Below are 50533 nucleotides of genomic sequence, written 5' to 3'. Positions count from 1 at the left end.
GTGGACGGGACTCGAACCCGCGACCCCCGGCGTGACAGGCCGGTATTCTAACCAACTGAACTACCACTCCACAAAGGATACAAATTTAAAGACAGATTTGGCGGAGTGGACGGGACTCGAACCCGCGACCCCCGGCGTGACAGGCCGGTATTCTAACCAACTGAACTACCACTCCGCTACTCGGTCTTTGCTCAACATGTCGTTGAATGCGGCGGGAATAATACGGTTATGATTTGCATGAGTCAACACTTTTTTCAGATAAAACCTGCTGACTGAACAAATGTCGTACAAATGTGTAAAACTTGCTGTTAGCTTGCGTATTTATTGAGCTTTTTCAGCTTCAATTGGCTCCGCTGACGCTCGCCAGATAGGCGCACTCCCCTTCTGCTCGACGATATCAAGACGCTCTTCGTGGGCCTGGAGTTCTTCAGTGCCCGCCATTACCACCGGCAGCGCGGCTCGATTTGCATCCAAACGACGAATGCCTAACGAATCGCCATCATTACCGTCGCCATGTTGCAGGTTCAGGGTATTTTGCCGGCGCGTCATCTCTATATAGACAAACGCCAGTAGTTGCGCATCGATCAAAGCGCCGTGGTAAGTACGGTCCACTAATTTATCAACCCGATAGAATTTCGCCAGGTAGTCAAGGGTTTTCGGTGAGCCAAACTCGTCCCTTGAAACCGCCAGGGTATCGGTAATGGAACAGATATCGGCCGTCATTGGCAGGCCGCGATTTACCATGGCAAATTCGTGATCCATAAAGCCGACGTCGAACTTGGCATTATGTATTACCAGTTCGGCACCACGGATAAACTCGATAAACTCATTGGCAACCTGATGGAACAGCGGCTTATCTGCAAGAAAGTCATTGGTTAAGCCGTGAACATCAATAACTTCCTGCTCCATCTCCATCTGTGGATTGATATATACATGGTAACTGCGACCTGTCAGTTTCCGATTGACCATTTCCACACAACCGATCTCAACAATACGATGACCGGCTTTGGGATCAATACCCGTTGTTTCTGTATCGAGAATAATTAATCGTTCTTGCGTTGACTGCATTGCTGCACCTGACCTGATTAAATTGAATCAAAAAAGCGATGATAACTGTTGTGGTGTACTGCTGTTATAAAAGGCAACAATAGCGGCTGGCAGGGTATTAAACTTTGCCACATTGACGCCTGACTTCCAGAGCCGGATACAAAAGTTAGTATCACACGCACAACAGTTCCGGGTAAGATGTTACACTGCCAACAACGATAAGCAAAGAAAGAATAAAAGAGCTATGAAAAAACATGTCGATATCTATACCGACGGTTCCTGTCTCGGAAATCCGGGTCCCGGCGGCTACGGTGCCATCCTTATATATAAGCAACATCGTAAAGAATTATCGCAAGGCTATCAGCGCACAACGAATAACCGCATGGAAATGTTAGCTACCATCGTTGCGTTAGAGTCATTAACCGAGGGCTGTGATATCACCTTAACCACGGACAGCCAGTATGTTCGTCAGGGGATCACTCAATGGATTCACAACTGGCTTAAAAACAACTGGAAAACCGCTGCCAAACAACCGGTCAAAAATGCCGATTTATGGAAACGTCTGCATCAGGAAAGCCAGCGCCACCAAATTCAATGGAAATGGGTAAAGGGACATTCCGGACATCCGGAAAACGAACGCTGCGATGAACTGGCGAGAACAGCTGCGGAAGGAAAAAATTTGCTCGAGGATATAGGCTATCAGGAATAAATAAGGTAAGTTAAGGCAATTTTTCGATTCAAATATTTCCACGGACGAGTTATGTACCCGGATATTAAAGCATTTTTCCATAAGGATTCATTTACCCTCACCTATATTGTTTCCTGCCCGGTGACCCGCAAGTGTGCCATAATCGATCCGGCACTGGATTTTGATCCGGTAGCCTGTCAAATAAGCACACCATTTAGCGATACCCTGATTGCTTATATCAATGAACAGCAATTACAGTTGCAATACATTTTAGAAACTCACGCCCACGCTGACCACATCTCCAGCGCCACGTACCTGAAATCTGAACTGGGTGGTCAAATTGGCGTTAGCGCGAACATTAAGCGAACGCAATCAACGTTTAAATTGATATTTAATATGGCCAAGCAACTGAATGAACAGGCCCATGACTTCGATCTGTTATTGAGTGAGGGCGATAGCCTGGAACTTGGACAACTGACCATCGATATTCTCGACACCCCGGGACACACACCTGACAGCATAACGTTTGTCATTGGTAAGCATGCCTTTATTGGCGACACCCTGTTCATGCCAGATTCAGGGTCTGCCCGTTGTGACTTTCCCGGTGGCGATGCGCAATTACTTTATGCATCGATTCAGAAGCTTTATGCTCTCGGTGATGAGACCTGGTTATACATGTGTCATGATTACCAACCGCAAGGTCGCCAGTTAGCCTATAAATGTACGGTTGGAGAACAAAAACGGGCTAATATACAGGTTCGGGAAGGTATTGCTGAGCAGGATTATGTTCGGGTTCGTGAGCAGCGAGATGCGACATTGGCCAACCCTAAACTTATTTTTCCGTCACTACAATGTAATATCCGCGCCGGTAAACTGCCAAATGCCGACGATAACGGCCAGGTTTATTTCAAACTACCGATACAAATGGCATAAGCATCATACACTTGCAAGTCTGATGCCCTACTGTCAATAACCAAACGGCTATTTCTTATTGTCTGCCAGTTGCTCCGGAAATTCCTGTAAATTCAGGCGCACCCGGGGGATCATCCCACCTAGCACAATGATAATAGCCGTTACCAGCCATTGGCCATAAAGTTGTGGGCTGATATCAGCGCCCAAAGTATACGATAATGCAAATAACAGAATGATTTCGGCCGAGAGAATCAGCAAGGCAAGCCAAATCATTTTCGGCCACAACCACCTCACCATTGTCGATGCCTCCGGCTTTCGAAAAAACACCAGATAAGCGAATAAAATCGACGGTACCGATACCAGCAGGGCCAGGTAAAATGTCTTAGGTACCGGATAAACCAATTGAATTAACTGCAATTTATCCTGCATATTGGCAAAAGACAGGATTGCAACGATATAGACTTTATTCAGACAAATCATTACCAGATAAAACCACCAGGACAGTTTTAAACATTGGTGGCGGTCAAAATCGCGAATTGAGTATCCGGCGTATGGATGAACAGCTTTCTTATCCATTATTTAATATCAACTTCAGGAAACAAATCAGAGAAATCTTCTTCCAGGTTGTTGATACCAGCTTTGATAGCCCGCAATGCCCTGGATTTAAATTCCCGGTAATAAAGCACATAAACCACCATCAGGCTACTAATGATGAACAGTACCGGGTGATAAAACCAACACAGTGCTGCCAAGGCAAAATAGTAGGAGCGTAAACCATAATTGTAGGCGTGCCCCGCCTGATCCTGAACCACAGCCATTTGCTTGGCGTAATCAATAAGGTTTTTATTCTGGGTTTTCTCGGCAAAAGGTGCCGCTCCCATCATAATGTTGACGAACCCATATTGTCGCATCGACCAGGTAAACTGGAAAAATGCCAACACAAATATGAGCACCAACAGACTCAGCTTAATCTGGATCAAAATCGGGCTCTTATCAGTAGCATAGGGAATTGCCGACAACATGGCGGACACATTATCGACCTGGGTAAACAAGGTTAATACACCGGCTAGCACCAGCATGGTCGATGAGGCAAAGAATGCTACATGACGGTCAAGATTGGCAATCATCGCGGCATCCGAGACTCGGATATCATGGTCAAAAATATGTCGCATCCAGAGAATTCGATGCTGATGTAAACATCGGGAAAGGCACGGCGTGGTTTTGGCTTTAATTCGCGCAAACTGCGTGTAACCTACCCAACTGCCAATAAAAATAAATAACGCAATAAAATCTAAAGCCGTCAATGTGCAATCTCCGTTTAACCTGCCGCTATTATGCCCAAAAAATAATTTTCAATCGACCCATGTTTACATTTTTACCGAACGGTTTAATATCGCCTACCGGGTTGATAAAAACAATTAACACCCTGTATTTTAATAAGTTTTTACAACTATGTTACAAAAGCTTACAATTTGACATAAATGTCTAATGGCGGTATAAAAAAGCAAACGTTTTCGGTATCCCGGAAAAATAAAAATAACAGCAAAAATAGGAAGTTTGAATGATTTTGCTCAGGGAAAACGTTAAAAGTATCCTCCTAGGTGTTGGTCTTTTTCTCGTCTCATTTTTTACCTTTTCCAAACAGCAATTTTCTATCCCGCACATCAAGGGAGAGTTATCCCTGGACGGTGAATTAACCGAACCGGCATGGCAACGAGCGACCCGGGTTGATCTCGATGTGGTCAACCACCCTTTTAACAACACTCCTAGCCCGGTAAAAACCGAAGTCTATATTTTCGAAGATGGTGAAAAGCTTAATTTTGCGTTTAAAGCCTACGATCCTGAACCTGAAAACATCCAGGCGTTTTTGCGCGACAGAGATAAGGCCTGGGGTGATGATATTGTCGGCATCAAACTCGATACCTTTAACGACCATCGCCTCGCATATAAGTTTTTCGTAAACCCGTTTGGTGTCCAAAATGACGGCATTCAGAATGAGATGACCGGCGACAATACTAACCTTTGGGACGGTATTTGGTACTCCTACGGGAAAATCACCGATTTTGGATATGTGGTGGAATTTTCCATTCCTTATCGTGAACTTAATTTCAAACAAGGCAGTGACTTAAAAACCTGGGGCATTGAAATGATCCGCATGTATCCCAGAAATCAACGCTTGCGAATCTCGCATCTCAAAATCAATCGCGACAACCCATGCTGGATTTGCCAAATGGATGAGTTGCAAGGATTTGAAGAAGCCAAAACCGGACAAAACCTTACCATAACCCCTTCGGTTGTCGCACTTCATAATAAAAATAAAGCTTCTTATGCTGAGCCCGATGATATTCATCAAAATCACGACTGGCTCAAAGATAATGACATTGAACCTGGGTTAAACCTGCGCTGGGGCATTACACCCGATACCCTTTTCAATGTGACATTAAATCCTGACTTTTCTACCGTTGAAGCCGATGCCGGGCAATTGACCGTCAACCAGAATGAAGCCTTGTACTTTGATGAAAAACGGCCATTCTTCCTCGACAATTCCGAATATTTTTCCAGTCAGTCTGATCTGGTTTATACACGAAACATCGTCGATCCCGATGTCGGTATTAAACTTACCGGTCGCGAGGGAGACCATTCCTTCGGCTTATTCTCGGCAAAAGATCAGGAAACCAACTTTATCGTTCCCGGGAATGTATTTTCATTGCCGGTTAAGGTTGCTGGAGGTAGTTGGTCGAGTGCATTTCGATATCGATACGATTTTAACCGGGACCTTTCCTTTGGACTGATATCGACAATACGCAATGGCGACAAATACCATAATGTCGTTACCGGCGTTGATGGTAAGTATAAAGTCACTGACTCCAATATCGTTACTGCCCAAATAATGCATTCCGATACCGAATACCCAGACGATCTTTTCATGCAGTACTGCATGGGGGACTACTGCGCTCTCAACAGCTTGCTGGGAAGAAATCAGGGGGCATTTTCGGACAACGGTCTCAAGCTTGGGTTCGAGCACAGCAGTACGGACTGGAATATCAAGGCACACTATCAGGATTTAGGAAATGGGTTCAGAGCCGATATGGGTTATATGCCATTAACCGATATCAAACGATTGAGTTCAAGTATCGAGCGCATTGTATACAGTGACAATTCCTGGTGGACAGATTTATTTTTCGGTATGCATTATGAGTCAACGGAAAATCAGGATAATGAGTTAATTAACGAATCTTACATTGCGAACTTGGGTATTTACGGACCATTGCAATCCTTTGCATACCTGAGTATTACTAATGAAAACCGGGTAGGACTTCGTCTTGATCAACGCCTCACCGCAATTGCAGGCAATACTAGCTTATTTGATTTAAATAAAATTAATGTCGATTTTGTGTTCCAGCCGCTACCTAGTCTGGCCGTCGGTGTTTTCGGCGAATTTGGTGACAGCATTGATTATTACAATGATCGCCTGGGTGATGGTATTATCCTGGCCCCATCCACGACCTGGAACCTCAATCAAAACACCGAATTGAATCTCGCTTTTACTTACGCAAAACTGGATGCTGACGGTAAAAATGTCTACATAGAACGCGTCTCCGATGTACGTATCAGCTATCAATTTGATATCAATAGTTCGATTAAACTAAACCTGGTTTACAGCAATTCCGATATCAACCTGAGCAATGACAGCTGGGCCTATTACTTTGCCGACTACGATTTTTCAGAAAACATCGCCAACGAAAAAAATCTCGCGGCGCAACTTATCTACTCGTATCGCATCAATCCTCAGACATTGTTATTCCTGGGATACTCAAACGACGGCTATGAGGCGATTGGGCAACCCAATACCCCTGATCAAATCTTTCTAAAACAGTTAGTAAAAACTGAAGATCAAACCGCCTTTCTAAAACTCAGTTACGCCTGGATGTAAGGGGTCTAAAGAAGCGAAAAGCTAAAAGCGTCAGGCTGTAAGAGATTCTCTTAATGACAGGCTGACGCTTGCTACCCGTAGCTAGACTAGACCGCAATCAATTGTACTTTACTGCCCGAGCCATCATTACGCACATCAATACGTTGCGCCATTTGCTCTTTAAGCTCATTAACATGTGAAATGACGCCAATAGTCCTGCCAGTTGATTGCAAATCGATTAATGTATTGATGGCCAGTTGTAACGACTCCTGATCCAGGCTGCCAAACCCTTCATCGATAAACAAGGTGTCCAGTTCAATACCACCGGAGCGTTGCTGCACTACTTCCGACAACGCCAGCGCCAGTGCCAGCGATGCCATAAATGATTCGCCTCCAGACAGGGTTGCCACCGGCCGGACTTTCCCGGTATGAGCATCATCGACGGCCAAATCCAGACCTGCGGTAACATTGCGTTTTTGTTGTTCTTCCGCCTGCCTTACCAGGCGATACTGGCCTTTACTCATGATATGCAATCGCTGGCTGGCGATAGACAAGACATTGTCAAGGATATCGGCAAGAACGAAGCGCTCCAGAGATACCCTGACCTTACCTTTACCACTGGCGGCATTGGCCAATGTACCGATCACTTCATAATTTTCCCTGTGTTCCTGCTGACGCGTTTGGTACTGTTCTATCCGTTTTAACAAATTGCCTGAATTTGCCAGTGAAATCGCGGCCTGACTCAACTCTTTGTCCAGCAACTGATAGCGGCCATCGACATTATCCAGGTTGGATTGCAGCGCAGCTAAATCCGGTGCTGATTTTTCGTTAAGGCGCTGTGCCAGCAACTGCAGGTTATCAGCCAGCGTCTTAGCGTGTTGCTGATATTCATTCACATCCTGTTGTAAACGCCGCAGGCTGAACTCATCAAGGCAGGCCTGAGTAAAGTCATCTTGGTCGACAAAATTGCTTGCCGCCAGTTGTTGCTGCCATTGTTGTTGTAACAGCTGAAGTTTATTCTGCAATTGCTGCAGATGTTGTAATTGGGTCGTTTTTTTACTGGCGATGGCACTAAAATTTTGTGATGCCTGTTGAAACCTTTGCTGCGCCTCAGCAAGTTGGCTGTCCAACAACGCCAAAGCCTGCTGATTCTCTTTGATAGCTTTATCCAGCACGCTTTTATCACGAAATTGCTCGGGCAGGCCTTTCTCAGTGTCAGCAAGCTTCATTTGCGCCGTCGCACTCGCCGCCACCAGATCCGGTAATAACTGCTCTAACTGTTGCAAATTCGTGGCCAGGCGCTGTGACTCAAGTTGCATGGCTTGCAACTTATCCGAGGCTTTCAACAGGTTTTGCTGATCCGCTTTGCATTCATTAATCATTTTACGATTTTCGCAGAGTGCCTGTTCTATCTCTGCCAGCGACGCTATCTTAACACCAGAAACTTGTTGTTCTTTACCTAACTGCTGTTGTTGAGACTCACAAACCTCCAACTCACGCTGGATTGTTGCTAAACCGACCTGGACTGATTGCAATGCCTGTTGCTGCTCTTCACAACGCTGGCGCTGAGCCTGGATCATCGATTTATTGACCGTTTCATGGTTGTTATCATGTTCCGCCGGTGCAGGATGTTCAACAGACCCACAAACCGGGCAGGCGTCCCCCGGATTTAACTGCGCCGCCAGTATCGCCGCCTGTGAGCTGTGCCATTTAAACTCCAGTGTCATCAAGGCGTTGTTTTCCGCCTCCAGCGCTTTCTGACATTGGCTAACCTGCTGTTGTTGCCGGCCAATATCCTGGTTGAGTTGTTTACCCTGGACAACAAGCTGCTGCAACTGTCGACTTAACGAAAGTTGTTGTTCCAATACGGCCTGCTGCTCTATAGCATCGGGTAATTTATCGACATTTTGTTGCAGTGAATGAATTAGCGCTTCACCCTTTTTTACTCGGGTCGAATACTCATCAATTTTTGCTTTTGCCTGCACAATGTTTTGCCGCGCGTCCTGCTCTGCGGCATGTTTTTGCTGACATTGTTGTTGGATAACATCAAAGCCCGCTAATGTTTCCTGAAAGTTGGCCAATTGTTGTTGCCGGTCCAGCAACGGTTGGCGTTGCTGGTGTTGCTGTTGCGCCGTTGTTAACTGCGCCTCATGCTGTTTTAACTGCTGTGCCGATTTAGCTTCCTGCTGCTTTGACTCAGCAATTTGCCGTTGCAGCTGTTTGATATCTGCCTGCTGCGATTGTAACGCTTTAAACCCCGGTTCAATGCGCGCAGCCTGCTCTGCCTGCATCAGTTTTTGTTGTTCGGCCGCCATCTCCTGTTGACGCTGTAAATGCTCTGACTGCGCATGCTGCAAACGCGCATACTCAGTAAAATCCTGAGCAAGTTTTTTACCATCCTGATAGGCAATGATCGCCTGTTGACGGTCTTTTTCCAGTTGCTGTTTTTGTTCGGTTAAGCGCTTTACCAAGTCGGTCTGTTGCTGATGACGACTGTCCAGCTGTGATAATTCCTGAACCTCAGCTTCCGCTAATGCCTGGTTTATCATCTCCTGAAGTTGCTCATAATCCCCTTTTATCAGAGCGGCTTTGTCTTTGAGGATCTGCTCAATTTTCTGATACACCTGGGTTTGAAACAGTGTCGATAAAATCGATTGCCGGGCATCAGATTTCGCCAATAACAATTCTCGAAACTTGCCCTGTGGCAATACCATTACCTGGCGAAACTGCTCAACGCTCAAACCAATAATTTCACGAATCATGTCATCGGCATCTTTTTTCTTTTTCGCCACCAAGGTCACTTCAGAGCCATCATCGAGATACTGGCAAAAGTGAGCACTGGCCTTTTCCTCGGTAAAACCATCACCGCGCTTTGCCGGCCTTACCTGGGTCGGCGTGCGCGTAATCCGATAGCGTTTATCACGGAGGGAAAACGTAAGCTCAACCTGGGTCAACACGTCGTCATTGGCATTATCGGAACGCACGGCAAAATCTTTACGGGCTTCATCCGTTGTCTCACCATAAAGCGCAAAACAAATGGCGTGTAAAATAGACGACTTACCCGCTCCGGTCGGGCCATCAATCAAGAACAGGGGGGAATTGCCAAGCTCCTGAAAATCGATCACCTGTTTGTCGGCAAAAGGTCCAAATGCCTGAATGGAAAGGCTTAAAAATCTCATTCACGTCCCTCCACAATTGCCAGGGCCTGTTCTATGGTGTCTTTCAGGATCTGTTGTTGTGATTCTGATAATTGATTGTCGGTAACCTGAGTGAAAAACTCTGAAAAAACCTGGAGTTCATCTTTTTTTAGCTCGCTAAGCGCTGTGCTGTCTTTGCCATCTTTTGCTGATAGGTATTCAGCCAAATATTGCCTACGCTCCATCTGCAACACATTAGGATAAACGCCTCGCAAGCGAGCTAACGGTTCCAACAGGCTTTGCTTATCGGTTAAGCGAACCAGCAGGTAATCGTCAAAATTTGCATCATCTTTTGCCGCTAACAATAGCTGCTCCAGTTCCCCTTCCAGCACCCTAAGGTTGTGCCTGGCTTGCAGGGGTAACAAGGTGATTTGGGCTGGCTTATCGGCTGTCAGTTCGACAAGGGTGACGGATTTGTTTTGCTGGTGCTCGGAAAAGGAATACTTCAGGGGTGAGCCAGAATAGCGAATGTGTTCCGCACCTTTAAATTGTGGGCCGTGCAAATGGCCAAGGGCGACATAATCAAACTGTGCAAGTGGCTGCCAGGATACCCGGTCTGCGCCACCAATGGCTAACGGGCGTTCCGAATCCGATTCACTGGCACCATCAATAAAGCAGTGGCTGATTAACACGGATGCGATACCGGCAAGTTGTTTATGGTGCTGTAAAATTCGCTTGGCCATAAACGTGTGTGCCTGATCATAGGTCCGCAGAACCTCACCTTCGCCCAGATGCTCGGCAATCTCCTCAGCAAAGGCTTCCCTGACTTCGACCGGGTCATGATAAGGCAGCCCGTAAAACGCGACTTCTTTACCATCTTTTCCGGCAACAATCACCGGCTCACAAGCCAGGTGCAAATCAGCGAGAATATGCAGATTCGCCAGGCGCATTTGCCTGGCACCAAAGCGCAGGCGTTTGGCGCTGTCATGATTACCGCTGATCATAATTACCGGAATATTATGTTGTTGCAGGTCGACCAGAAATTTGTCCAGAACATCCACCGCCTGCGCCGGCGGAACCGAGCGGTCGAAAATATCGCCGGCAACAACAATGGCATCGACTTTATGAGCCAAGGCATAATCTTTAATTTGGGAAAGTACAAATTGCTGATCATCGAGAAGTGAAATATTTTGGAAAAGCCGACCTATATGCCAGTCTGATGTATGCAAAAACCGCATGCCAATCCCTTGAATCCCTGATTTAGTGCCATTAAGGCTATTTACACGTTAACGATGAGTCTATCACAAGCCGTTTTTATCCGGCAGTCGTTACTTTAAATTTTGCTGGCAACCAGATAAGAGATAAGCCGCCGATGTAGTTGCTCTTTAACGCCCAGTTCGATAAATTGAGGCTATTCCTTATTAGCTCTCAAGCGTTTTTGTCCGCAGATGTTTGCAAATTTATTAAAACCTACCCCCTTAATTGATGAACAAAGTAAAGCCTGGATTGATGATGCCTATCTCTGGTTAGAACAACATTTTGTCAGTACCGATCCACAGTTAAAGCCACGCTGTATTTTGCCAACCAATGAATACTACCCAGGCCGGGTTGGAAGTGTCGACGAAATGGCGCAGGCCATTTTCTCCAGAACCGCCGACTATGCGGGGATGCGTCAATGGCCGGTAGCATTGCGTTGCGCATCAACGGGGTCGGCCGACAACAATGGTTTACCCAGGCTGAGCTTTCCGGACGGTCTTCGCGGCTCAGATATTCGCGTCGTTAACACGGACTATTCGATGCAGGGAGGGCAGCCAGTCGTCTGGCCATATCAACAACAACAGATTAATCACCCGCAGCTAATGATCGCCAATTTCGCCCAGGGGTTCGCCGCGTTGTTATTACAACAAACAGCCGATAATCCGCCTGGCGGCACCGACTTACGCAATCAAACCATAGACTTACTGGCCTGTTATCTTGGCTTCGGGGTGATGATGGCAAATACCGCCTATCAGTTTCGTGGGGGATGCGGTAGTTGTTACAGCCCAACGGCAAATCGTCAGACCATGTTAACCGAATCGCAAACGGTTTATGCCCTGGCATTACATTGTGTGCGCAACCAACTGGACAGTAAAGTTGTGCGAAAACAATTAAAAGCGCATCTGAAAAAAGACTTTAAACGCGCGTTAAGTCAGGCAAGCAACTTTACCGGGCAATGAAATTAAATTTGGTTTATTAAAACTTAAGGACTGCTGCATTACGATAAAAACCAGTTGCAGTAGCCGACAGTGGAATTTCTCCCTTATAAAGTATTAACCGCAAATGCGATTAAAGATTGCAAAACCCGTGTCAGTTAGCTGAAAATAACGTCTCTAAAAGTTATAAAAACAACCTTTTAATTGGGACGATTATGAACAATCACTATGGTATTGGTGGCTCAACGGCGGCTGAACAGTTAGCCGCGCTTTCCGACATGTGCGAAGACCTGCAAGGTATTAGTCACGATGAATTCCGTGAGCGCATCGGTCGCGCCCAGGCAATCATGCGAGAGAATAATATTGCTGCGGTTTATCTGAATGCCGGTAGCAACCTCAGTTATTTCACTGGCACCAACTGGTACCCTTCAGAGCGTATGGTAGGTGCGATTTTGCCGGCATCGGGTGAGATCGAATACATTGCCCCGTTTTTTGAAATAGATACACTACAACAGTATATGGCGATCAAGGGCAAGGTCCATGGCTGGCATGAGCACGAAAGTCCCTATCACACTTTTTTAACAGTGTTACAAACAGCTGGCATTGAGCAAGGCTCCATTGCTTTTGATGAGTCAACGCCATTTTTTATTACCAATGGCATCAGCCAGTTAACGAAGGATTATCAATGGCAAGATGCGAAGGTAGTGACTGCCGGTTGCCGGATGCATAAATCTGCTCAAGAAATTGCGATACTGCAACATGCCAAAGACATCACCTTAAAAGTACAACAAGCTGCCGCGAAAATTCTCTATCCGGGGATTAGTGTCACTGAAGTCGAACAGTTTATCGATGCTGCCCATCGAAAACTCGGAGCCCACAATGGTTCGTATTTTTGTATTGTATTGTTTGGTGAAGACACCGCCTATCCCCACGGTGTTGCCAATCCAAAGACCCTGGCTGAAAACGACATGGTGCTAATTGATACCGGATGTGAACTGTTTGGTTACCATTCTGATATCACCCGTTCGTACGTATTTGGCGAGGCGAGTGCCAGGCAGCGCGAGGTATGGCAACATGAAAAAACTGCGCAATTAACCGCCTTCGCCGCAGCAAAATTAAACCATCCTTGTGCAGATGTGGATAACGCTGCTCGCCAGTACCTGGCCTCGGTTGGTTATGGTCCTGAGTATCAGTTACCGGGGTTGCCGCATCGTACCGGGCATGGTATTGGCCTTGATATCCATGAATGGCCGTATCTGGTTGGTAATGAACAAACCCCGTTGGCAGCGGGCATGTGTTTTTCAAATGAGCCGATGTTATGTGTTCCCGGTGAGTTTGGTGTACGCCTTGAAGACCACTTTTACATGACTGACTCTGGTCCTAAATGGTTTACCGAACCATCCCATAGCATTGACAACCCCTTTGGTTATGGCATCGAATAACCCACAATCATCGCAACAGCCATCTGTTGAAAAGCTATTCGTGGTCAGTTTACCGAGAACGGCCACCACCAGCTTTTGTCTGGCGATGCTCGAGCAGGGTTTCACCGTTGCCCATACGGCATACACCCAGGAAACCTTTGCCCGGGCAAAGGTCATTGCCGATACTCCGGTTTTTAGCGACTACGCCAGACTGGATCGGCTTTATCCAGATGCCCGCTTTGTCTATCTTGAACGTAATCCGGATGAGTGGCTCCCTTCGATACGGCAATTATTATTGCGCATGCAAAAAAATTTACAGCGCCAGGATGGCGGTTTTAACCCGATTCTAAAGCGTTGCTATGGGGAGGTTTTTGGGCAATATAGCGAAGCTGAGCTTAGTCAGGATCAATACCTGCTTGATTGTTATTATCAACATCAACAGCAAGTAGTGAGCTATTTTGCCGAGCGTGATCAGGATTTTTTACGATTACAGGCAAATGACCCACTGTGGTGGCAATCGGTAGCGACCTTGATTGACCACCCAATGACCCCTGCCCCGTTCCCCCATGTCAATAAAGGCGGTAAAGTCACCAAATGGAATGATCTAAAGCATCCATTAAAAATCGACTCTACCCGTAATGGCCGCAGCGAAGATTTGTTTAAAACCCTGTATCGATAAACTCACTTACACTTTTGTCGATAATGGCTGTAGTCTGAAACCGGATGTTTCGCTAGAATAAAGCTAACTGAAGCAAAGTATTTAATAACTATGACCGCATTCTTTGAATTTATTCCACTCATAATCTTCTTTGTCGTCTATAAAATGGTCGATATTTACTGGGCAACAGGCGCATTAATTGTCGCCGCCGCGTTACAAATGATCGTGATGAAAATACAGGGTAAGGAAATTCCGCAAAAGCAATGGTGGCTGTTTGGCCTGATTGCCGTTTTCGGGGCCTTGACGCTGATTTTTCAAAACGATGCCTTTATCAAATGGAAAGTCACCATCGTTAACGTCTTTTTTGCCGTAGGCTTGTGGGTCAGCCAGGCATTTTTCAAAAAGAACCTGTTGCAAACCATGCTTGGCGAGTCTATCCGCATGCCGGAAAAAATATGGACTCGCTACAATTATGCCTGGGTCGCGTTCTTCTTGGTCTGTGGCCTGCTTAACCTCTATGTAGCGTTTAACTTTGGCCAGGAAACCTGGGTTAATTTCAAAGTGTTTGGATTAACCATTATGACGTTTGTGTTTGCACTCGGTTCATTGCTGTTGATTTACAAGCACATCGAACCTGAGCCCGAGCAGCCACAGACTGATGTCAGCAAGTCAATCAGCAATAATGAAGAATCAGGACAATAACAAGATGTTGTATGCGATTATTAGCGAAGACAATGAAAATAGCTTAGCGTTGCGTTTATCGGTCAGGGACCAGCACTTGGCCAGATTAAAGAACCTACAGGATCAGGGCCGCCTGATCCTGGCAGGCCCATGTCCGGCCATCGATGATGAAAATCCTGGCGAGGCGGGTTTTACAGGTTCTTTGCTAGTACTTGAATTTGCAAGCCTGGAAGAAGCGAAAACCTGGGCAGAAGCAGACCCTTACATTGCCGCTGGCGTATACAAATCGGTGATCGTCAAACCTTTTAAGCGGGTTTTTTAATTGCCATCAAAGTGGCGTGTTGATTGCGCGCCGACATGTTCCATGATGCGGCGATAACTGGCAACCCAGTAACGCCGCGGATGCTGTTTCAGGTGGTCTAATAACATTCGATGAGCCATTGCACTGACACTCAGGTGGTCAGCGCCAATACCATGGAAAATAATATTGATCACCCCACCTTCCCTGGCCTGCTGTTCGACATAGGCGATCAGCTCTTCACCTGACACGCTAACCGGGGCCCAGGTTTCATTAACCAGGTCGGTAAAGTCTGGATAATGCCCTTTTATCGCAACAAAGTCCTGCCTTAAATGGGTTAAAATAGACTGGTTACCTGCAACGGTTACGTCATTACATGGTGGGGTAAAGGTGCGCTGTGTTAAGCCGTCGATGGCAAACAGATAATCGTTGGCAAGGCGAATTTCCGCCACCACGTCATCCACTGAACGGCGCGACAAATCTAAGTGGTCAGCAACCCACTCCCTGCCCGGCAGCGCTTTCGAACAACCATGGAATAAACTGTGATTGCCGAGCTCATGGCCCATTTTCGCAGCCATACGCCATTCAGACAGGCGACTCCGTACAATGGGCGATGCTAAGGTCAGGTAAAAACTGGCGCTAAAGCCATGTCGATTTAATTCAGGTAATGCCGTATCTAAATGGCTGGCAAGCGCATCGTCATAGCTTAAGCTCACCGCTGCCTGACGTTTGTCTGGCCACTCTATCTTCGGCTCCTGGTTGCCATTAACGATAGTTGTAACGAGCAAAGAGCTCACCGCAACGGCAAACCTAAATATGACTTTCGGCTTTGCTTTAGCCTGTGCAATAGCCTTTATCACGCCTGTTGCTCTTCACCTTGTTGTTTTAACTGCTTAACTTCCGAATCGACACCATGTGAATCACTGAGCAAAACGGAGAACCAGTGCCCTTCTGCGGAGTTTTCCAGGGCAATTTTGATGATCATGGTTAGCGGCACTGACAGTAGCATGCCGACCGTGCCCAGTAACCAACCCCAAAATACTAATGACAGAAAAACCACCAAAGTCGACAACCCGAGGCCACGTCCCAGATAGCGCGGTTCAACAATGTTGCCCATCACCGTGTTTATCAGGATATAGCCCAAACCGATAAAACCCGCCATGGGTAAATTCAACTGGATCATCGCCAGTAATACCGCGGGTACGGCAGCAATAATAGAACCAATATTCGGGATAAAGTTAAATAAGAAGGCGACAACCCCCCAGAGAATATAAAAGTCCAGGCCAAAAGCCCAAAGCATCACACTAACCAGGACTCCGGTACCAATACTAACCACAGTTTTTATGGCCAGATATTGATTTACCGAGGACAGGAATTTATCAATCTGTTGCATCTTCATTTGTGGGTCCTGAAACGCCAGATGCAGCTTGGTCGGGATCGAGGAGGACTCGAACAACATAAATACCACGGTCAGGATAATGAAAAACAGGTTTGCCATAATATTGCCGAAGCTGGACAGCATATTCGCCGCAAAGCCCATAGCCTTGCCAGGATCCAGATACTGCATAATAAAGCCCTTTGATACCTGGACATTGTTAGCGGCGAGGATATCGAGAAGTCCGGCAAATTTTTCGCTCACTTGCGCTTTATATTCCGGCATCAGTCGTGACAACTCATTCAATGAGTTACCGAGTACGCCAGCAAGCAGAAAGCCAGCGCCAAAGAACATAGCGATGACCAGTATCACCGCCAGGGTTTTCGGTACCCGCCAGGCAACCAGTTTATTTACTAGTGGATTACAGGCAATGGCGATAAAAATCGACAACAGAAATGGGACCAAAAGCTGATTGGCGACCTTAATGCCCGCTAAGATAATCACCAGTAATGCGAGGATGAATATGACCCGCACCACGCCACTGTCGGTAGATGTTCCCTGTGTTTCCTGACTCATTACGTTTCCAATTGTTTTTTCAATACCTTAGCAAATAATTTCGCCCTTGGTAAGTCATCCGCAGTGACATTAAAAATGGCTAATACCCCCGCTTTAGGATGTTGGCTTATCACAGTAAAAAACCTTGTTAAATCAATATTTCCGAGCAGTAATGCTAAGTTGCGCTAACTTTATTAACGTAAGGAGTGATTATTCCATGAAACATGTATTCATCACCGGCGGTACTGGCCTTATCGGCAGTCATTTTATCCGCACCTATCAGGATCAATATCGCTTTACCGTATTATCGCGACAACACACGCCGATTATGGCATCGGATATCAATGTCGCTGCCCTTACGGTTGTTAATGACTTACAGGCATTTGCAAATTTTAATGATGTCGACATTGTTATTAACCTGGCGGGGCAACCTCTGGTCGAACAACGTTGGAGTCGCAAACAAAAGCAGAAAATCTGCCAAAGTCGCTGGCAGCTCACTGAGCAATTAAGCAAGTTGATTAGTGATAGTGAGTCACCACCTGAGTGCTTTTTGTCGGGTTCCGCTATTGGTTACTACGGACGACAGGGAGATCAGGATATTGACGAGGATTTCACCGAGGTTTACCCCGAGTTCAGCCATCAGGTCTGTAAAGTCTGGGAAGATAAGGCTCGCCTTTGCCAGAATCATACCCGCCTTTGCTTATTAAGAACCGGTATTGTACTTGACCGTAATCGTGGTGCCCTGGCAAAAATGATCCCGGCATACCGACTCGGTTTTGGCGGCAAACTCGGCGATGGTAAGCAAATCATGTCATGGATTCACATCCAGGACATGGTGGATGCCATGCAATTTCTGATTGAACATCAGGATATAAAGGGCGCAGTGAATATGACGGCGCCAAATCCAGTCAGCAACAAAGCGTTCAGTAAAGCCCTGGCAAGCAGCTTAAATCGGCCCGATTTTGCTACCATGCCGGCTTTTGTACTAAGGGGGTTATTCGGTGAGATGGCCGACCTGCTGCTTTATGGCCAGCGTGTACTACCAATCGCCCTGCTCAAAGCTGGCTTTATGTTCAAATATTCTGAACTAGAGGACGCTTTGCAACAGATCTTTAAATAATAAAACCGGCAGTAGCCGGCTTTATTTTAGGTAAGAACTATAATGTTCGACGAATTAAGGTCAGGCTCGATAATTTCAGTAATCGGTAACAGGACGCCATGCCTAGCACACCAACAACGACTGCGCCCAATATCGTCCCCAAGATCCAGTATGGCCAGTGAATACTGACGCTCATATCGAATACCTGGGTCTGTAGGATAAAAACGCCAATTTCCATCGACAGGCTGCCTAGTACCCCGGCAATAGCACCGAGAATCACAAATTCCAGTAACACGCTATTGGTCAGCAGGCTACCTTTTGCGCCTAAGGTTCTCAGGATTGCTAACTCTCGCTCCCGTTCTTCCATACTTGCCTGCACCTGAGCTATCAGAACCAGGGCACCAGCAATGAGTACCAGGATCAGGATGAACTCTACCGCCAGTGACACCTGAGAGATAACGGTACGCAACTGGGCGATGATAGCGTCTACATCGATTATGCTAATCGTTGGATACTGCTGCAGAAAGTCCTGGAACTCGCTCTTCTGTAACCCGGGTACATAGATAGCGGCAATATAGGTCGCGGGAAAATCCGCTAATACCGATTCTGAGAAAATCATATAAAAGTTCGGTTGCATTGACTGCCAGTTTACGGTGCGAATGCTGGTCACCGGCATGGTGACTGACTCACTACCAATCTGAAACGTCAGCGTGTCGCCAACCCCTATTTGCAGACGTTTCGCCAGTTCCTGTTCCACGGAAACTTCAGCTTTCGGGTTGTCGTTATCAAACCAGGTGCCATCGACTATTTCATTTTCTTTTGGGATATCGCGATGCCAGGTCAGGTTCAGTTCGCGGCCAATACCGCGTCTTCCCTGTTCACTCGCATCCTCTTGTTCTTTTGACACCCGGCGGCGTACTTGCTCTTCATTGATCGCTGACAAGCGTCCGCGCACAATAGGATACAAATCACTGGCAACCAGCCCCTGTTGCTGCAAAAACGCCTCAACCGCAGGAACCTGCGATTGGCTGACATTAACCAAAAACTGATTCGGGGTATTGTCTGGCAGTTGCGCCTGCCATTCATCAATCAGGTCATTGCGTACAACCAACATTAGCAACAACAGTTGAATGGCAATCGTGAAGCTGACCAACTGCACCTGATTGGCTTTTGCGCGGCGTTTTAAATTTGCCATCGACAAATGAAACGCCTGCCCTGCCTGGCTTCCTACCGAACGTCCGGCATTAATTAGCAGGTGTCCGACTACCAGTAAAATCGAGACAATAACCGCCGCCCCCAGGATCAGGGCACCAGTCAACAGCAGGTTTTGGCTAAATAACCATAACAACACAACGACGGCGAGCAATGGCGGCATCCGTTCGAGCCAGGTTAATCTGCGTTCAAAGCCTGCAAAGCCGCGAATAACGGAAATCGCCGGAGTGGCAATTAATTGACGCATTGGCGCGATCGCAAATGCCACCGCGCAGATAACGCCGGTAAATATTGCCACCAACAAGGGATAGGCAGACAGGGTCAACGTTACGTCAGGGACAACATCGGCCATAAATTGAATGCCGAGGTATTGAATGCCATAACCAATCAGCAGGCCAACCAGAATCGAAATGCCTGCCAGTGCCCCCCAATGCAAGAGATAAAGTTTGCGGATAAAAAAAGACGAAGCGCCTATCGATTTATATACCGCAACCATCGGTTGATGACGCTGACCGTAACGGCGTGAGGCCACAGAAACGGCAACCGCTGCCAGGATGATGCCTAACATGCTGGCCAGGGACAAATAGCTTTCGGCGCGGTTCAGGGCATTAGCCAGTGGACTTTGTTGGCCCTTAATATCGCGAAAACGCTGGGTTTCCAGCACCTGTGGTTTCGCCCACCGGGAATACTCTTCGATGCTTTCACCAGCAAACAGGTATTTGTAAGTCAGGCGACTGCCCGGTTGAACGATGCCGGTGGCCGCGACATCATCCATGTGGATGATGACCCGGGGGCCCGATGTGAAAACACTAAACGAAGCGTCTGGCTCTTTATCGATCACTCCGGCGATGACAAACTCGCTGTTACCCAGTTCAAAACCGTCACCAACGTTAAGTTCGAGAATTCGCAACAAGGATTCACCCACGTAGGCATATCCTGATGTCGGTACCTGAGCCACACTGACCTGCAGCGAGCCAGCGCCGTCAGGCTGAGCGACCAACAGATTGCCGCGTAGCGGGTAGCCATTACTGACCGCTTTCACGGATCCCAGCACCATATCATCACCAGCAAACACCATCGACGAAAACTGCAGTAGCTGTGCCTGCTCAAGCCCCATTTCATCGGCTTTTGCCAGGAATTTCTCATCAACAGGCCGTGACGACTGTAACACCCTGTCTGCGGCAATAAAACTATTACTTTGCTGGATCAGTGCCGATTTAATTTGCGCTGAAAAACCAGACAGGCTGAAGACACTGGCAACGGCGATAATTAATGCGATAGCGATAATCGTCAGCTCACCGCGTTTGAGTTCATGACGGAATAAGCGCCAGGATTGTGTTGCCCAAACCGACATCATTATACGACCTCGGCCATGGCTTTAACCGTTTCCTGTAACTCCCCGGCATGCATCAATAATTGGCGCTGGCACTGGGCGGCTAGCTCATTATCATGGGTAACCAACACCAGGGTCGTGCCTTGTTGTTGATTCAACTCAAACAATAACTTGCTCACCGTTTCACCGGTTTTACTGTCCAGGTTACCGGTAGGCTCATCGGCAAACAAGATATCCGGAGAACTGATAAAGGCTCGGGCGATTGCGACTCGCTGTTGTTCACCACCGGAAAGTTGTGACGGAAAATGTTCGGCGCGGTCGGCCAACCCAACCTTCTCCAGCATATCCATAGCTCGTTGCTGAGCCTGCTCATCCCCCGCCAGTTCTGCCGGCAACATCACATTTTCCAGTGCAGTAAGGCTATTGATTAATAAGAATGACTGGAAGATAAAACCGACATGTTTGGCTCGGATTGCCGAACGTTGTTCTTCGTCATACTTGTGAAGTGGCTCATTTTTAAGGTAAATTTCTCCTTGAGATGGTGTATCCAAGCCAGCCAGTAGTGACAGTAACGTCGTTTTCCCGGACCCGGATGCGCCGATTATCGCGACCGTTTCTCCCGGTTTTACGCGTAAATCAATAGGCTGTAAGATATCGAGTGTTTTCTCGCCGGTCGTAACCTGCTTGGTAACTTGTCGACATTGTAATATTAAATCAGGATCCTGAAGCATGAAAAAATTTATCCCTTGGTTGTTTCTGTTGAGTTGTACGTTCGCCAACCCAGTTTTGGCTCAGTATTCTATTCTACTACTAGGTGATAGCCTGAGTGCAAGTTATGGGATGCAGGAAAATGAAGGTTGGGTGTCGATATTAAACCAAAACCTCGAGCAGGATCAGGCCAATTATCGCCTCATTAACGCCAGTATCAGTGGCGAAACAACCGATGGTGGCCTGGCCAGGCTCCCGAAAATACTGGCAACCGAAGAGATCGACTATTTACTGATAGAGCTTGGCGGCAACGATGGCTTGCGCGGTTTTCCTCCGAAACTGATTAAAAATAATTTGTTACAAATGATTGAGCTTGCACAAAAGAAAAACATCGAGGTCATCGTCAGCGAGATCAAAATACCGCCAAATTACGGGCAACGTTACAATAAAATGTTTAATGACGTATTTATCGACGTGACCAGGCAAACGCAAAGCACGTTAATCCCATTTTTTGTTGAGGACGTCGCCGTAAACGCAGAACTAATGCAGGCTGATGGTATTCATCCGACCAAAGAGGCGCAGCCACAGTTAGCAAAACGAATGCAGGCACTACTTGATGGGGTTATTGGCAAATAACCCTGCCCTATACAAGATCACGATTTCATCCAAGTTAAATCCAGCCACGTTAATCCCTGCGACTTTCGGTGCAATTTTTCTGCTTGGTTTCCATAATATAAACAATTAAAAACAACCCGTTATGATTGTTCTATCGGAAGTATAAGCTTCCAACGGAATGCTGCACAAAAAGCATGAATGCTCATTTAGATTGGGCCTTGGCCAATCCGCGGGAAATTAACATCTCGTAGCAATCGATTAAATACGGGAACTACAATCTGTTGCCATGTCGAAAAATGCAGTGTGAGTGTTAAGGTATCTAAGGGGTTTTCTTACAGGCACAAAAAAGCCGACTTACGTCGGCTATTTTGTACTTTCGAAAAAGTGGCGTCCCCTAGGGGATTCGAACCCCTGTTACCGCCGTGAAAGGGCGGTGTCCTAGGCCTCTAGACGAAGGGGACGCGAATTTTGTGTTGATTTATCAAAAACCGCGACAAGTCACCTGTTTCCAGATGAGACCTTGGATAATTGCAATTAAGTGGCGTCCCCTAGGGGATTCGAACCCCTGTTACCGCCGTGAAAGGGCGGTGTCCTAGGCCTCTAGACGAAGGGGACGCAAAAATCTTTCTTCACTTACCCAAACGGGTAAACAATGAACTTGATGATTTTGCGAAATGAGTAAACCTCACCGGCACCAGAACAAGTCACCTAATTGTAGTTGAAATAAGTTGGCGTCCCCTAGGGGATTCGAACCCCTGTTACCGCCGTGAAAGGGCGGTGTCCTAGGCCTCTAGACGAAGGGGACGCAGAATTCCTGACTAGTATTCAGAAAATTTGCGTGGATGAGTAAAACTCACCGGCACTAGAACTTGTATTACCTGATAACGGTACAACTTATTTCGATGAAGTGGCGTCCCCTAGGGGATTCGAACCCCTGTTACCGCCGTGAAAGGGCGGTGTCCTAGGCCTCTAGACGAAGGGGACACAAATGATAGTTAATTAATCATCGGACTAACTAAGTATATCTGCATAAGAACATAAGGTACTTCAAATCTTACATTCACCTTCTACAGACTGACACCTCAATCTGCTCGACTTTTGCCAAAGTCACAGTCTGGTAAAACCAAACTGAAAGAATTCTGGTGGAGCTATGCGGGATCGAACCGCAGACCTCTTCGCTGCCAGCGAAGCGCTCTCCCAGCTGAGCTATAGCCCCAGAACACTACTCTCTTGAGCGACCTTACTCGTTGAAAGCGAGGCGAATTCTAAGCAGGGTGCTGGTAAGAGTCAACAGTTTTTTTGAAGAAAATCGTAAAAATCACGAAAAAAAGCACCAACCGATTATTAATTCATCGCATTGCTGTTTTTTTATATAATTTGAACCCCAAAAACCAGCGAAACCCGTTACTAATTTATTAAAATAGTACGACAATCGAGATAGGTTTTATAGACTCCCTTACCAAAGCAGATAAAAGAAAGGATGATCAGTTGAGTAAAAAATCACCGTTTATTAGTGAGTTACATAATTACACACGAAATCACTGGTAATCCTGAGCGCAGCAGTGGAAATTAACAGGCAATTATCGTTAAATAACACTGTGACAACAATTAAGACTTTTACCTTGTTAAGCACGCATATAACTCCTATAACTATGTATGCGAAAGCCTTAACCATTATTTTTCTACGCCAGTCTTATGTTGCGCAGTATTCTTGGCTTATTAGGTAAACTAATTTATGCGCTTACAAAAATTAAATGTGGTGGCCATCGGTGGTGGTCACGGACTTGGTCGAGTCCTTTCTACCCTTTCCTTTTTATCTGATCAGCTTACTGGCATCGTTGCCACAACCGATAACGGTGGTTCCACCGGCAAACTCAGAAAAAGAACCAGTTCTATCGCCTGGGGAGATTTACGCAATTGCCTCACCCAGCTCGTTGAACCCGATTCCGTCGGTAACCAGCTATTTAATTTCCGTTTTGATGGCAATGACGAGCTCGGTGGTCACAATCTTGGTAATTTAATATTATTTGGCCTGAATGAAATTCAGAGCCGGCCACTGGATTCCATTAATTTAATTTCAAACATCCTGCGGGTAAAAACCAAGGTCTACCCGATGTCTGAGACACCTACCGATCTATTAGCGTTTTACGAGCATGGTCGCTGTAAAGTGGGTGAGATTTCCGTCGATGATATGCCTGCAATGCCTAGCAAGCTAATGCTGGCACCTCTGGTAAAGTCGATTCCGGAATGTCTGATCGCCATTGAAAACGCCGATCTGATCATTCTCGGACCTGGCAGCTTCCTGACCAGCGTTCTGCCACCCTTGCTGGTTAATGATATTCGCTCGGCAATTGAAAAGCGCACAGGTCAGTGCGTGCTTATCGATAACATAAATCAGGAAGACAGTCCCGCCGGCCGCCTGTTGCTGGACGATAAGCTGAACTGGTTGCAAAAAAATCTCGGATGTTTACCCATCGACACCGTGATCACGCAAGACAAAACAGCGACATCAGAAAAGGTCAATGTACTTTGTCGGAATTTGAGTGATAGTGACAACAAGGATTACCACGATAAACAGCGTTTATTGGCGGTATTGGAAGAATGCGCTAGTGGCCTGACGTTTGAAGACTCCGACGTCGTTAACGGCTAAACCTTATATTGGCATTAAAATGCTTGAATGGTTTTATTGACATCCCTGTTCTCACCGTTTGGTGAAAGCAGGGATAACCTTGCTAATGTCTGAACTCGGCGTTAGCTATTGTCTTCGCTGATACGACTGGCAATAGCGCCTTTTTGATCTTTGTATTTGGCATCATTACGTTTGTTATACGGGCGTAATGCTTCACCAGACATGGTTTCAAAGTTAAGGGCCGCGATCTTCATTTTCGGTCGTAACGCTAATGGCAGTTTCCCGGAGTTGTAAAATTCCAGTACAATTTGCCCAGACCAACCGGGATCGATTCTATGTGCCGTTACATGCACCATAAGGCCCAAGCGAGCCAGAGAAGAGCGACCATCTAACCAGCCAACAATGTCTGCTGGCAAGGTCACCGACTCATGCGTCACCGCCAAGGCAAGCTCACCCGGATGCAGGAAAAAGGCCTGGCCATCTTCGATGTGGATCTCGTCACTCATCAGCGTATTCATTGCATCTTGCACTTCGGCTTTCGGGCCACTTAAATCAATATAAGGCGCGGTGTGATCTTCAAACACCCGAAACTTATTGCCGAGGCATATATCCACACTGACACCGGATATCATGCTGGAGTCAGGGCGCGGTTCAATACGAATTTTTCCAGCCTCTAACAAGGCTTCAATATCTTTGTCACAAAGTCTCATGGTTTATTCTTCTGTAATACTGAGTGTGGCGGTCGCAGGACTACGCCAGTCCAGTTGATAATACAAATCGCGTACGATGTTTGTGGCTATTTTACGGTAGATTTGACTAATGTCACTATCTATATTTGCACTGACCGGAGAATTTCCCGCATCGGCTCCTAAACGAATATCGAGGTTGAGAGGGATCTGGCCTAACAGATTAATCTGTTGTTGCGTGGCCAGGGACTCCGCCCCGCCGTGACCAAAAATGTGCGATTCATGACCGCAGTTTGGGCATAAGTGATAACTCATATTTTCTACCACTCCCAATACCGGCACCTGAACTTTATCAAACATGCTAATGCCTTTGCGCACATCAATTAGCGCAATGTCCTGTGGGGTCGTTACCATACAGGCCGCCGCTACCGGCACTTTCTGAGCCAGGGTCAGCTGAATATCACCGGTGCCCGGAGGCATATCGATCAACAGGTAATCCAAATCGTCCCAGGCGGTTTCATTTAAAAGCTGTGTAAATGCCGTGCTGGCCATTGGCCCGCGCCAGATACTTGCTTGTGAATCTGGTACCAGAAAACCAATCGACATTGCTGATAACCCCTGCCCTTGCAGCGGCAACATGCGTTTGCCGTCTTCAGAACCCGGTTTTTGGTCACTGATACCAAGCATCGTCGGAATAGAAGGGCCATATATATCCGCATCTAAGATGCCGACCCGAGCTCCCTCTTCCTGCAGCGCCAGGGCAAGGTTGACCGCCGTAGTCGACTTGCCGACACCGCCCTTACCCGAGGCAATGGCAATGATATTTTTGACCCCGGCGATATCATGGTTCCTGACCGCTTCAACTTGAATTTCTGCCCGTAACTGCACATTAATATCAAGTTCTTCTGCCATCTTTTCCATGACGTTCTGAAGCTGGGTAAAACAGGGGAACGCCATATTTGCATCAACGATATAACCGTCGCCAGACATGCTGATTTGACAGTCATTCATCGCCGCCGGTAAACCAAACGGAAAGTCGTCGGTTCGGTACTGTTGCAAATAACTGCGGATCTTCTCTTCCATTATTTCACCCTTACCTTGCGGTTCGTTCATTTCGCCAGCATATCTGATCGGATGCATGGCTGTCTAAAATCGATAATAAATAGCTTTTTCTTCATTATCGATAATTATTAATGAAAAAAAACCGCAAATTTTGTACTATCGCTGCCACAATTACCATTTAAAATTTATTTTCGGACAATGTCGACTAATAAACGTAAAATTCTTGTCACCAGTGCACTCCCGTATGCCAATGGACCAATCCATTTAGGCCATCTTCTGGAATACATTCAAACCGATATCTGGGTGCGTTTTCAGAAAATGCGTGGCCACGAAACCTATTATGTCTGTGCCGACGATGCGCACGGCACCCCGATTATGTTGAAGGCCCAGCAATTAGGCATGGCTCCTGAGCAAATGATTGAGCAGGTTCGCAACGAGCATATGGCCGATTTCGCCGATTTCCATATTGAGTTCGACAATTATCACTCCACTCACAGCGACGAGAATCGCGCATTTGCCGAAGAGATCTATCGTCGTCTTGATGCCAATGGTCACATAAAGCGTCGTACCATTTCGCAATTATTCGATCCGGAAAAACAAATGTTTTTACCCGATCGCTTTGTAAAAGGTACCTGCCCGAAGTGTAAAAGCGAAGATCAGAATGGTGATAACTGCGATAACTGTGGTGCCACCTACTCACCGACGGATTTAATCAACCCAATCTCAGTGATATCCGGGGCGACGCCAGTCTTAAAAGATTCTGAACATTATTTCTTTGATTTACCAGCATTTGAACAAATGCTGAAAGACTGGACCCGCAGTGGCTCGCTACAGGAAGAAATGGCCAATAAACTGGCAGAATGGTTCGAGCAGGGATTACAGCAGTGGGATATTTCCCGTGATGCTCCGTATTTTGGATTTGAAATTCCTGGAGCGCCCGGCAAGTTCTTCTACGTATGGCTGGACGCGCCAATCGGCTACATGGGTAGCTTTAAAAACCTATGTGACAAGCAAGGCATCGATTTCGATGAATTCTGGAAAAAAGATTCCGACGCTGAACTTTATCATTTTATTGGCAAGGACATTATTTACTTCCACAGTCTGTTCTGGCCTGCGATGCTTCACGGTTCCGGTTATCGTCAGCCAACATCCGTTTATGCGCACGGGTTTGTAACGGTAAATGGCACCAAAATGTCTAAATCCAAAGGTACCTTTATCAAGGGTCGAACCTATCTGGACCACTTAAACCCAGAGTATTTACGTTATTACTTTGCCGCCAAACTCACCAGCAGGATCGATGATTTAGACCTGAACCTGGAAGACTTTGCGCAACGGGTTAATTCAGACCTGGTCGGTAAGCTGGTAAATATCGCGTCACGCTGCGCCAGTTTCATTAGTAAAAAATTCGACGGCATTTTAGTTGCGAATCCAGCCGATCAAGCGCTCGCTGATGAAGTGATGAATGCTGGTGATAGCATTGCCAAGCACTATGAAAATCGTGAGTTTGGTCGGGCAATGCGTGAGATCATGGCGCTTGCCGACAAGGTTAATGAATACATTGCCGTAAAAGAACCCTGGCAGTTAATCAAAGAAGACGGCAAGCAACAGGAAGTACAGGAAATATGCTCACTAGGCATTAACCTTTTCCGTATCCTGATGATTTATTTAAAGCCTGTGTTACCAGCATTGGCCGAAAAATCTGCAGCCTTCTTAAACGATGAGCTGATCTGGGATGGTCACAAGCACCTGCTAACCGATCACAAGATCAACAAGTTTAAAGCGTTATTGCAACGCGTAGAAATGGATAAGATTACCGCTATGGTAGAAGATTCTAAGGAAAATCTGGCGGCTCAGGCACAGCCAGTTGTAACGGGTCCTCTAGCCGACGATCCAATCGCCGATGAAATCACTTTCGATGACTTCGCAAAAGTAGATTTGCGCGTTGCCAAAATCGTAACCGCTGAGCATGTAGAAAAAGCAGAAAAACTGCTGCGTATCGAAGTGGATTTAGGCGGTGAGACTCGTCAAATTTTTGCTGGAATTAAATCTGCATATCAACCGGAAGATTTAATCGGTAAATTAACGGTCGTAGTGGCTAACCTGGCACCACGCAAAATGCGTTTTGGCATGTCGGAAGGCATGATCATCGCGGCAGGCCCAGGCGGCAAAGATATATTTATCTTAAACCCGGACAACGGTGCCGAGCCGGGCATGCGAGTTATGTAATCGCAAACCGTACCTACCCAAAGGGACCATAAACAGGTCCCTTTTTACTTTCAACTCCCCCACGGCAAACAGCTCCCACAATCAACAACTTCTATTTAATAAGACACCCATTGTTACTGTATCTTAATGAGACACCCACAGTTACCCTAAGTGAAAACGTCAGTCAGGCGTTTTGAATAAAAGCAGTTTCAATTACCTACCAGGCAGGTGCTAGCGGAAAAATAGAGAATAACCTAATAAGACACCCACTGTAATCTTAAAGTGAAGACGTCAGCCAGGTGATCTGAATAAACGTAACCACAAATGCCTATAAAGCAGGTTTTACAGGGAATAGAATGAGCTCATTATGGAAAAAGTTTATGTTATGGATGCAGGCACAGAAGGCTTTTAGTCCTCTGAAGACACTGTCCTTAAGAAATATCGGAATCGAATAGTGCATTATTATCGACACACGATAAGCAATTATTGAAACAACCTTTTACTGACGCACACATTTATCCTGCGCTTGGTATTTTGTATTTCGCTTAACTGAGACAGCGAAGAGCAACGTCCCGCGGCTCCCTTAAAATAACGCTCAAACCGGGTTGTCAGACTAAGCCAATTAGACGTGGAAATCCTTAACCTAGTTAAGATATCTGGTAAATGTCGATTAATGTACCCTGTGTTTTCATCCCGAATTACTCTGCCGGTTGCATCTATCAACTGCAAGTAATCTTCAAACTCAAATGGTAACTTTCCCGATTGATGTATTGTAGATTTCTCGGAAAACTGCATCAAGCCTAACCGCTTATCTCCTCGACGGGCTATTTCAATCCTTCGTTTTACGCTGGTATACGGCGAATTTTCAGGTGTTTTGGCCGCGCCAGCTCGAATAGGATTCAGTTCCACATATACCATGCAAGCTGCAAGCGCGGCTTCGTCAAGCAATGCCTGACTCACGAAGCGACCTTCCCAGAATCTTCCCGTACAATCGTCTTCATCATTCGCCATCCTGGCAATAGGTTCATTCAGCAATCGCATAAACCAGCTAATATCAAATAGTCGCTCGCGATAGACAGAAATAGTGTTTTTCAAAGTCGGCAATAAATAGTCTGCGACTTCCCCTTCATCAGAAAACTGCCGGGTTAGTATGGTTCCCTTGCAAACCTGGTGCCACAGACGAACTACCTGCATATCAGTCAGGCTCGCAGCTTTTTCCTGATCTATGTGAATTACGACGTGACAGTGGTTTTTCATCACGGCGTAAGCGCATATATCTATACAAAACACAGAAGAAAGGAAAAGAAGCCGCTTTTCGATCCACCCTCTCCTGTGCTCATAACTTTTGTTTGAATATTTGTCCCTGCCACAGAGGTAAGCTCGGCGAACACAGCGGCTTATGCAATGATAATATGAAGTAGCTTGCAGGCATACCTGCTTGTTTCTTGGCGTTGGCAACATTCTTCTCGCGATTTGTTGGCTTAATATAAATTTAGGCTCACACACTAAGGAATTCATGATTTTTAAGTTTAAAGTAGGCCGGCCTCGCAGTTTTGTTGCCTTCTCGCACGTTATAGAGCGTATATAATGCCCCACTCCGGAGACTTTGATTGAGTGGGTGTCTGACTTAAGGGTTGGAAGTAGAGCCGGAGACTCGTTGATATTAGGAATCAGGGGAACTAAACATGGGTGTCTGTTTAAATTCTTAGCAAGAGAGCATTTCGATGTTGGGGTCAAAGAAGATAAGTATGGGTGTCTTGATATGGTAAGTATTAACATCAAGGTTTAATCTGTCATCGCGCCTTGATTACGACCATAATTCATTGATACTGGTCGGGTGAGTTTGTTGGACAACAGAAGTGATATGATTAAATTTGATGTATTTGGCACCCTGATGTCGGTGCTCCGTAATCGGGATGAATGGCAGTTGTTTGTCGAGTCCGAAACCAGTATTCGGCGCCGGGTCTATGATGTGGTAATTCCTGAGGAGCTGCGAGAAGATGAACTGGCTGGCTATCTTGATGATATCTATCACGAGTATGCCAGCGAAAAGCATCCAAGCGTGAAGCAGATTAGCTAATGTAGATTTTTACGACAGGCACTACCCGATTTTTATATTACTGAACGCTGGCACATAAAAAAGGCCACATGGTAATCATTTGTGGCCTTGTAGTATTAATTCATTAACTAGAATTACCGAAAATTAGTTTTTGGAAAAGTCTGCAACCGTTGTTTCATTTTCGAAGATGGTAACGTTTTGTTGCTCAACAAAATCGAGTTCTTCATCCAACTCAGGGTCATCTTCAGTATCACAGGTAAACGCTACAGTGTAATCACCGGCTAACAGAAAACCGATTGCATATTCATACATGTTGGTATTTTCGTTAAAGAATACACCTGCGCTGGCAAGCGGTTGTGTCTCTTCGGCAACATCCGTTGCGGTGTTATCGCCTAATGCGGTTTGATCCGCGCCGTTATATATATACACGCTGCCAACTGGAAGTGAGGTATCTTCAGGTGACATTTGGGTGCACGAATAATCCATTTCTGCAACGGTACCTTCTAAGTGACCAATAAGATTATTATCCACCAGGCGCACACCACGTGGTTTCACGAAATAGTTTTCCTGACCCACAGGATTTGTCATCCCCTTACGTAAGTCGAATTCCAGGGTAAAGCTTACATTTCCGCCTTGTGCGACAGTAAAACCGTCTAGCTTCAATTCATTCGATGGAACCACGACAGGAACTCGCTGTTCAGCAGCAACTTCATTGCCGTCTTCATCATATTGTGCATCTTTGATGGCAAACGAGCCTTCGCTCAAGACGAAGCGCATTTGATTGTATTTGCCGGCATCGATTTCGATGTTATTAATCAGGGTTAACGCTTCTGCACCCGTATATTCGAGTAGGTTAATACCAACGCTGTTTGTGGCATCTGGACACTCACTGTTGGCGTTAATCATTTCCGCATGTTCACCAACGATAAATTCAGTTTTTCCACCTTCACCGTTTAGCTCTACACGATTAAAACATAATGTAACATTGCTCAGGCCATCAACTGGCGCATCACTGATTGCTAACGAAAATGTCGATGGGCTGTCGGAGTCGCTGCCACAACCGGCTAATGTTAAAGTCGCTGACAATGCTACCGCTAACGCGGTTTTGGTTTTTGAAAAAAACATAATGTTCCCTTTTTTTATTCTGTTAGATATCCAAATGATTGAATATTGCAGATACTGTTGTCTATTTATGCCCAATAAATTTCAGGTTAATCGGGCGCTACCAACGGGGGCAATAAGTGTAAATTTAAATCAACCTATTAATTTTTGTCAAAATTTATTCTGTGATTATTTGTACATTGCCTTGATATTCACCAAGTCGTTCAACAATTATACAAAAGCACTTATAGCGCGTTTTCATAGGTCAGGAACTTTCTCGCCTGAAGCTGCCAGTCGCGCCGGGAGGCTTTGCTGATAGTCTGCATCAATGCTAAATCAATCACATCGATGGCAAGTTGTTGCCGCACTTCATGTAATAGCGATACCCAGAGTTTCGCGGTCATTTGCGCATCGAACAACGCCCTGTGAAAATTGCCTGACTGATGCAGGTTTTTAAACGAAACCAAGGTCCCTAACTTATGATTAGGGGCATCGTCAAAGACGCGTCGGGATGTTAATAAGCTACAGGCAAACTGACCACTGTATTGACGGTCGATACGCAGGAATTCGGCATCGAGAAATTTTTTATCAAATGATGCATTGTGAGCCAACAAATTATCCGACCCAAGAAATTGCAAGAACGCTTCCATGACTTCAGCATTGGGTGCGGCATCGGCCAGCATCTGATTGGTAATTCCGGTATATTGTTCAATAAAACTATTGACTCTGCGTCCCGGATTCATCAATGCCTGAAACGTTTCGACCGGCTGCCCGTTGCGCAAGCGAACCGCACCGATTTCAATGGCGCGATCGCCATTATCTGGAGATAGTCCCGTCGTTTCAAAATCCACGACGACAAGATCATCCGCTAATATATGAGTCATCAAATTTCATCCGCTCGTTGAATAAAGCTTCAAGCTTACGATTGCAGGCTTAAGGCCAATAGGCCCTATCCTACCTAAGTGCGGGGTAAATTGAAAAATAATCCTAGTCTTGGTTCATATTCTGCACTCACGATTGACCGCTAATTTACGCCATGCTCATTAAATTTATATCCTACCCCCCACACCGTCTGAACTATCCTGGGCGTTGCCACATCCCGTTCCAGTTTATTGCGCAAACGATTGATATGGGAATTCACCGTATGTTCATAACCGCTGTGGTGATACCCCCACACCGAGGCCAAAAGTTGAGAACGGGAAAACACCTGCCCAGGATGAGATGCAAGAAAACGCAACAATTCGTATTCGGTCGCAGTGAGTTGCAACAACTCGCCAGCCATGCGGATTTGATGACGTGTTGGGTCAATTTCCAGCTTACCTATGACCTGTAAATTTGTCGCTTCTGACGTGGGCATTGCAGTGGGCTGACCAACTAAAGCCTGCGCTTGCTGCGCTGCCTTTAATAAGTTAACGCGCCGCAATATGCTGCGGACCCGAGCCTGAAACTCACGCACGCTGAAGGGTTTAGTCATGTAATCATCGGCACCAAGTTCTAAGCCAAGAACCCGATCGGTTTCGGAACTTTTCGATGTTACGATTAGAATTGCCTGGTGCGGCGCGTTAATGCGAACTTGCCGACAGATATCCAGTCCTGACACATTATCTAACATGACATCAAGAATGATTAAGTCGTATTGCTCAGCAAGCGCCCTGGCCAATCCCGACTGTCCATCAACTGCAAGTTGTACATCGAAACATAGTTCTTGCAACTGCGCTTCGATCAACCGAGCGACGGTTCGATCATCGTCGACCACCAGTATTTTTGTCATTGATGTCCCCAAAGCATCGGGGATGTCATGAATAACGAAACGGTCAGACGACAAACTGACCGTATTCATACCAAGGTCATTATTCGTCGCTCAGAACAATAATAACGACAAATGCTTTGGTATCACTTTGACAATCACTCGATGCGAGTAACGGTTACTCGTATGGTAGGGTTGTCAAATCGATGTGCCTGGGTTAACACAGATTGCGTTAAACCGTCATCCATGCTCACCACACCAGGGTGTGCCGCGACGAAATCCACATCATCACGTTCAGCATTAAATCCTTCCCCACCAGCTGCAGGTCCCGGAATGGTTTCAGCGATCTCGCTGTTTTTTTCCGTCCCCGCATCATAAGAACCCATAACCAGGGAAATACTTTCGTTCATTGCTAAGTGACTGACATCAAGGGCATTAATACCGGTAAACGCATCATTGGTATTCACCAGCATGGTGGCAGCACTTAAGTACACAGGTTCAATATCTGCAACCACCACTTCAATGGTTTCACTACTTCCCGGCATCAGAATATCCGCACCAGAACTGCTTGCCAGCACCACATCAAGTTCGAGCACCTGAGACTTATCGCCACTCTCTGCAAGGTTTTCCATGGCATCATTTGCAGATTCGCCAATATTCCAGAGCATTCCCTCATTGTGCAGGACGACGGCGAACGGAGACATGGGTTGAGCATTAGTCAGATTGGTAACACTTACCTGATATCGATATTGCCTTGGTTCAGGGTCGGGCATCGGGCCTTCGTTATCATCATCGTCGTGACATGCGCTTAACAGAGTAAGAAAAATCCCGGCCATCAGCAGTTTCAGGTACAGGCTTTTTAATGATTTCATGGCCCCTCCTAATTAACAACAATGGTAACCACGGCCACCGGGTTTAACCAACGATGCACGGTATTATCGAGATCGCTTTTCCCGCCGTTTGGATCATCGTCACCGAGATTGCCACGGTGAATATGGACCAGGGTGTTATCCTCGGTTGACGTGACCCCAGTACCACCAATTCCTGCATCCATGCCAGGGGCCACCGGGATACCGGGTTCACCCGGTGCTCCGGCGCCATTAACGATTTCATCGTTTGCCTCAGTGCCAGCATCGTAGGCATTTAAGTTAATGGTATAGGTACCTGGCTCGGTGGGGATCATCCAGCTATCTAGCCCGACAAAACCATCGTTGGTTGGCAATAGCATCGATGCCAGGGACAGGTAATCATTACCCTCCAGGTTCTCTAACGTGGTGGCAATGCTCTCGCCCGGTGCTAGCAGCCCGTCTGCCGGATTTTCGACCATATTGGCACTGACACTGGTCAACAAGGTGCCCATCGATGAAATGTCACCAACTTCGGCGATTGCCTGCAATTCCGGCGAGGCATACTGCCCTACCCGAAACATCACAGCGTCGGACGAATGAGCAGCAATCAGCAGCGGCGTAAAATACGTCCCCTGGGTCAAATTGGTAATGGTTATCTGTAAATTCTGTGACCAGGCATTGCTAGCTACGACAAGAGGTGCCAGGGCCGCCATCCATTTCATTTTCATCATTATTTTCCTCATAATATCGGGTTGTCCCGTTAAACTTGTTCATCCCTAGTATGGTGAATAAATAAGTCTCATTCCCTCACAGCTCGTTAACAAAATCATCACAATCAAGGCGCGTAAATGTTATGAAATTTTTTCCTGAAAATTCCGTTCTTTATCTCGTTACCGCGGCCAACGTTTTGCCAGAACGCCAGCCAAAAACACAGGCCACAAGCCCCAAAATCAGTCCGCCGACAAACACCGGCCATGGTGGGAGCATTGCCAGTTGAAGTATAAAATTGAGCCAGATTTCAGTCTGTGCGAAGGTGATAAAGCCTAAATAACTTGCTGTCACCACCACCCCGGACAACAACCACGGCCTGCCGTATTTGCGATTGCGCAAGTAAAGAAAAATCGCAATGGCCACGGTGACGATAATGGTTAACAGCAACGAATAATTAAATCGATATAAGGTGTCGGCGCCGGTTATTGCGAGCCCGGGAATAAAGGCGACGAATAAGCGTGCAATGATAGGTCCGAGCAGGCCGAGCATGGTGGCAAACATATAACCACTATGTAATGCCACCGTTTGGCGGTGTTTCAATGCCAGGTACACCAGTAACGGCGTCAGGAACGTTAAGGTGATATCAACGACTAGCAACGCGGCGCCTACTTGCTGATAGAACACACTTCCGTTAGCCGTATTTACCGCGCCCTGGTGTGACACCAGGGCAAATGCTGCGGTGATAAAGGGAGTCAGCACAAATACAGCCAGGCCAAGTTGTTTATGTACATCAAAGCGTTTCTTTGCCGCCAACCAGCTTTGGGTAATTAACAACAATAACCACAGGGAACTGGAAATACTGTGTAAGTGATGCGCAACCGGCGCTTTGCCGATAACCAAAAAATAGTTAGGTGCAAACGCAATCAGGATCAGGGGGATCAATCCCAGTAAATAGAAATGCGCTTTTGAATATGGCATAACGTTTTTCCTATCATTTTAAGGGCCATTTATTCTTTGCTGAGCAACTCTCAATCAATATTTATCGATAACAACATCGCCGGCACAAGCCCCTGAGCATCAATACAACTGTCGGTTTAAAAAATCATTTCAATAAGTTGTAACAAATCAAACTGGGCCTGCAACTGCACTTTGTCGCGGGTTTTAATGTCGCCAAAGTCTTCAATATCATCGGTACGCATTACCAATTTGACGGTGATCAACTCATTAATCAGACCCGAAGCAAGATATACTCCCGCTAACGAGTCTTTATATACGCTGCGACCCTCAAACGAGTGTTCATAGCCGCCGGACAATAGCGGGATCAGCAAAGAGCCGGTGTGGTAGCTGAGCCCGGCACCCAGGGTAAAATAATCGTCGTGCTGAAAATCGGCTTCCAGGTAATTAAAGGTAACGGCAGCATCGAATGTGATGCGCTCAAATGGACTGTCCGCCCTGGCCGCTGCCGTGAATAATACACTGTTTTCCATCGCACCAAAGCCAACCCTTAAGGTTCCTGAACAGCAATCAAGCAGCTCCTGATTTAATGGCCAGGTACCGGTTTTCGAGTACTTTACCCAGGAGTCCTTGATCGGCTCGGATATTCTCAGTATCGTTAGTAACGCTTTATTCTCCGCCCGAAACTCACAGTTGTAGCACTCCGATGCCTGTTCCTGCATCACAATTAAGTTGTCATAACTGGTCTTGAAATGTTCTGCCGCCCACTTCGGGTAGTCGACAAATAGCTCTTCCTGCAACGACTTTGACTTAAACTGGCTTCGCGCCAGCCCTTTCAGGTTATTCATATAATTATTAAAGGTCAGGGGTTCGGCATCGCGGCCAGAGAAGGTGTAAAACGCCTGGGCCAGAGCAATATAAGTATTTTGATAGTAATCCCTGGTTAGCGGTAACGACGCTTTAAATTCGTTGTTATACAGGTAGATAAGAAAATCCCGCTCATAGCCCTGGTTGTCCGCTTCAATTTTTGGAGTTGCCACGCCAGAGCGAGACAGTTGCTGAGGTTGAGTCAAGGTTTTAATCCGGGCGATCATCTGTTCCTGAAGGCATTGCCTTATGCTTTGTTCACTACTGTCCTCGCAGGCGTAAGTGCTCATTAAATAGGCGCCGTCGTAGACGCCGATTAGGTAATCATGAACACGAAAGTGGGCCGAATAAAACGCGCCAAAATGCGCATGAAAATCTGCCAGTAAATTGTGGTAACGACTGCTCATGCGAAAATGATAGCGTTGCTCATCGCTATGAATTTTCTCCATGGTCTCCCGATAAGTTTCGCTGGTGGCAGTATCGAAGGAGCTTCCCAGGTACAACAGGTAATCCCACAAACCGACGCGATCCGGTTGATGATCATGACTTTTTACCGATGCCATCGCCGACGAATTTTCAGCGAGGACGTTATCAGAGCGATAATTATCGGGATGAATAAAGACGATACGTTTTTGCGCGTCAGTATCGATTGACTCACTTTGGTACAGCTCATGAATATCTACTGATACGCCAATCGGTGCGTTGTCGAATAACCCGCCATCGCTAAACAGAGAGGTTGTGGCGTATTCTGGTTTACATCGTCGTTGGCCAAGCTTTTTACTGATACAAAATGGCAATTCGACCGGAGCAAACGCGACCGGAAAAGAACTCGACGCTTTGATGGCATCGAGAACGATATCCGAATCAATATACCCGGACGGAGTCTCAGGCAAGGCGATAAAGTAATCCGGTAACAGCTCAGGATTATCAGCGTTAAATTGATTTAGGTAGACATTCTTAAAAGCAATACGGTTATTAACCGTACTAACCTCGACGGGAATGACGAAGCGTTGATAGCCGGTCGTTTGATCGGTGTTATTGATTTTCTCCTGATAGGGGTACATCAAGGTGACTGAAAAAGTGGTGATAATCTTACACGGTGAACCGCCGTTTACAGCAGAGCGTTCGTCATCATTCGCTGCCTCAATGGGCAATGGTTGCGGCTGTATTTGCTGATTTGCAAAATCAGCAGGGTTAAGTAAATACGGCGCCAGGTCCTGTTTTACCTTATTAAAAATGTTGTCACGATTAAACAATGACCCCTCATTATTACGGCGGTTGAGGCTGCTGATATCAATGTTCCAGCTGGAGCGTAACAAGTTGGAATGCACGTTTTCATCAAGATGCGAACATAGGGTGATAGCCGATAACATGCTATTGATGCTACCGGCGGAGGCGCCGGAAAACGCCACCAGAGATTGATTACTGTGCTGTTGTATTTGCTCGATTAAATACCAGTTCAGTCCAGACTCGTAACTGCCAAGGCTGACGCCGCCTTTTACGGCGACATAATATTGTGTATCGGAAGGTGGCGACTGGGATCGTTCAGGCGTTACCCGCTGAGAAGATTGTGCACCAGCGCCCCGACTCGATGCCAGAAGTAGTACTAGGGTTATTAAAACATTCGCAACCAGTCTTTTGGTTATCATTGGCCTGTTTTGCTATTGGTCAGGCACTGTTGGCACGGCGAATACCAATTATCAAAAACGAGGGTATTTATCCGACAGGCTAATTAATGGAATTTGATTTCCCCATCTCCTGCTGGCGCATGGGCATCGCATCTATGGTTTGATAGAGCTTTTGCAAATCCAGCTCACTGGTGAACAGCTTGGCTTCACCATCTTTTCCGATCAGGATAATCACATCACCATCCCCGGTATTGCCAAAATATTCGGCTTTTATCGAATTTCTGAATGTTTCAGAAATTGCCCCGGGGTAATTACTATCAATCGAATCGGCCTGAAAAATAAACCAGTAGATATGTCGCTCGCTAAGTTCATTTTTATCGGCTTGTAGTTTTTCTATCAGGGAGCTTTTCGCTTGGTCAGAGCCTTGCATCAGCAATACTCGCGCTCGCCATTGCAAATCACCGATATCGGTTAGCTCTTCAGAATTTACTGGCATTATCGAACTTGTGATAAAGACAAACAACACGCCGAAAGTGGACCAAGCGGAAGTGCCGATTTTCATTTTCATCTGAACCCTCTGTACCTGACAGTTATACCGGACAACTATCAATGTTGTTAATAACTAATAGCATAGGTGAGGGTTAGAGAAATTGTGAAATAAATGAAGGGATTATAGCCATCGGACACAGCTGGTGGTAATTGATGCAATAGAGCACGCTACTCAGGAAGCAACGTGCCATTAGCTAAAAAAGCCCGGCTTATTCAAATTCCTGCTTTGCGCCCTTACTCATCACGTTGAGATAAACGCTCGGCAGTAAGGCAAAAAGCCAGCGGGCAATATTCGCCACTTTTCCTAAATACACGGTGCGTTGACCCTTGATGCCGGCAGCCAGGATCCTTTTCGCCGCAAGTTGAGGTGAGATTTGCTCACCATTGGTATTTTTCTTCAGTGCTCCCGGCGAGGAAACCCCGGCATTTACCTGGGCGGTAAGTTCCGGGCGGGAACGGACAAATGACGGACAAATAACCGAGACACCCACCCCTTGCTCTTTTAATTCACTGGCCAGCGAATAAAAGAAGCCCTGCATGGCATGCTTACTACCGGCATAAATAGACCGTCCATATAATGGCGCGAAGCCAGCGACACTGGACATGGCAATAATATGCCCCTGATTGCGGATAATCTCGTCTAAACACAAGCGGGTAATGTCCACCGCTGCGGTATAATTTACCGCCAGGATACGATCTGCCAGATCTTTGCCTGAATCGGTGAAACGGCTCATATGGGTGATCCCGGCATTGTTAATCAACACATCAATGCGACCAAAGCGCGACTTAATTTGCGCCACTGCATCGACGAGTTGCTCATAATCGGTAATATCCAACGCCAGGTTCAACGCATTATCATGCTGTACCGCGCTGTCCGTATTCAGATCGAGACAGGCAACCAACGCCTCTTGCGCTAACAGCTGCTTGCACAATTCCTGACCGATACCACCACTGCCACCAGTGACAACGACCACCTTATTTTGATACGGATGCATGTTCCAAATCCTTCACCATACTTATTTGTTGAAAATGATCGAGTCGGGTAATTTGCGTTAACGTAAATATGGCGAGTAATACCAGGGTCACAATCACTCCACCGGCAATCATTAACGAATACTGGGCGCCGTAAACCTGCGCCACCATACCGGAAAATACGCCACTCAGTGCCGGAATGACCTGGCCGATTATGGTGTAACAGGCCATAACCCGACCGCGATAGGCACTGTCGCACATCTGATTCAGGCCTGCGACAATGAGGCTGATAGCCATACCACCGGCAATGCCCGAACCGAGCAACACCAGCACCGACAAGGTTAAATTAGTGATTAATGCTAAGGAGCCGAGACCAGCTGCGGCAACCAATAACGAAAGATTCAACTGCCAGCCTAACTTGCCAAGGTTACGGCTAGCCATGCTTAGCAAACCACCGACAATCAGCGAAAATGCCACTAAGGATAAATAATTGCCCTGCGCCGTTTCGGTTAAATGCAATTGCTGTTCAGCGATAACCGGCAACAGAACCTGCATCGGCCCCATCAGCAGGTAAGTTATCATTGACAGTAACAACAAGGGTTTTACCATGCCGGGCTGCAACATAACCCGCCAGCCATCTCGCACCTGCTGCCAGAGGGAGGGTTCGTTAACCTGACGCTGTTGTGCTCCATCATTCGATGCCTGTTCTGACGTTATTACACTGGACTCTGGATGGTACTGTAACAGTGCCAGCAGCAGTGAAGATACGACAAACATCAGAGCACCGATGATAAAAACGCCCTGGTAGCCGTAGTTCACTGCAACGTTTTTCACCAGCATTGGCGCAATGCCGAATCCGCTCATCACCATGAGGTTTAGGGCGATGGTACCCGCGGTTAACTTATCTTCGGCAATAAATGCCGGCAATGCCGCAAACCGGGCCGGAGAAACGAACGACCACCCCACCCCGGCAAAGAAGGCGGCAACAAGTAACAACGCCACTTGCACCAGTGACGAACTATCGAGTGCAACATACAGCAACGCCAGACTGATCAGGAAGGCGTTCTGGGCGATCAAAATCACCCGTCTTGGTGAATATCGGTCGCAATATGCCCCTGCCAGCCAGCCCAGGATGACTGGCGGCCCGAAACAAAGGCCATAACCAATGCCGGCCAACATCGGCGACTCAAACCAGTCTATCGCCAGAAAAATAATGCTGTAGTTAACCAAATGACCGGCGATAAAAGCCAGCAGGCAGGATAACAAAAAGCCCGGTAATTTATTCATTATCGGCAGATGCTTGCTGTGGCTTATCGGTTGCCGGACGGACTTTTGAGTCCGTTGATTCCAGCTCATTGTGATATTGCGGCTGCAAACGAATCAAGGTCGGCTGGCCATCTTCGATATGCCAGCTTGGGAAGCTGGAGTTGGTAGTAAACACGTCACCATTGGGTGCAATTTCTACATCGCGGGTAAACGTCACCCGTTTCGGCATCGGGTAATGGTGCCATTTTTTATCTTCAATATCATAACGATAAAGAGCATCCGAGGTATTACCATTAATCCAGACGATGTCACGGCTGCGATCCACATTCAACGAGTAAGGTGTTTCACTGCCCAATGGATATACCGGAATTTCAACGTTTTCAAAGGTCTCGGTTTTCGGGTCAAATTTAACTATCATCGATTCCGGGAATGCAGCGATCCATAAATTACCTTGTGAGTCACTGCGCAATCGTCTGGGGCCGGTAAACGGCGTATCATAAACGGTCACTTCTAAGGTTTCACCGTCAATTTTGCCGATCGAATCCGCGTGTAGCCGTGCAAACCAGATATCACCATTAGGGGTGATATCAATACCATATGGTAAGGGTACTCCTGAAGATTGTTCATCAATTGAAAACCAGTTGGCCAGCGGTAACCCCCAGTCCATCAGCTTCAGGATCGCCCCCATAAAGTTTACGGTCAAGCCCTCGCCAAAGTTGCGGGCAGGCAAATCAAACATCTGAAAGCTTTTGCTGGTACGGTCAAACATGGCGATTTGGTTCGATAATGCCATGGTGAACCAGACCCGGTCCTCGGCATCGATCCGCACGGTATGGGGATAATAACCATCATCCATCTCATGAATGATGAATTCCTTGCTGGTGACATCGAATTCCACCAAACGTTGCTGATACGAAGTGGTGATAAAGATATTGCCATCAACTTTAGATTCAGCAAAGGAGTGTATACCGGCAAAGGTTTCATGTTTCGGGAATGAACTTAATCGATTACCCATCAGGCCACCGTGCTTGTCCCCTTTGGCCCGCTTCATTTTATAAACCCTGTACTCGCCATTTTCCGGGTTAATCTCATACAGGCGGTCCTGCAGGTTATCACCTACATAAACCAAGCCATTGGAATGATAGAGCAAATCATGCATTTGCGAGAAAGCATCGCCAATTGGCCACTCGGTAATTTTGTCGTTAGTTAACGATTTCGCCCACGGTGTACCATCTGGAATTAACTCAGGGTTTTCAAATAAACGTTTATATTCGGCACTCAATAATCCAGGCAGTTGTTCTTGCGCTTCATCATGCACCCGGGCACCATAACCGACCATGCGATAGACGATTTCTTGCCAGCTTTCTTCATCGCGAGGGCGACGGAAAAAATGCGATCCCTGCTGATGACAAAAACCACATTGCATCACGTAGTGTTTTTTCAGATCTTCATCACCCAAATCCAGGGCTGACAACCAGGTATTGGCAGGCTTGGACTCGGCCAGCAATAATGGGTCTGTAATTGCCTGCATCTGCAACCGCAAATCTTCATCGCCGTTGGCTTCTACGGTAACATCATGAAAGTCGGGGCGGCGAATACGAATACGGACCTTTTCGTCTTCGTAGCTATTAAATTGAACCACACCATTATCATCGGTAAAGCGCGTGTGCACGGTATTGGCACGATTCAGGCGACGCTCCGGTGGATACCCCATATCAGACTTGTCCAATACAAAGCCCTCGACAGGTGTCTGCATCACCATAACCTGTGGCATTGGGTTATTGTCTTTATCGGTTACAACTATGGTTGCCGCCTGTGCGGTCGCGCTCAGACAAACGGCGGCGATCGCTGCACTAACAGAATACTTCATGAATTAAACGTCCTTTTGCAATGCAAGAAACTGCTCCAGCGCCTGCTGGGAAGTGTATGTAGGTTGATGACTAAATGTTTTTTTGATCTTATCGTTTGCCAATACCGGACGGTATTTCACAAACTTCACCTGTTCCGGTCCATACTGGGTCACACCGAGAGGCTTTAATATGCTTAACGCACCTTCAATCAACCAGGCAGGTAACGGCAAATAAGGTTTATTCAGGGTGCGGGCAATCTGCGCCATGGAAACGCTGCCATCGCCAGCGAGATTATAATCACCTTCCACCCCGGTAAACATGGCTTCCTTAACATAGGCCACCACATCTTCAGACCAGATAAAAACAAATGGCCCTGGATAACCGGCAACGCCGGTAATGATTTTTTGCTGAAACAGGTTAACAATAGGACCATCAAAATCTGGCCCTAATATGGTACCCGGTCGTAGGATCACTTGTTTAAGAGCCGGATAACGGACCTTGGCTTCGGCCATGATGGCTTCAATTTCTGCCTTATGGGCACTGTAAAAATAGTCCGGATTGCCTTTTTTCGGGTGCTCCTCGCTCAGCCAACCGGTATTTTCCGGCCAGTAGCCAAATGATGCCCCGGAGGTGGTAATAATAAATTTCTGGCAATCAATTTTCGCAGCCAGTTCGACCAACTTTCTGGTCGCAACCACGTCAATTTCATAGGCTTTCTCACGCGGCATGGCTTTGGAAATCTGCAAAATCGATGCAAGATGAACGATAACGTCTGGCTTTATCTGTTCCACCCACTGGTAAAAATCGGGTTGACAGATATCCAGCGCTTTATAAGTAATGTGATTGCTATCGTCGAGCTTTATGTCCGCTTGCGGCCTGATATCGGTGGCAAATACCTGGGTCTCATTGCCAACGTTCAGTGATTGGATCAGGCGTCGCCCCAAACAGCCGGCCGCTCCAGTAATCAGTATTTTCATTGTTATTCTCCCCGTATCGGCACTGGTTGATCAGATTTTTGTTGTTTGAATATCAGGGCAACGGCCAGACCGGCAACGATATGCCAGGTTCCCCAGAAGGCGCATATCAGCGCCATCCCTGCTTGCCCGCCAAACTGAGTAAATACGATGGCAATAGCTAACGACGAATTCTGCATGCCGACTTCGATGGTCACCGCCTTTTGATCGCGAACTTCCAGGCCAGCCGACCTGGCACTTAAATAACCAATTAAAAATGCCATGCTGTTATGAATAAAAACAATCAGCAGCAGGAACCAGATATGCTGTAAAAATGCCTGATGGTTTTTCAGTACGGCGATCAGAATAAAGGCTACTAACGCCAGCAAACTGGTATTTTTAAGGATTATATGCAGAGTTTTTGCGGCGCGTTCAAACCTGGCGCGAATCAATAACCCTGCGCTAAGCGGAATTGCCAATACCAGGATCAGGGTTTTGAAAAGCTGTTCGGAGTCAACATTAATGGCCTGCATGATTGCCATCGCCGGTTCGTTAAATTGCGACCAGAACATGAAGTTAAATGGCATCATAATCACCGCGGTGGCGCTCGCGGCGGCGGTGAGAGATATGGACAACGCCGTATTACCGCCACTTAAATGGGTGACAAAGTTAGAAATTGCGCCTCCCGGACAGGAGGCGACCAGCATCATGCCAAGTTCTATACCAGCAGGTAAATCCACCAGCAAAGTCAGTGCGCAGGTCAGAGCCGGCAAGAGAAGGAATTGGGCACCCAGGCCAGCAATAACGGCCTTGGGCATAGTGATCACCCGTTTAAAGTCTCGCCAGTGTATATCAAGCGCCAGACCGAATATCATACTGGCCAGCACCAGGTTTAAAATCCATTGCGTACTGGAATCGTAAAATACCGGACCTATTTCCATCTTATTATTCTTGTCATTGTTATTATTGGAAGCCTAATACTAACCAAATAAAAGCGAAAAATAATGACATTTAACGCCAGTGATAAATGAACCATGGCGTGCAGGGTAAAATACGTCATTAAGACACCAATCGCGATGAGGTTGCGCGCCATGGTCAGTCCGCAAAATGGAGGGTTAGTGCAGAATGGGGTCTAATTACTTTGGCCTTTGCGATATTGCAACGGCGTCATCCCGGTCCAGCGTTTAAACGCTCTCTGGAATGCACTTTGTTCTGAAAAGCCCGTCATTTCGGCAATATACATGATCGAATAATGTTCAAATTGCAGGTAATCCATCGCCATTTGCTTGCGCAAGTTATCCAATAGCTGACTATAACTGGTTCCGGCGTCGGATAACTTACGCTGTAAAGTACGAACGCTGAGATTCATTAATTCAGCAATTTCATCAATATCAGGAACCTTTACGGAAAGACGGTTGATCATGTACTGGCTCATCACCTCAATGGGCACAGCCTCGGTAAAACTAGCAAGCTGTTGTTCAGCATGCTGACACAGTAATTCGTGTAGCTGCGGTTCATGTTTTATCAGCGGAACCTGCAATAACTCGGTATCAACTACCACGCCGCTGGCGTCCTGAGAAAATAATACCGGGCATTGAAAATATCGTTCATATACCCGTTCATCGCCTTTACAGGCATGGGCAAAAAACACTTTTTCTGGGATAACCGGTGCTGCGGATAATTTGCGGGCTAAAGCAACCCAGCCGGTAATAATTTCTTCAACCGTATGGTGGGAACAGGCATAAGCGGGTACCCAGGTGATGACGGTCTGATCATTGGTTTGTTTTAATACTGGTGAACCCAGGTTCCCTACCAGCGACTGAAACTTATATTGTTGTTGCAGTGCCCGGTTAAGGGTTGGCGCGGTATACGCGATATAGCCTAATGTGCTCCAGCGATCCGGTTCAATCGATTGACCAAAATTAAAGCCAATATCATTTAATCCAAGAACGGATTCGGCATGATTATATAGGGCTTCTAACACGTCAGTAGACAACAGCGAGTGCTCATTAAATAACGACGCTTTGTCGAGTCCGACTAAGTCAAGGCTTTGCCGTAATGGCAAGCCCAAGTGAGACAAGTAAACCACCAGAGCCCTGACGGAGTGAGAAGAGACTTTGAGCATATCAAGTTACAGCCAGTTGCCGCCAGGGACAAACAATGGGATTTGGACTTAATGGTGTATCAAATGCACCATTCAAGACCTGACCCCTTATCACCGGGCAAGTCAAAATTAATACGTTAATAGCTTATATTTAAACACATTTATCTGATTATGTTGTAGATAAATAGTAAGGGATTTATTGATAACGTCAGCAGAGGCGCTCCTTTATGGACGAGTTATCACTCACCGGTAACGGACCATTGAGCTCTTGTTGGCAGCTATACCGAAAGCAATCGACCTCAGGATTCTCTTATTTCGTGCAGGAGCACGCGACTTCGCCATTAGTGTGCAGCCATTCGGAGTAATCACTGGACGGACACTGATTTTTGATATTCGCACAAGCCGCACCGTTGTAGCGTATCTCGCTGCCGGTGAGATTTTCCAATACCTCCCTGGCGACATAGTCACTCAGGGGTTGCGAACCCGAAGAGCATCCTGATAACAACAGTAAAGTGAAAACAATCCAGTATTTCATCATAAATCCTTTGTTCTGATCCCTATTAGTCCTTCAAGTGCATCAACAACAGCTTGCCCTGCTCCATCAACTGGTTGTTAAGCTGACAATATTTCCGCCAGCGTACAGACCGGGCCTGAACGGAGAAAAACTAACGCATTCTGTTGATACCTTGCTGCCAGGCAACAAGCATCATGGCGCTCGATATCGAGAATAAAAACACCAGGCTCTATCCACGTCCCCGCCAGATTTCGCCCTTCACCGTGGTAGTAATGATAACCCTGCCGGTCTAATTCGGCCTCGAGTTTTAATTGCGCTATGCGATTTTGTTCATCGCTCAGCTTTTCACTATAAGGGTTACAGGCCGTAATTAATGCCGCCGTATGCGCACCTTGTTGTTGCAACCATTGGTGCAGTTCGCCGCCCGAGCACCCCAATTCGATGCGATAATCCTGGTTATCAATTATCACTCGATATCGGGCCTGTCGATAAATGGTCATCATCTCGACAGATATTCGCCCGGACATGGTCATTATAAATCGCTGAAAACCTAATGTTCTTTTTGTCTGCTCGAAGGTGGTACAGATCGGGTTACTGGCCGAGATGGCGCCCGCGGAATTGTTCGCGGTGTCGTTGTCTGATAGCTTCGAGTTGGTGCCTGTATCGATCTTGACGGAGCACTATGGGTTGGAACGCTGCGAACATTTGATGTTGAGCGAACCGAAGGCGACACACTAGGGGTTATTTCCCGTGATGATGGCAGGGTGCGTTGATTAATGCTGCGACCCGGTAATGACGATGCCCTGGCCGACTCTATCATCCGCCTGGAAGTTGCCATCGAATCACGGCTACCGGCAATGTCGGCATTGATACTGGGACGAGAGCTTCGCGTAGTTGGCTGAGGTACAGACTGAGTTGCTGTTTCGCTATTGAGTCTGGCCTCCCTGAGCTGCTTAAATTGTTCCGGCGAACTCGATAGTTTCTCCTGAAAACGTTGATACCTGTCATCGTTGCGCATTTGCTGACCCAATTCGTTGTTGGATCCGTTAATTTGCCTGGTTGCCGTGCGGGTGCCAACGGCCTGCGGCCCTTGCTCAACGGTATATGTGTTCAGGTCGCGACCTTGTTGTTCAAATCGTTGTTGATAGCGTCCAATCAGCTCCTTGTTGAGCGGGCGAGGTGCTGTTTTCGGCTCAGGGTTTTGCAACGCTTCAGTCAATTTGCCAGACACTGGTTTATTACCCATCCGACTGGCCGCATCCTGAATTTGTGCCTGCGCTTGTACATCTCGCTGCAATTGCTCCTGTCGTTGTCGGATTAACTCTTTGCGACCAACGCCCTGTTCTCCACCCACGTAGCCCATTTTGCGCATATCCGCTGAATTGGCATCCGTGTACACCTCACGATTTGAATGATACTGGCGTTTGGCAAAGTCGGTACGATAACCGACACCTTTGCGGTGCCTGGGATCATGCCGCCACTGTTCACCTAAATCCTGCTTGATCTTGTTCGCATAATAGGGCTTTTTATGATGATAGCGACGACCCGGGTAGTATTTATTGCGATAATGATATGGCTTGTAGCGGTAATCGTTGTAGACCCTGACATGATAGCCAGGCCAATAGAATGAATTAAAGTGATAATTAAAGGACAAGCTTACTCCCGGCAACCAGGTGTAGTAACCAATGTGGGCGAAATGGCTGTGATTATGATGCCAGCGCCAATCCCAATAGACCGGTGGGTAATAACCCCAACGCCAGTTTCCGTAGACCACACGGGTATCATAGTAAGGTACATAAATCACTTCTGGCTGAGGTGACTGGATAACGATTACATTATCCTCTTTGTACACATCTACCTTGTCCATACTATCCAGGCTGCCGGCTTTATCAGCTTGCTGACGCAATGACTGGATGTTGGCAAGCAGTCGCTGCTCATCATCAAGGAAGGCGTCACCTAGATCCTGTAACCAGTCGAGATCATCACTGATGCGCTGCAAGACTTCCGGAAAGGCAATGAGTGCCTTGACGCTTGGATCCCAGTCTTCATTTTCAACTGCCTTCATCGCCTGATCATTAGACATCGACAGATTTTTCTGGCGCCAGCGATTGGCTTGCACAACTTCCAGAGGATAAGTCGCCGCGATAAGAATATGGGTTAATAAACTGTCAGGATACAGGGCGATAGGCGCCAACATCTGCTGCAGTTGCGCTTCACTAAATATCTGCTCATCACTATCTGGCTGGCGTTTTTCTGCAGCAGTGGCTTTTTCTGTTGTTGCCGGACTGATTTGCCGAGCAGTGTTGTTGGGTTGCTGAGCAAACAGCATCGACGCTGAACTTGTCAAACAGACCATTGCCAGCAATTGAGTTAAACGTGTCATAAGCCACCTCTTCGCAAAATGCTTTCCATGCTGCACGGCTGTCAGGTTAATGCTCTAAGTATAACGCAAACCATTATTATCACCCTGATGCTACAACCTTTCCAAGTTAATCAACGCAACAAACGCCTAAATTCACAGCAATTTTTCATTTGTTATTCACTTATACGTGAATGAATCGTAAATGTCTACGAATTGGCTCGTGATAAAAACTGACCAGATTCTGTTACGTTATTCGTTTAATCGATTATTTAACTGTGATTGCACATAAGTTGGTCGGAAAAGTTCAACAGGCCCTGGTGACACCGTTTTAATTAATGGTCGTTAATCTCAGCATCAGTCTGTTCTTCCCTGGCCATGGCCACCAGCTCAGGCGGCACCACTTTACGTTCATCAATCACCACGGTTGCGGAAATCTTATCGTGAATTGCCTGCCGGTTGGCGTCCCAGAAAATCTGGAAAAAGCCGAGTAATCCTGTCGCGAGCCCTGCACCATACCCACCATAACGGCCAAAGCTGTCCCACAATGACAGGCGGGTACCATCCAGTTGAATGACGCGAATACCCAGCAACTTCTTACCGGGGGTTTTGCCGTTAAACAAGGTTCCGCAGATAGTAAAATAAAACGCCGCCCAACCAAAACCAAGGCCGAGATCCTGAATCAGTGCTTTGAAGTACTCAACGATGGAATAAATAGGTTTGGTGACTTTGCCTTTGCTCTCTGTTTCCCTGGCAGGCTCGTCCGTTGTCCCTGTCTGGTTTTCCTTTTCCGATTCTTTGACTGGCTGAGTGCTATCAGTAGCTGGCTCAGACGAGCTCGACCCTGTGGTGATTTTTTGCTCGGTTGCATTGTTCTGGTCAGTGCTGTCGTTGCTGCTTGCGCCAACGCTTTGAACCCTGGTGTCGGCTGCAGGTTGTTCAGGTACAGAATTTTGCTCAGCCAAGGATGCAAAAGATTGTTTCAATTCATCGGCTAATAAAGTCTGTTCCTCACCAGTGAGCGGCAACTCTTCTACGATTTTAGTGAACAGAATATCTGCCTGTTCTGCGGTGAATTCCAAATCTATTGCTTGTGTGGGTAATGGTGCTAACACATCGCGCCAGCACGCAACCTGCTGTTGACAGTTTTTTTGTTCGATCTTATTGATCGTGGTGATGATAAAACCTGTTAGCTCGAGAGATTTTCCCAGTCCTATTTGCAGATCCTTGGTATTATCTGCGGCTTTATTATCCATGTCAGCATAACCACTGTAATCTTTGTCCTGCCAGTTGCCACCGCTATTAAACAATGGCGGCAGAATGCTGAGCAATAGCAAAAACAAAATAAAGGCACCGGTAAAGCGCAGTAACGCACGACGTTTTGTGCCATCCTCTTTACCTAATTTTGCCGCTCTTTTCTTGCTGCCAAAACGAAATGCGGCGATGGCAATGGCCAATGCCAGGAATTCTCCTCCGGCAGATGAGAGCACGGCAATAAGAATCAGATCGAGCCCCATGGCAACACCACGCTTCCAAGGCGCGGCAATAGCGGTGCCAAACAAGGTTTCATCAATAGCAAACGCAAATGGGGTGATGACTTCCTTGGTTTCTTTGCGCGTCAGATG

The 50533-nt window shown here is 46.7% G+C and carries 43 protein-coding genes and 6 tRNA genes (1 of these 49 running past the window's edge); 13 read left to right on the top strand and 36 right to left on the bottom strand.

From position 1 onward, the window contains the following. Positions 1 to 98: 98 nt before the first annotated feature. Both E8M12_RS07545 and dnaQ read right to left on the bottom strand, forming a co-directional pair. Positions 99 to 175 (bottom strand) — tRNA-Asp (locus E8M12_RS07545). A 146-nt stretch (positions 176 to 321) separates the two neighbouring features. After that, positions 322 to 1068, bottom strand: coding sequence for a DNA polymerase III subunit epsilon (gene dnaQ, locus E8M12_RS07540; protein WP_136735472.1), 747 nt, complete (start codon positions 1066 to 1068; stop codon positions 322 to 324). A 223-nt stretch (positions 1069 to 1291) separates the two neighbouring features. On the opposite strand from dnaQ, the gene rnhA reads away from it, so the two are divergent. Further along, entirely contained in the window at positions 1292 to 1756 is a 465-nt protein-coding gene (rnhA, locus tag E8M12_RS07535) for a ribonuclease HI (protein ID WP_136735471.1), read from the top strand. Between the two features lie 51 nt (positions 1757 to 1807). Then, on the top strand, positions 1808 to 2668 hold the full coding sequence (locus tag E8M12_RS07530; RefSeq protein ID WP_136735470.1) for an MBL fold metallo-hydrolase: 861 nt from the start codon (positions 1808 to 1810) through the stop codon (positions 2666 to 2668). A 48-nt stretch (positions 2669 to 2716) separates the two neighbouring features. On the opposite strand, the gene E8M12_RS07525 is transcribed toward E8M12_RS07530, so the two are convergent. Together E8M12_RS07525 and E8M12_RS07520 are read right to left on the bottom strand one after the other, a co-directional pair. Further along, positions 2717 to 3223, bottom strand: coding sequence for a DUF2919 family protein (locus tag E8M12_RS07525; RefSeq protein WP_136735469.1), 507 nt, complete (start codon positions 3221 to 3223; stop codon positions 2717 to 2719). After that, on the bottom strand, positions 3223 to 3951 hold the full coding sequence (locus tag E8M12_RS07520) for a DUF599 domain-containing protein (RefSeq protein ID WP_136735468.1): 729 nt from the start codon (positions 3949 to 3951) through the stop codon (positions 3223 to 3225). Before E8M12_RS07520 ends, E8M12_RS07525 begins: the two co-directional genes overlap by 1 nt. A gap of 257 nt (positions 3952 to 4208) precedes the next feature. Between E8M12_RS07520 and E8M12_RS07515 the strand changes: the two genes are divergently transcribed. Beyond that, on the top strand, positions 4209 to 6581 hold the full coding sequence (locus E8M12_RS07515; protein ID WP_136735467.1) for a carbohydrate binding family 9 domain-containing protein: 2373 nt from the start codon (positions 4209 to 4211) through the stop codon (positions 6579 to 6581). Between the two features lie 86 nt (positions 6582 to 6667). Here E8M12_RS07515 and E8M12_RS07510 read toward each other — a convergent pair whose 3' ends face one another. Both E8M12_RS07510 and E8M12_RS07505 read right to left on the bottom strand, forming a co-directional pair. Continuing rightward, on the bottom strand, positions 6668 to 9739 hold the full coding sequence (locus E8M12_RS07510) for an AAA family ATPase (protein ID WP_136735466.1): 3072 nt from the start codon (positions 9737 to 9739) through the stop codon (positions 6668 to 6670). Continuing rightward, positions 9736 to 10935 (bottom strand): exonuclease SbcCD subunit D, encoded by a 1200-nt coding sequence (locus E8M12_RS07505; protein WP_136735465.1) that lies wholly within the window; start codon positions 10933 to 10935, stop codon positions 9736 to 9738. The genes E8M12_RS07510 and E8M12_RS07505 overlap by 4 nt, the downstream gene beginning before the upstream one ends. A 210-nt stretch (positions 10936 to 11145) precedes the next feature. Here E8M12_RS07505 and E8M12_RS07500 point away from each other — a divergent pair, with 210 nt between their 5' ends. The 5 genes from E8M12_RS07500 to E8M12_RS07480 all read left to right on the top strand — a co-directional run bounded on the left by E8M12_RS07500 (position 11146) and on the right by E8M12_RS07480 (position 14971). Continuing rightward, positions 11146 to 11913 (top strand): hypothetical protein, encoded by a 768-nt coding sequence (locus E8M12_RS07500; RefSeq protein WP_136735464.1) that lies wholly within the window; start codon positions 11146 to 11148, stop codon positions 11911 to 11913. A gap of 191 nt (positions 11914 to 12104) precedes the next feature. Next, a complete protein-coding gene (locus E8M12_RS07495; protein WP_136735463.1) occupies positions 12105 to 13331 on the top strand; it encodes a M24 family metallopeptidase in 1227 nt (408 codons plus the stop codon). Next, a complete protein-coding gene (locus E8M12_RS07490; protein ID WP_136735462.1) occupies positions 13318 to 13989 on the top strand; it encodes a sulfotransferase in 672 nt (223 codons plus the stop codon). Before E8M12_RS07495 ends, E8M12_RS07490 begins: the two co-directional genes overlap by 14 nt. A gap of 90 nt (positions 13990 to 14079) precedes the next feature. Next, positions 14080 to 14670 (top strand): septation protein A, encoded by a 591-nt coding sequence (locus tag E8M12_RS07485; protein ID WP_136735461.1) that lies wholly within the window; start codon positions 14080 to 14082, stop codon positions 14668 to 14670. A gap of 4 nt (positions 14671 to 14674) precedes the next feature. Beyond that, complete coding sequence (locus E8M12_RS07480) at positions 14675 to 14971, top strand: YciI family protein (protein ID WP_136735485.1); 297 nt, start codon at positions 14675 to 14677, stop codon at positions 14969 to 14971. Here E8M12_RS07480 and E8M12_RS07475 read toward each other — a convergent pair. Together E8M12_RS07475 and E8M12_RS07470 are read right to left on the bottom strand one after the other, a co-directional pair. Beyond that, a complete protein-coding gene (locus E8M12_RS07475; protein ID WP_136735460.1) occupies positions 14968 to 15807 on the bottom strand; it encodes a polysaccharide deacetylase family protein in 840 nt (279 codons plus the stop codon). The two genes, E8M12_RS07480 and E8M12_RS07475, sit on opposite strands and share 4 nt — an antisense overlap. Then, positions 15804 to 16898, bottom strand: a complete 1095-nt coding sequence (locus E8M12_RS07470) for an AI-2E family transporter (protein ID WP_136735459.1) — start codon at positions 16896 to 16898, stop codon at positions 15804 to 15806. The genes E8M12_RS07475 and E8M12_RS07470 overlap by 4 nt, the downstream gene beginning before the upstream one ends. A gap of 196 nt (positions 16899 to 17094) precedes the next feature. Here E8M12_RS07470 and E8M12_RS07465 point away from each other — a divergent pair, with 196 nt between their 5' ends. Continuing rightward, on the top strand, positions 17095 to 17997 hold the full coding sequence (locus tag E8M12_RS07465; protein ID WP_136735458.1) for a TIGR01777 family oxidoreductase: 903 nt from the start codon (positions 17095 to 17097) through the stop codon (positions 17995 to 17997). A gap of 37 nt (positions 17998 to 18034) precedes the next feature. Here E8M12_RS07465 and E8M12_RS07460 read toward each other — a convergent pair whose 3' ends face one another. Then, positions 18035 to 20545, bottom strand: a complete 2511-nt coding sequence (locus E8M12_RS07460) for an ABC transporter permease (RefSeq protein WP_246034049.1) — start codon at positions 20543 to 20545, stop codon at positions 18035 to 18037. Then, positions 20545 to 21252, bottom strand: coding sequence for an ABC transporter ATP-binding protein (locus tag E8M12_RS07455; RefSeq protein ID WP_136735457.1), 708 nt, complete (start codon positions 21250 to 21252; stop codon positions 20545 to 20547). The genes E8M12_RS07460 and E8M12_RS07455 overlap by 1 nt, the downstream gene beginning before the upstream one ends. Between E8M12_RS07455 and E8M12_RS07450 the strand changes: the two genes are divergently transcribed. Then, complete coding sequence (locus tag E8M12_RS07450; protein ID WP_136735456.1) at positions 21251 to 21865, top strand: arylesterase; 615 nt, start codon at positions 21251 to 21253, stop codon at positions 21863 to 21865. The two genes, E8M12_RS07455 and E8M12_RS07450, sit on opposite strands and share 2 nt — an antisense overlap. Before the next feature lie 364 nt (positions 21866 to 22229). Here the strand turns inward: E8M12_RS07450 and E8M12_RS07445 are convergent. The 5 genes from E8M12_RS07445 to E8M12_RS07425 all read right to left on the bottom strand — a co-directional run bounded on the left by E8M12_RS07445 (position 22230) and on the right by E8M12_RS07425 (position 23060). After that, positions 22230 to 22305 (bottom strand) — tRNA-Glu (locus E8M12_RS07445). Positions 22306 to 22383: 78 nt separating this feature from the next. Further along, positions 22384 to 22459, bottom strand: a tRNA-Glu gene (locus E8M12_RS07440). Between the two features lie 114 nt (positions 22460 to 22573). Further along, positions 22574 to 22649, bottom strand: a tRNA-Glu gene (locus E8M12_RS07435). 103 nt (positions 22650 to 22752) lie between these two features. Next, positions 22753 to 22828 (bottom strand) — tRNA-Glu (locus E8M12_RS07430). A gap of 156 nt (positions 22829 to 22984) precedes the next feature. Further along, a tRNA-Ala gene (locus E8M12_RS07425) sits at positions 22985 to 23060 on the bottom strand. A gap of 519 nt (positions 23061 to 23579) precedes the next feature. Between E8M12_RS07425 and E8M12_RS07420 the strand changes: the two genes are divergently transcribed. Then, entirely contained in the window at positions 23580 to 24494 is a 915-nt protein-coding gene (locus tag E8M12_RS07420) for a gluconeogenesis factor YvcK family protein (RefSeq protein ID WP_136735455.1), read from the top strand. A gap of 101 nt (positions 24495 to 24595) precedes the next feature. Here the strand turns inward: E8M12_RS07420 and dcd are convergent, their stop codons facing one another. Together dcd and apbC are read right to left on the bottom strand one after the other, a co-directional pair. Then, positions 24596 to 25183 carry a dCTP deaminase gene (gene dcd / locus E8M12_RS07415; RefSeq protein ID WP_136735454.1) on the bottom strand — a complete coding sequence of 196 codons (588 nt, stop codon included), beginning with the start codon at positions 25181 to 25183 and terminating at the stop codon, positions 24596 to 24598. A gap of 3 nt (positions 25184 to 25186) precedes the next feature. Then, the gene (gene apbC, locus E8M12_RS07410) at positions 25187 to 26242 is read right to left on the bottom strand and encodes an iron-sulfur cluster carrier protein ApbC (RefSeq protein ID WP_136735483.1); all 1056 of its coding nucleotides are present in this window, start codon (positions 26240 to 26242) and stop codon (positions 25187 to 25189) included. Positions 26243 to 26419: 177 nt separating this feature from the next. Between apbC and metG the strand changes: the two genes are divergently transcribed. Further along, a complete protein-coding gene (gene metG / locus E8M12_RS07405; RefSeq protein WP_136735453.1) occupies positions 26420 to 28447 on the top strand; it encodes a methionine--tRNA ligase in 2028 nt (675 codons plus the stop codon). A gap of 462 nt (positions 28448 to 28909) precedes the next feature. On the opposite strand, the gene E8M12_RS07400 is transcribed toward metG, so the two are convergent. After that, positions 28910 to 29884 carry a transposase gene (locus tag E8M12_RS07400; protein ID WP_136735482.1) on the bottom strand — a complete coding sequence of 325 codons (975 nt, stop codon included), beginning with the start codon at positions 29882 to 29884 and terminating at the stop codon, positions 28910 to 28912. A 406-nt stretch (positions 29885 to 30290) separates the two neighbouring features. On the opposite strand from E8M12_RS07400, the gene E8M12_RS07395 reads away from it, so the two are divergent. Further along, positions 30291 to 30506 carry a DUF7661 family protein gene (locus tag E8M12_RS07395; RefSeq protein WP_136735452.1) on the top strand — a complete coding sequence of 72 codons (216 nt, stop codon included), beginning with the start codon at positions 30291 to 30293 and terminating at the stop codon, positions 30504 to 30506. Between the two features lie 123 nt (positions 30507 to 30629). Here E8M12_RS07395 and E8M12_RS07390 read toward each other — a convergent pair whose 3' ends face one another. The 18 genes from E8M12_RS07390 to E8M12_RS07305 all read right to left on the bottom strand — a co-directional run. Then, positions 30630 to 31610, bottom strand: coding sequence for a DUF4382 domain-containing protein (locus E8M12_RS07390; protein WP_136735451.1), 981 nt, complete (start codon positions 31608 to 31610; stop codon positions 30630 to 30632). 221 nt (positions 31611 to 31831) lie between these two features. Continuing rightward, complete coding sequence (locus E8M12_RS07385; RefSeq protein ID WP_136735450.1) at positions 31832 to 32470, bottom strand: 3'-5' exonuclease; 639 nt, start codon at positions 32468 to 32470, stop codon at positions 31832 to 31834. A gap of 140 nt (positions 32471 to 32610) precedes the next feature. After that, entirely contained in the window at positions 32611 to 33357 is a 747-nt protein-coding gene (locus E8M12_RS07380) for a response regulator transcription factor (RefSeq protein ID WP_136735481.1), read from the bottom strand. A 134-nt stretch (positions 33358 to 33491) separates the two neighbouring features. After that, positions 33492 to 34205 (bottom strand): spondin domain-containing protein, encoded by a 714-nt coding sequence (locus E8M12_RS07375; protein ID WP_136735449.1) that lies wholly within the window; start codon positions 34203 to 34205, stop codon positions 33492 to 33494. Between the two features lie 8 nt (positions 34206 to 34213). Further along, positions 34214 to 34909: a spondin domain-containing protein gene (locus E8M12_RS07370; RefSeq protein ID WP_136735480.1), complete on the bottom strand. Its 696-nt coding sequence runs from the start codon at positions 34907 to 34909 to the stop codon at positions 34214 to 34216. A 154-nt stretch (positions 34910 to 35063) separates the two neighbouring features. Further along, positions 35064 to 35870, bottom strand: a complete 807-nt coding sequence (locus tag E8M12_RS07365) for a hypothetical protein (RefSeq protein ID WP_136735448.1) — start codon at positions 35868 to 35870, stop codon at positions 35064 to 35066. 116 nt (positions 35871 to 35986) lie between these two features. After that, positions 35987 to 38362, bottom strand: a complete 2376-nt coding sequence (locus E8M12_RS07360; RefSeq protein ID WP_136735447.1) for a patatin-like phospholipase family protein — start codon at positions 38360 to 38362, stop codon at positions 35987 to 35989. Positions 38363 to 38441: 79 nt separating this feature from the next. Next, positions 38442 to 38837, bottom strand: coding sequence for a DUF4174 domain-containing protein (locus tag E8M12_RS07355; RefSeq protein WP_169303067.1), 396 nt, complete (start codon positions 38835 to 38837; stop codon positions 38442 to 38444). Positions 38838 to 39099: 262 nt separating this feature from the next. After that, on the bottom strand, positions 39100 to 39885 hold the full coding sequence (locus tag E8M12_RS07350) for an SDR family NAD(P)-dependent oxidoreductase (protein ID WP_136735445.1): 786 nt from the start codon (positions 39883 to 39885) through the stop codon (positions 39100 to 39102). Continuing rightward, positions 39866 to 41149, bottom strand: coding sequence for an MFS transporter (locus E8M12_RS07345; RefSeq protein ID WP_169303066.1), 1284 nt, complete (start codon positions 41147 to 41149; stop codon positions 39866 to 39868). Before E8M12_RS07345 ends, E8M12_RS07350 begins: the two co-directional genes overlap by 20 nt. Beyond that, positions 41142 to 42998 (bottom strand): Vgb family protein, encoded by a 1857-nt coding sequence (locus tag E8M12_RS07340; protein WP_211245004.1) that lies wholly within the window; start codon positions 42996 to 42998, stop codon positions 41142 to 41144. Before E8M12_RS07340 ends, E8M12_RS07345 begins: the two co-directional genes overlap by 8 nt. 3 nt (positions 42999 to 43001) lie before the next feature. Next, positions 43002 to 43955, bottom strand: a complete 954-nt coding sequence (locus E8M12_RS07335; protein ID WP_136735443.1) for an NAD-dependent epimerase/dehydratase family protein — start codon at positions 43953 to 43955, stop codon at positions 43002 to 43004. A 2-nt stretch (positions 43956 to 43957) separates the two neighbouring features. Then, positions 43958 to 44872, bottom strand: coding sequence for a bile acid:sodium symporter family protein (locus E8M12_RS07330; RefSeq protein ID WP_136735442.1), 915 nt, complete (start codon positions 44870 to 44872; stop codon positions 43958 to 43960). Positions 44873 to 45063: 191 nt separating this feature from the next. Beyond that, entirely contained in the window at positions 45064 to 46056 is a 993-nt protein-coding gene (locus tag E8M12_RS07325) for an AraC family transcriptional regulator (protein ID WP_136735441.1), read from the bottom strand. A 289-nt stretch (positions 46057 to 46345) separates the two neighbouring features. Continuing rightward, positions 46346 to 46573: a hypothetical protein gene (locus E8M12_RS07320; protein ID WP_136735440.1), complete on the bottom strand. Its 228-nt coding sequence runs from the start codon at positions 46571 to 46573 to the stop codon at positions 46346 to 46348. Positions 46574 to 46647: 74 nt separating this feature from the next. Then, the gene (locus E8M12_RS07315; RefSeq protein WP_136735439.1) at positions 46648 to 47082 is read right to left on the bottom strand and encodes a DUF3293 domain-containing protein; all 435 of its coding nucleotides are present in this window, start codon (positions 47080 to 47082) and stop codon (positions 46648 to 46650) included. Positions 47083 to 47099: 17 nt separating this feature from the next. Then, positions 47100 to 48932 carry a DUF3300 domain-containing protein gene (locus E8M12_RS07310; protein ID WP_136735438.1) on the bottom strand — a complete coding sequence of 611 codons (1833 nt, stop codon included), beginning with the start codon at positions 48930 to 48932 and terminating at the stop codon, positions 47100 to 47102. A 311-nt stretch (positions 48933 to 49243) separates the two neighbouring features. Then, on the bottom strand, positions 49244 to 50533 hold the 3' portion of the coding sequence (locus tag E8M12_RS07305) for an RDD family protein (RefSeq protein ID WP_136735437.1). The gene runs 42 nt beyond the window's last position; only the last 1290 of its 1332 coding nucleotides appear in the window; its start codon lies beyond the right edge, outside the window; the stop codon is at positions 49244 to 49246.

Source organism: Thalassotalea mangrovi, assembly GCF_005116735.1.
Classification (GTDB): domain Bacteria; phylum Pseudomonadota; class Gammaproteobacteria; order Enterobacterales; family Alteromonadaceae; genus Thalassotalea_A; species Thalassotalea_A mangrovi.
The sequence above is the reverse complement of the archived record's forward strand: the minus strand, read 5'-3'. Positions and strand labels throughout refer to the sequence as shown.

Excerpts from the sequence above, each read along its gene's own strand:
- dnaQ (WP_136735472.1), bottom strand. The coding sequence starts at position 1,068 with ATGCAGTCAACGCAAGAACGATTAATTATTCTCGATACAGAAACAACG.
- rnhA (WP_136735471.1), top strand. The coding sequence starts at position 1,292 with ATGAAAAAACATGTCGATATCTATACCGACGGTTCCTGTCTCGGAAAT.
- E8M12_RS07530 (WP_136735470.1), top strand. The coding sequence starts at position 1,808 with ATGTACCCGGATATTAAAGCATTTTTCCATAAGGATTCATTTACCCTC.
- E8M12_RS07525 (WP_136735469.1), bottom strand. The coding sequence starts at position 3,223 with ATGGATAAGAAAGCTGTTCATCCATACGCCGGATACTCAATTCGCGAT.
- E8M12_RS07515 (WP_136735467.1), top strand. The coding sequence starts at position 4,209 with ATGATTTTGCTCAGGGAAAACGTTAAAAGTATCCTCCTAGGTGTTGGT.
- E8M12_RS07510 (WP_136735466.1), bottom strand. The coding sequence starts at position 9,739 with ATGAGATTTTTAAGCCTTTCCATTCAGGCATTTGGACCTTTTGCCGAC.
- E8M12_RS07505 (WP_136735465.1), bottom strand. The coding sequence starts at position 10,935 with ATGCGGTTTTTGCATACATCAGACTGGCATATAGGTCGGCTTTTCCAA.
- E8M12_RS07500 (WP_136735464.1), top strand. The coding sequence starts at position 11,146 with ATGTTTGCAAATTTATTAAAACCTACCCCCTTAATTGATGAACAAAGT.
- E8M12_RS07495 (WP_136735463.1), top strand. The coding sequence starts at position 12,105 with ATGAACAATCACTATGGTATTGGTGGCTCAACGGCGGCTGAACAGTTA.
- E8M12_RS07490 (WP_136735462.1), top strand. The coding sequence starts at position 13,318 with ATGGCATCGAATAACCCACAATCATCGCAACAGCCATCTGTTGAAAAG.
- E8M12_RS07485 (WP_136735461.1), top strand. The coding sequence starts at position 14,080 with ATGACCGCATTCTTTGAATTTATTCCACTCATAATCTTCTTTGTCGTC.
- E8M12_RS07480 (WP_136735485.1), top strand. The coding sequence starts at position 14,675 with ATGTTGTATGCGATTATTAGCGAAGACAATGAAAATAGCTTAGCGTTG.
- E8M12_RS07470 (WP_136735459.1), bottom strand. The coding sequence starts at position 16,898 with ATGAGTCAGGAAACACAGGGAACATCTACCGACAGTGGCGTGGTGCGG.
- E8M12_RS07465 (WP_136735458.1), top strand. The coding sequence starts at position 17,095 with ATGAAACATGTATTCATCACCGGCGGTACTGGCCTTATCGGCAGTCAT.
- E8M12_RS07460 (WP_246034049.1), bottom strand. The coding sequence starts at position 20,545 with ATGATGTCGGTTTGGGCAACACAATCCTGGCGCTTATTCCGTCATGAA.
- E8M12_RS07450 (WP_136735456.1), top strand. The coding sequence starts at position 21,251 with ATGAAAAAATTTATCCCTTGGTTGTTTCTGTTGAGTTGTACGTTCGCC.
- E8M12_RS07455 (WP_136735457.1), bottom strand. The coding sequence starts at position 21,252 with ATGCTTCAGGATCCTGATTTAATATTACAATGTCGACAAGTTACCAAG.
- E8M12_RS07420 (WP_136735455.1), top strand. The coding sequence starts at position 23,580 with ATGCGCTTACAAAAATTAAATGTGGTGGCCATCGGTGGTGGTCACGGA.
- dcd (WP_136735454.1), bottom strand. The coding sequence starts at position 25,183 with ATGAGACTTTGTGACAAAGATATTGAAGCCTTGTTAGAGGCTGGAAAA.
- apbC (WP_136735483.1), bottom strand. The coding sequence starts at position 26,242 with ATGGAAGAGAAGATCCGCAGTTATTTGCAACAGTACCGAACCGACGAC.
- metG (WP_136735453.1), top strand. The coding sequence starts at position 26,420 with ATGTCGACTAATAAACGTAAAATTCTTGTCACCAGTGCACTCCCGTAT.
- E8M12_RS07395 (WP_136735452.1), top strand. The coding sequence starts at position 30,291 with ATGATTAAATTTGATGTATTTGGCACCCTGATGTCGGTGCTCCGTAAT.
- E8M12_RS07390 (WP_136735451.1), bottom strand. The coding sequence starts at position 31,610 with ATGTTTTTTTCAAAAACCAAAACCGCGTTAGCGGTAGCATTGTCAGCG.
- E8M12_RS07385 (WP_136735450.1), bottom strand. The coding sequence starts at position 32,470 with ATGACTCATATATTAGCGGATGATCTTGTCGTCGTGGATTTTGAAACG.
- E8M12_RS07380 (WP_136735481.1), bottom strand. The coding sequence starts at position 33,357 with ATGACAAAAATACTGGTGGTCGACGATGATCGAACCGTCGCTCGGTTG.
- E8M12_RS07375 (WP_136735449.1), bottom strand. The coding sequence starts at position 34,205 with ATGAAATCATTAAAAAGCCTGTACCTGAAACTGCTGATGGCCGGGATT.
- E8M12_RS07370 (WP_136735480.1), bottom strand. The coding sequence starts at position 34,909 with ATGAAAATGAAATGGATGGCGGCCCTGGCACCTCTTGTCGTAGCTAGC.
- E8M12_RS07365 (WP_136735448.1), bottom strand. The coding sequence starts at position 35,870 with ATGCCATATTCAAAAGCGCATTTCTATTTACTGGGATTGATCCCCCTG.
- E8M12_RS07360 (WP_136735447.1), bottom strand. The coding sequence starts at position 38,362 with ATGATAACCAAAAGACTGGTTGCGAATGTTTTAATAACCCTAGTACTA.
- E8M12_RS07355 (WP_169303067.1), bottom strand. The coding sequence starts at position 38,837 with ATGCCAGTAAATTCTGAAGAGCTAACCGATATCGGTGATTTGCAATGG.
- E8M12_RS07350 (WP_136735445.1), bottom strand. The coding sequence starts at position 39,885 with ATGCATCCGTATCAAAATAAGGTGGTCGTTGTCACTGGTGGCAGTGGT.
- E8M12_RS07345 (WP_169303066.1), bottom strand. The coding sequence starts at position 41,149 with ATGAATAAATTACCGGGCTTTTTGTTATCCTGCCTGCTGGCTTTTATC.
- E8M12_RS07340 (WP_211245004.1), bottom strand. The coding sequence starts at position 42,998 with ATGAAGTATTCTGTTAGTGCAGCGATCGCCGCCGTTTGTCTGAGCGCG.
- E8M12_RS07335 (WP_136735443.1), bottom strand. The coding sequence starts at position 43,955 with ATGAAAATACTGATTACTGGAGCGGCCGGCTGTTTGGGGCGACGCCTG.
- E8M12_RS07330 (WP_136735442.1), bottom strand. The coding sequence starts at position 44,872 with ATGGAAATAGGTCCGGTATTTTACGATTCCAGTACGCAATGGATTTTA.
- E8M12_RS07325 (WP_136735441.1), bottom strand. The coding sequence starts at position 46,056 with ATGCTCAAAGTCTCTTCTCACTCCGTCAGGGCTCTGGTGGTTTACTTG.
- E8M12_RS07320 (WP_136735440.1), bottom strand. The coding sequence starts at position 46,573 with ATGATGAAATACTGGATTGTTTTCACTTTACTGTTGTTATCAGGATGC.
- E8M12_RS07315 (WP_136735439.1), bottom strand. The coding sequence starts at position 47,082 with ATGACCATGTCCGGGCGAATATCTGTCGAGATGATGACCATTTATCGA.
- E8M12_RS07310 (WP_136735438.1), bottom strand. The coding sequence starts at position 48,932 with ATGACACGTTTAACTCAATTGCTGGCAATGGTCTGTTTGACAAGTTCA.